Below are 57,671 nucleotides of genomic sequence, written 5' to 3'. Positions count from 1 at the left end.
ATCCGGATAAGGCCGCTCAAGCTTACGAGGATGGTAAAGAGGGTGAGAACAATGAGTTCATGTTCGAGTCTAACATTTATTCCGAGACTGCTGACGCTGCTGTTACGGGTAATAAAGGTAAGGCTACTGCAGGTTACAAGGAAGTTAAGGCCGGTTCCATAGCTCCTCAATATGCCGCATGGTTGAAGATGCAGAACGGTTGCTTGGTATTAACTCGTGGTGATTCAGAGTTCAGCGCAGCTAAGACTGGTTCTGACGGTGCCTTGATCTTCAACGCATATCAGAAGACTGATGCTGAGGATATGGTAACATCTATCGAAGGCGCTAACGCTGAAGGCGTATCTATCGTAGCCGGCAACGGTACTGTAACCGTTCAAGGCGCAGCCGGTAAGTCTATCGTTATCACGAATATCTTAGGTAAGGTTGTCGCTGAGACTGTTCTTACCTCCGATAACGCTACAATCGCTGTACCTGCCGGTATCGTAGCCGTAGCTGTTGATGGTGAGGAGGCTGTAAAGGCAATCGTGAAATAAGAAATAAACGAAATAAGATAATCATACGATTCCCGTGCGGGTATCGATCCAAGTAATCCGTGACGGATGAACAGGCGGGAATTGGATTAATATTAATACTAAAGTAATAAATTAAAGTTCATCCGTAAGTACTTCCGTGAGGATGGAAGCGGATAAAAAGACAAGTCCTTGGCAATGTGTTCGCATGCCAAGGACTTCGTGTTTATACTTGCCTTCGTCAGACCTAATGAGTGTATGAATTGTTTAATTCTGCGTAAGCAACTCCGTCAGCCTCTTGACCCCTTCCGAGGCCCCGGCCTGTATATGCTCGATATCGTTGCGATAAGTACGTACATCTTTCGGGTCGATCAAGTAGATCGGTTGGCCCCGGCGCACGTAGTTTAGTAATCCGGCAGCAGGGTAGACGTTTAAGGAGGTACCGATAATCACGAAGATATCACAATCTTCCACCAGCTTGATGGAAGGCTCTATCATGGGTACCGCCTCTCCAAACCATACGACGAAAGGACGTAGCTGATTTCCGTGAGGGTCCTTGTCGCCCAGATGAATATCCGGGTTCTCCGGCGATAGATTGTAGGTCGTGTCCAGATCCCTTACGGAGCATGCCTTCATCAACTCTCCATGCAGATGGATCACGTGGCTGCTACCTGCGCGTTCATGTAAGTTATCGATATTCTGGGTAATGATCCGTACGTCGAAATCTTTCTCCAAGGCGGCAAGGCCGAGGTGACCGGCGTTAGGTTTCGTATTCAATAGCTCTCTTCTGCGCTGGTTGTAGAAGTCGAGAACCAATTTAGGGTTGGCGGCGAAGCCTTCCGGCGTGGCGACATCTTCCACCCGGTATTTCTCCCATAACCCGTCCGAGTCACGGAAAGTGGAGATACCGCTCTCTGCGCTCATTCCCGCTCCGGTAAGTATGACTAACTTTTTCATCTGTTACTTGTTTAATGTATAGATGTATATATTAATAGTTACGAAGTTACGACTTTATTTCGTAAAAAGCTTTGAATGAAATAAAAAGTTCTTACAAAATGCTGTTATACGATTAAAAGCATTACTTTTGTGGCTTATAATTAGTTGAACAAGAAAAAAGAATGGATAAAGTAAGTTATGCGCTTGGCTTAAGTATCGGAAATAATTTCCAGAACTCAGGCATCAAGGATCTTCAAGTGGAAGATTTTGTACAGGGATTGAATGACGTCTTAACAGAGGCAAAACCTGCTCTTAGTTATGATGAGGCAAAACAAGTGATCAATGATTACTTCATGAAGCTTCAACAAGAGAAACTGGAGATCAATAAGAAAGCCGGTGAGGAGTTCCTTTCTATCAATAAGCATAAGGCTGGTGTGGTAGAGTTGCCTAGCGGTTTGCAATACGAGGTGCTGAAGAATGGTACAGGCGCTAAACCTACGGCGAACGATAAGGTAAAATGCCACTATCACGGTACGTTAATCAACGGTCAGGTGTTTGATAGCTCCGTACAGAGAGGCGAGCCCGCCGTATTCGGTGTTTCACAGGTAATCCCGGGATGGGTAGAGGCCTTGCAGTTGATGCCGGTCGGTTCTAAATGGAGATTGTTTATCCCGTCTAACCTTGCTTATGGCGAGCGTGGGGCAGGTGAGGCTATCGAGCCGAATAGTACGTTGATCTTCGACGTTGAGTTATTAGATATCGAAAAATAATATATAAGAGTTAAAGAAAAATGAAAAAGTTAAGTGTATTAGTCGCTACAGTGATTGTAGCAATGGGCGCATCTTTCACCTCTTGCGGTGATTCTCACAAAAGCGCGAGCTTGAAGACTTCTATCGATAGCGCAAGCTACGCTATTGGTATCAGCACAGGTGCCGGTTATAAGGAAAACTTAAAGACTTTGCCGGGTGGTGAGGCTAACGTAGATGATTTGATCGCTGGTTTTATCCAAGCTATCAAAGGGGATTCTTCTGCGATGAAGATGAATCCGCAACAGGCTCAACAATATTTGCAGACTTACTTCGTAGAGGCTCAGGCTCGCGAGGCTAAGAAGACAAAAGAAGAGGGCGATAAGTTCTTGGCGGAGAATAAGACAAAAGAAGGCGTTATCACGACTGAGAGCGGCTTGCAATATAAGGTAGAGAAAGAAGGTACAGGCGCGAAGCCGACCGCTACCGATAAGGTAAAAGTTCATTATACCGGAACTCTATTGGACGGTACTAAGTTTGATAGCTCCGTGGATCGTGGCGAGCCGGCTGAGTTCGGTGTTGGCCAAGTAATCAAGGGCTGGACTGAGGGCTTGCAGATCATGCCGGTCGGTTCTAAATATATCTTCTGGATCCCGGCTGAGTTGGCTTATGGCGAACGTGGCGCAGGACAAGATATCAAACCGAACAGCGTATTGAAGTTCGAGGTTGAGTTGCTTGACATCGTAAAAGAATAAGTAGCGAAGAAATAGAAACGGAACGTTTGTAAGATAATAGGCGGGCAAATTATGCTAAAAAGCATTTTTTGCCCGCTTTTATTATTTATTGATTACTTTTTTCTTTCAGAATGATATATGATTCAAATTTATTATATACTTTTGATACATTAAATCTGAATGCATATAATAAAGCGAATTTAAAATGGAGAAGATAGACAAACTGGACCGGCAGATATTGAACATTATTTCAAAGAATGCTAGGATTCCTTTTAAAGATGTTGCCGAGGAGTGCGGTGTATCTCGTGCAGCTATTCATCAACGGGTTCAACGCATGATTGATATGAATGTGATCGTTGGCTCAGGGTATCACATCAATCCTAAAATATTGGGGTATAATACATGTACCTATATCGGCGTGAAATTGGAGCGTGGATCTATGTACAAGGATGTTGTCCCGGAATTCGAGAAAATACCCGAAGTGGTAGAATGCCATTTCACTACGGGTCCGTATACGATGCTGATCAAGCTGTATGCCCGTGATAACGAGCACTTGATGGAACTTTTGAACTCCAAGATTCAAGAGATACCGGGTGTTACGGCTACAGAGACCTTGATTTCTTTACGCCAAAGTGTTAAACGTGAGATCCCTATCTGTAATATCAATGAATAAGACGAAGAATTATACATGAGCCCGGCCTATTCCAGTGCCGGGCTTTTTTGTTTATTCGGCGGTATCATCTATCTTTGTAATTCGTAATTGTGTGAGGTTCTATGAGTAAATATATAGGAATATTCGTTTTCGTATTCAGTTTGTTTTCTTTGGGAGTACATGCGGGGGAAAGTTTTCGTTTTCGGGTGTATTTGAAAGATAAAGGGGATTCCGGTTATACGCTGGATAACCCGGAGGAATATCTTTCCAAGGAGTCTGTCGAGCGACGGAGCCGGCAAGGTATATCGGTGTCGGAATCGGATTTGCCGATCGCTCAAGCTTATCTGGATACCTTGTCCGCCAATGGAGGAAAACCGGTGCTGGAGAGTAAATGGTTCTCTACGGTCGTGGTGTCCAGTCCGGATAGCTTGGTCGCTGAGCGTCTCTTGCGCCTCCCGATCGTGGATTCCGTGAAATGGGTCTGGAAAGGTGACGAGGAAATCGATATTCCTAGGGAAGAGAAAGATACGACACGGTTTATGCCAATAGATAAACCGGAGAAATCGCCTTACGGTTATGCCGAGGAGCAGATCAAGATGCTGAACGGTATCAAATTGCATGAGGCGGGCTTTAAGGGTAAGGGTATGCGTGTGGCCGTGGTCGATGCCGGTTTCATGAACGTGGATCGGATCAGCGTATTTGATTCCTTGCGGTTATTAGGAACGCATAACGTGGTTTTCCCCGGCCGAAGCGTTTTCATCGGGGATGATCATGGGACGAAGGTCTTATCTTGCTTGGCCGCTGATGCGCCGGGCTTGATGGTCGGTACGGCTCCCCAAGCCGAATATTGGCTGATAAAGAGCGAGGATAGCCGTTCGGAGTTTCCCATCGAGGAGGATTATTGGACGGCAGCTATGGAATTTGCCGATAGCGTGGGAGTGGATGTGGTCTCTTCTTCGTTGGGGTATTTCTCTTTTGATGTAGAGGCCCTGAACTATCATCAAGATCAATTGGACGGGAGGACTTCCTTGATCAGTCGTGCCGCTAAGATGGCTTCATCAAAAGGGATCTTGTTGTTTAGTAGCGCCGGCAACGAGGGGGGCGGTAGCTGGGGAAAGATAACCTTTCCAGCGGATGCCCCGGATATATTGACAGTGGGCGCTATCACGGATCGTAAGAAGAAAAGTAATTTCAGTTCTGTTGGCTTTACGGCGGATTACCGGGTGAAGCCGGATGTGGTTGCCTTGGGTACGGGCTGTTGCGTGATAGATCCTACGGGGAATATCCGTTACGCGAACGGTACCTCTTTCGCTACGCCGATCTTAGCGGGGTTGGGTGTTTGTCTATGGCAAGCGTTTCCCAGTCTGACGAATAAGGATATAATCTCTCTTTTGCAGCGTTTCGGCAGTAAGTTTGAGCAACCGGACGCTGAGTTGGGATATGGCATCCCGGATGTGTACAAAGCTTATAAACAAGAGCGTAAATATGCGGCCGAATCTAAATAACTTATCGGGTGAGAAAGAGGCTCTATCTTTGTTAGAGCTGAATACCCGCATACGGGGTGCGTTGTCGAGGGCTTTCCCGGAGACTTGCTGGGTGCGTGCGGAGATGAGCGATGTGCGGGTGAATACTTCTTCCGGACATTGTTATCTGGAGTTTGTGGAGAAGAATGTGCAGACCGGGCAATTGGTGGCCAAGGTACGAGGGTCTATCTGGGCGAAGACGTTTCGTATGTTGAAACCTTATTTCGAGATGGAGACCGGTCAGATGTTCGCTTCCGGCTTGAAAGTGTTGGTGAAGGTGTCTGTTGAGTTCCACGAGTTGTATGGATTGAGTCTTACGGTGCTTGATATAGATCCGGCTTATACGTTAGGTGATATGGTGCGTAAGCGTATGGAGATTATCCGCCAATTGCAGGAGGAAGGGGTCTTTACACTGAATAAGGAATTGCCTTTTCCGCTACTTCCTAGGAGAATCGCTATCATTACTTCTCCGACGGCTGCCGGCTACGAGGATTTTATGAATCAGTTGACACGGAATAAAGGGGGGTATCCGTTCTATACCAAATTATTCCCCGCCTTGATGCAGGGAGAACGGACGGAGGCTTCTGTAATAGCGGCTTTAGACCGGATTTATCAACATCAAGATCTTTTTGATGTGGTCGTGATTATCCGCGGAGGTGGGGCTACCTCGGACTTGAATAGCTTCGATTCTTATCTGTTGGCGGCGAATTGCGCTCAATTCCCTTTACCGATTATCACGGGTATCGGGCACGAACGGGATGATACGGTTGTAGATTTGGTAGCGCATACCCGGATGAAGACACCGACCGCTGTCGCCGAGTTCCTTATTTCCCGAATGGATAGCGTTGGTGAGGAGTTGGAGAGTTTGCGTCAAGACGTGAGTTTATTGGCTATGGATATTCTATCCCGACAGAAAAACTATTTACAATTGGTAGCGACCCGTTTCCCTTCTATCGTGACAAGCCGGATCGAGCGGAATCGTTCGGGACTGCAAACGATAGCGAGCCGTTTACCTGCGATGGCATCGGGTTTGTTATCACGCCGCCAGTCGGTGCTTGAGAATACGGAACTTCGCTTGCGGAACGGTATTACCTCTAAACTTTCCGAGAGTGGGCGTTTTATCCAGCTTACGGAGCAGTTTATCAAGATGGCTTCTCCTGATTATATATTGAAGAGGGGATATAGCTTAGCCTTGAAAGATGGCAAGATTATCAAACATGCCTCTGATTTGCGAGCCGGCGAAGAACTGACGACTCGCTTCATCGATGGTGAAATAAAAAGTATTATCAAACCATAGAGGGTGGTTTTATAACCGTCCGATAAATACATAATTAATATGGCGAAGAAAGAAGAAACATATAACGAGGCGATCGAGAAACTTCGTAAGATCGTGGCTGAGATCGAGAATGGAGACTTGGATGTCGATATCCTGTCCGAGAAGGTAAAAGAAGCTACTCGTCTGATCAAGCTTTGCAAGGAGAAGCTGTATAAAGTGGATGAGGAAGTTAAAAAAGTTTTGGAGGAATTGGATTGATGAATAAGTACGTCTTGATCGTTGCCGGGGGTAAAGGGCTTCGTATGGGTGGAGATCTGCCGAAGCAGTTTATTCCTATGCGGGGGAAACCTCTTTTGATGCATACGTTAGAGGCTTTTCATCGTTGGGATGCTTCCGCACGTATAATCCTTGTGCTTCCGGAGGATCATCAGCCGTATTGGAATATGCTTTGCAAGGAAATCGGCTGCAAGGTCCCGCATGCGATCGTGAAAGGGGGAGATACTCGCTTCTTCTCGGTTAAGAATGGGTTGGATTGGCTTTTGGCGGAGAGGCGTCGGAAGGGGGAGGAGGATAGCGGTCTGAGTTTGGTCGCTGTGCACGATGGCGTTCGTCCTTTCGTCTCTCCGGAGGTTGTTGAGGCCTGCTTTGATAAAGCGGCTGTCACGGGAGCCGTTATCCCGGTTGTTCCGATGATTGATTCCCTGCGTGAGACAGATGAAAAAGGGAGCCATCCGGTGGACCGTTCCCGCTATATGGCTGTACAAACCCCGCAAGTCTTCCATTTGGAATTATTGACAAAAGCCTATGAGCAACCTTATTCGTCTTTATTTACGGACGACGCTTCCGTGGTGGAGGCGATGGGGCATGCGATTGATACGGTTCCCGGTGATCGTGAGAATATCAAGATTACCACGCCCTTTGATTTGTTAATAGCGGAAGCGATGTTTGCCCGGTAAACCCTAAAAACTCATAGATGTTATGCTGGACCTTGATAAGCGATCGATTACGTACTTGCCGGGAGTAGGACCCAAGAAGGCGGATATCCTGCAAAAGGAAGCGGGGATATCGTCGTATGAGGACTTGCTCTTTTATTTTCCTTATAAATATATAGATCGCAGCCGGTTTTATAAAGTTGCCGAGATCAGTGGGAATATGCCTTATATCCAGTTGAAAGGCCAGATTCTCTATTTCGATACGCTAGGCGAGGGGCGGAGTAAACGGCTGGTTGGCAAGTTCTCGGATGGTACGGGCACGATCGATTTGGTCTGGTTCAAGGGCTTGAATTATGTGACAGATAAGTATCGTCCCAATACCGAGTATATAGTTTTCGGAAAGCCTACGGAGTTCGGGCATACCTATAACATACCGCATCCGGATATCGACTCAATGGAGCAAGCTGATCAAGTGGCGAATGGCTTGACTCCTTTCTATAATACCTCGGAGAAAATGAAGAAATCTTTCTTGAATTCCCGGGCGATCCAGAACCTGCAATATACGTTGTTAAGCTGGCTGAACTGGGAACTTCCGGAGACGCTTTCCCCCGACGTATTGAAACGGATCCATATGATGTCTATGACAGAGGCGGTGCGGAATATCCATTTCCCGGAATCTGCCGCTAAGTTGCGTGACGCCCAGTTACGTTTGAAGTTTGACGAGCTTTTCTTCATACAATTAAATATATTACGTACCGCTAGCGTTCGGAAACTGAAGCTAAAAGGGATCGTTTTCCCTACGGTCGGCCATTATTTCAATACGTTCTATAAAGAGTATCTTCCTTTTGAGTTGACGAACGCCCAGAAACGGGTAGTCCGTGAGATCCGGATCGATATGGGTAGCGGGCGGCAGATGAATCGCCTGCTGCAAGGTGATGTGGGGAGTGGCAAAACTTTGGTAGGCTTATTGTCTATGCTATTGGCGATAGATAATCATTGCCAAGCTTGTATGATGGCTCCTACCGAGATATTGGCAACCCAGCATTATGCGACGATCATGGGATTCCTGAAAGATATGGACGTTAAGGTCGCTCTTTTGACCGGATCTACCAAGAAGAAAGAGCGGGATAAGATATTACCGGCTATTGCCAGCGGTGAGATCCAGATCGTGATCGGGACGCATGCGTTGATTGAGGAGACGGTGGTTTTCTCTTCGTTGGGATTAGCGATTATCGATGAGCAGCACCGTTTTGGTGTGGAGCAACGCTCACGCCTTTGGATGAAGAACACGATCGTGCCGCATGTGTTGGTGATGACGGCTACCCCGATTCCCCGTACTTTGGCGATGACTTTGTATGGGGATCTGGATGTATCGGTGATCGATGAGTTACCTCCGGGACGTAAACCGATACAGACGCTTCATCGCTATGATAATAAAAAGGCACAACTTTATGAGTTCCTTCGGAAAGAGATACAAAAGGGGCGTCAGGTTTATGTGGTATATCCGTTGATTGAAGGAAATGAGAAACTGGATTATAAAGACTTGGAGGCTGGTTTTGAGACGTTCAAGGAGGTCTTCCCAGAATATAAGGTATGTATGGTACATGGCCGTATGAAAGCGGCGGATAAGGATACCGAGATGCAGAAGTTTATCTCCGGCGAGGCGCAAATCTTGATGGCTACTACGGTTATAGAGGTTGGCGTGAACGTGCCGAACGCATCCGTCATGGTGATCGAGAGTGCTGAACGTTTCGGCCTCTCTCAACTTCACCAGCTTCGTGGCCGGGTAGGACGTGGTGCTGAACAATCTTATTGTATCTTGGTTTCTTCCTATAAATTAAGTAATGACACTCGTAAGCGATTGGAGATTATGGTGAACAGTACGAATGGCTTTGAGATCGCTGAGGCGGATCTCCGTCTCCGGGGACATGGAGATTTGGAAGGTACCCGGCAAAGTGGCGAGGGGATAGATCTTAAAATAGCGGACTTGGCTGCCGATGGACAAATACTTCAATATGCGCGGGATATCGCTCAAGGAGTTCTTGACGAAGACCCCGAATTATTGTCCGAACAGCACCGGATATTGAGCGAAAGGCTCAAAACTCTGTTCACAAGGAAGATAAATTGGGGAATGATTAGCTAATATGTTGTGAAACATATTGTTCTGTAAGTCTTTGATATTTAGCTTGTTTATTCGCTTGTTTTGCTTTTATTCAAAGTCATTGCAGAAATTTTTCGTTAATCAATTTTGTCGGCTTATTCAAATTTCCGAACTTTGACAAGTTGACAATCAGGCAGAGATGCCGGGTATTGCCGTTTTATCCTGAATTATAAGAATGAAAGTTATCAAAAAATGAGTATAAAGACATTTCTATTCATTTGTTGTGCCGCTGTGATGGTATCGACTGCAAATGCGGAGAATCCGGTGAAACCGGAAACTCCGGAGACTCCCAATCATCCAACCCACAAACTTATGGACAAGCGTGTATCTGAGTTAATGGCCGACCGTGTTGGCTTTAAGAAAGATATGGCTTTGAAGGAGCTTGCGGAGATTAATGAGAAAGCGGAGTTGGAGGCAAGGGAGAACTTGATGTTTCCTGCCGATGAATTATATGGCGAGTGGACAAATGAATGGGTGAATCCTTTCCGGGGTAAGAAGGTTGATCTTCCGGATTCTTGCATAATCGATTGTTCTACTTTTGTCTTGCCTATGGACTCTATGACAAGGGTCACTTCAAAGTATGGTCCTCGCCGTAGACGGATGCATAAGGGGATAGACTTGAAAGTGCAAATTGGAGATACGATCCGTGCGGCGTTTGACGGCAAGGTGCGTATCAAGAATTTCGAGCGTAGGGGATATGGCTATTATCTTGTGATTCGCCATCCGAATGGTTTAGAGACTGTATATGGTCATTTATCTAAATTCTTAGTAGGTGTGAACGATATCGTACGGGCTGGAGATCCGATCGCTTTAGGGGGAAATACAGGACGCTCTACGGGATCTCATTTGCATTTTGAGACTCGTTTTCTTGGACAGGCTATTAACCCGGCTGATATTATTGACTTCGAGAACTCAATACCTCATCAGGATCAATATGTGTTTCGTAACGTCAAGATTAACGGACGTAAGAGCAATATCTATACATCTTCCAATAGTCAGATGGTGTACCATCGTGTAAAATCCGGTGATACCTTAGGTAAAATCGCACGTATATATGGTACGACAGTGAATGAGCTTTGTCGTTTAAATGGATTGAAATCTACTTCTATGTTACGTATCGGCCAGTCCATTCGTTGTAGTGCCGGTGTGGAAACCGCGGCTAAAGCTACTCCAAAAGCTCAAACTCAAAAGAAATCGACCGCTTCCGGATCTTCTAAGAAAATCACGGTACAGGCAAGTTCTTCCGCTACCGCTTCTTTAGGAGAAAATACGAATACAATGAATGATGTGGAGGCTACTCCGGTTTATCATCGTATTAAATCCGGTGATACGCTTGGCGCTATCGCTAAAAGATACGGTACTTCCGTTAGTAAACTCTGCGAATTGAACGGTATCACAAAGACTACCGTGTTGCGCTTAGGACGCTCATTACGCTGTTCATAACGATATATAAGATGTAAGAAAACGAAAAGGAGCCGCTTATAAAGTGGCTCCTTTTCGTTGTAACCTCTTTTCATTTATCTTATTAGCTTTTGTTGTCTTGAATTTTCGAGAACATCTACGTCTTTTTTCCTATATTCGCGGGTATAATCTAGGATAGTATGCCAAATACAAAGGAACAATTCGAGCAAGTGATCTCCCTGTGCCGGGAGTTGTTCGGGAAGAAGTTGAAGGATTACGGGCCGTCGTGGAGGATTATGCGTCCCCAGTCGGTTACCGACCAAATATTTATCAAGGCGAACCGTATCCGTAGCTTGGAGATTAAGGGGACGAGCATGGTGGACGAGGGAATCCGTCCGGAGTTTATCGCCATCGTTAATTATGGTGTGATCGGTTTGATCCAGTTGGCGTTGGGATTCGCGGATACGACCGATATCACGATAGATAAAGCCTTGGAATTATACGATAAATACATCACTGAGACGAAGGAACTGATGTACGCCAAGAATCACGACTATGATGAGGCGTGGCGCAGTATGCGTATCAGCTCGTACACGGATCTTATTTTGATGAAGATTTATCGGACCAAGCAAATCGAGAGTCATGGAGGCAAGACACTCGTCTCCGAGGGAGTGGACGCTAACTACATGGATATGATCAATTATGCCCTCTTCGGCTTGATTAAGCTGGAGTTTGGCGAGGAGTGAGCTACATGGAATATAAGGAAACCGTAAAGAAAGTGATCGCAGAGGTCTGCCGCCTGTTACTGGGAGTAGTCTTTATCTTCTCCGGGACGGTGAAGGCTGTCGATCCCATGGGAGGCGCCATTAAGATTGGCGACTATCTGACTTCCTTTGGGCTGGATAAGCTGCAACCTTTTACGGTCTTGATCTCCTTTAATTTGTCCGCTCTGGAGTTCATGCTGGGTGTCTGTATGCTATTGGGGGTGTACCGGCGGTATACGACCTTCTTGACCTTGCTGATGATGTCTTTCATGACGCCGCTGACGCTGTATCTGGCGATCTTCAATCCCGTATCGGATTGCGGTTGCTTCGGGGATGCCTTGGTGATCAGTAATTGGCAGACCTTCTATAAGAATGTCGTACTTTTGGCCGCCGCTATTTACGTGTTCATCCATAATCAGCGGCTTTTACAAGGCTATACCTACCATGTCTACTGGTTCGTGGCTTTGTGGTCATATGTCTTCGCTATCGGTTTCGCTTACCGGAATTATAATCATTTGCCGATCTTGGATTTCCGTCCCTATAAGTTGGGTGCGAATATCCCTGCCTTGATGTCGATACCGGAAGGTGCGCCCGAGGATGAATATGCGTATTCTTTTATTTACGAGAAGGATGGCGTACAGAAAGAATTTTCTTTGGAGAACGCCCCGGCCGATGATAGTACGTGGACTTTCGTGGATTCAAAGACCAAGCTGATCAAACAAGGATACGTTCCCCCCGTTACCACATTTCATATTTATAATGAGAATGACGCAGACGTGACTGATGAGTTGCTGAACGACCCGAAAGGTCTCTTTCTTTTGATCGCTCCCCGTCTGGAGAATGCGGATGATGAGCGTATCGACGAGATCAACAATGTATACGATTACGCCTTGGAGAACGGCTTGGGCTTTTATTGCGTGACGGGTTCTTCCGCCGAGGCTATCGCTACATGGAGTGATAATACCGGTGCCGAGTATCCGTTTCTTATGGCCGATGATGTCCTTTTGAAAACAATCATCCGCTCCAATCCGGGATTGGTCTTGCTGAAGAAAGGTACGATCTTGATGAAGTGGCATTACAACGATATCCCACAGGAAGAAGAGCTGAAAACGATCGTAAACGGCTATCTGGAAGGAAATACCGACTGGAAAGCGAAAGAAGATGCCCGGCTAATAACCAACCTATTAAGTTTTACCGTACCTTTGTTGCTGGTTTGGGGATACGATGCCTTGCGCAATCGCCGTCGCCGGAAAGGAAAAGAATCTGAATAGAGATTTATTTGTATTACATATTTAAATTATTAAGTTATGAGAAAGAATATTGTTGCAGGAAACTGGAAAATGAACACTACTCTTGCTGAAGGTCTTGCTTTGGCTAAAGGTTTGGACGAGGCTTTGAAGGGTAAGACTCCGAATTGCGATGTGATCATCGGTACTCCGTTCACTCACTTGGCAAGCGTTGCTGCCGCTATCGATACAAACAAGATCGGTGTTGCCGCTGAGAACTGCGCTGACAAGGAAAAAGGTGCTTATACAGGTGAGGTTTCTGCCGCTATGGTAGCTTCTACTGGCGCGAAATATGTGATCTTAGGCCACTCTGAGAGACGTGCTTATTATCATGAGACTCCGGAGATCTTGAAGACGAAGGTTGAGTTGGCTTTGGCTAACGGTTTGACTCCGATCTTCTGCATCGGTGAGGTTTTGGAGGAGAGAGAAGCCGGTAAGCACTTCGAGGTAGTAGACGCTCAGATCGCTGGTTCTTTGTTCGATCTTTCCGCTGAGGATTTCAGCAAGATCGTCTTGGCTTACGAGCCGGTATGGGCTATCGGTACAGGTAAGACTGCTTCCGCTGAGCAAGCTGAGGAGATCCATGCTCACATCCGCGCTACTTTGGCCGCTAAATATGGCAATGAGGTAGCTGATAACTGCACGATCCTTTACGGTGGTAGCTGTAACGCCGGTAACGCTAAGGAATTGTTCGCTAAACCGAACGTAGACGGTGGTTTGATCGGTGGCGCTTCTTTGGCCGTTGACAAATTCATGCCGATTATCGAGGCTTTTTAATTAATTCATAATAAGAAGGTATCTTTCCCCTCAATGAATGGGGAAAGATACTCTTTTTAATATTCTATCTATGAAAAGAATTCCTTGTATCTTATTGCTATTTGCCTTTATGATGGCCGGTACTTCATCTTTATTCGCTCAGACGGCGTTGGAAGGTGAGCGTTCGACCATATTCGATGCGTTGCAGAGATCCGGTTTGGGAAAAGGCGAGGTCGTTATCAATCAATCCGCCGCTATCCGCGAGATGGTGGGTGAGCGTATGCGTGGAGCGAACGTGGAGACGACAGATAGCCTTACCTTCTTGAAGGTACAAGGGTATCGTACGCAGGTATTTTCCGGTAATAACCAACGGGTCTCGAAAGACGAGGCTTTTCGTAAGGAGAAGGAAATCAAGGAGCTTTTTCCAGAGATCCCGACGTATGTCACTTACAACGCCCCGTTCTGGAAGTTGCGTGTGGGAGATTTCCGCTCGCATGAGGAGGCCTATCATATGATGCGCCTGTTGATGGGTGCTTTCCCGAAATACGGGAAGGAAATGTATATCGTACGAGAAGAGATAAAAATTCCCCTAAATTAAAGAGAATGTCAGAAGTAAACGAAGAGACGCTACGTGCCCGGGAAGCTTTGGCCGGCCATTATAAGGAAGTATTGGGTTTGCTGGGTGAGGATGCCGGGCGTGAGGGTCTGCTTAAAACGCCGGAACGTGTGGCGAAAGCCATGCAGTTTTTAACCAAGGGATATCATGAGGACCCGGAGGCGGTGCTCCGTTCCGCCATGTTTCAGGAAGAGGATTACAAACAGATGGTTATCGTGAGAGATATCGATTTCTTCTCCCTTTGTGAGCATCATATGTTGCCTTTCTTCGGCAAGGCCCACGTGGCTTATATCCCCAAGAAATATATTACGGGCTTAAGCAAGATCCCTAGGGTAGTGGATATCTTCGCCCGCCGTCTCCAGATACAGGAGCGTATGACGATGCAGATCAAGGATTGTATCCAGAGGACCTTGGACCCGTTGGGCGTGATGGTCGTGATCGAGGCGCAGCATATGTGCATGCAGATGCGTGGCGTGGAGAAACAAAATTCCTTGACGACTACCTCTGATTTCACCGGCTTTTTCCAACAAGCCAAGACGCGCGAGGAGTTCATGAACTTGATCAAGCATAATCGCTGATCATCATCTCCCGTCATAGCTTACTCCAGTTTAGCCGTATAACTGATCCGCAGTGATACGGCTTTTATTATATCCCTACATTTCCATTCGTTGGGGCACAGTCGTGAAATATATAGGCGGGATGCAACTTTTACGGAGACCTATTCATCAATTAGATATAAGGACATTAAAAATATCAAGTTATGAAGACCAACAATTACCAATTCCTGTCGCTCTGTCTCTGCATACCTTTGTTTGCGTTGACGGGGTGCGACAATGATTCTTTCGGAGAACCTTTCGGAACCGATACTGAGCGATATGATATACCTTTGGATACTAAATCGATAGAGGTAAACGCTAGAGGGCAGAAGTTCGCTTTTAATTTTTATAAGGAAATGGCTGGCAAGGAGGAGTCGAATTTTTGTATCTCTCCTTTAAGCGCCTCCTTTTGTTTGGGTATGGTATTGAATGGGGCGAATGGTAATACGTATACAGAGCTACAAGAAGCCTTAGGTTATGAGGGCTTAACCAACGAGGAGATAAACGCTTATGCCCAAATGATGCAGACGGAGCTTCCCAAGTTGGATGGTCGTACTGTTTTCATGAATGCGAATAGTATGTGGATCAAGGATGATTTCCAAATGCTGGAACCATTTGTAAAGACCAATCAGACATATTATAATGCCGAGGTTTATAACGAGCCGTTCAATATGGAGACGGTGGACAAGATCAACCATTGGTGCGCCAATAAAACGAATGATTTGATCCCTAAGATGCTGGAGACAATCAGTCCCAATACATTGGCATGCCTGATCAACGCCATTTATTTCAAGGGAGTGTGGAAAATGGAGTTCGATAAGGGAGATACAAAGGACAAGCCGTTCCATCTAAAGGACGGATCAGAGATCAAAGTTCCTACCATGAAACAACAAGCGACAAATTATTATTATGGTGATGAGCAGGTATCTGTCGTGGAACTACCTTATGGAAACGGAGCGTTTAGTCTGGTTCTTTTTATGCCGTCCGATAAGAAGAAAACCTCGCTAGATGAGTTGATTGCAGACTTGGATGCGGATCGTTGGAACCAGTGGATGAGTAACCTGAGCTCTTATTCGTTCGACCTCTATTTGCCTCGCTTTACGATGGAATCAAGTATGGATTTAACAGATGTGATGAGGACATTGGGAGTCAAGGATGCCTTTAAGTCGGAGGCAGACTTCACGAATATATCAACCGAACAGCCTTTATTTATAGGCTTGATAAAATAAAATACCTTTATTAAGGTCGATGAGTCCGGCACGGAAGCCGCCGCTGTTACGATAGTAGATATGGATACAAGTGCGCTTCCTCCCGCTACCACTTTAAAGGAACTTCGTTTTGATCATCCCTTCGGCTATGTCTTAAAGGAGAATAGTACGGGTGCCATTTTATTCGCAGGCCGAGTGGATCATCCCAAGTCTTAAAATAAATCAGTGTGTGTACCGGTATCGGTCATGATCAAGACCAGTTCGGTATCGTTTTGTTGCCATATTAAGAGCCAGTCGCTTTTAATATGGCATTCCCATAAGCCCTCAAATTTACCGCTTAGTTTATGGGGGTGATATTGCATTGGGAGGGAACCGGTTTCTTGAAGAATGCCGATAACTCCCATAGGAGTTCTGGATTGCAATTCCTTTTCAAGCATTTCTTGAAACTCTTATCAAATTGCTTGGTAGTCTGTACGTCGTACATGGTTTATTGATTTAGCAAATACTTTTTTAGATCTTCCATATCTTTGGCCTTATAAACCCTTCCTGCCTTGATATCCTCCAGCCCCTTCTCTATACCGGACTTCTTCCTGCCGATATTCCAACCGAATTTCTTGGCTAGTTCTTTGAGCAAGGCCATGTCTACCTCCGGTAAGGTAATTTCTACTTTCTTGACTGTCACTTCCATATCTTGGGTTGTTTATAGATTGTATGTGACAAAAATACGTTTTTTTATTGAATTGATAATCATCTTTGAGAGATTTCGAGAAAGACGATCGAAGGATATGACAATCTGTTAGGATTGACAATTTGTAATCGGAAGTCCCGGAGAATCGATTTTTCCGGGCTAAGGTACGTCTTGTGCTTGAATTTGAAAAAATAAATCAGCAATCGGTTCATTGATAGAGCAATGCTGAAAAATGGCCTTTTGTTCTAGCGAAAATAATTCATCGTAATTCATATCCGATGGAGCAAAAGGAGGGAAAAACGGTGTTACGATAGGGCTATAAGGAGGTAAGAATGCCCATTCACGACTACTTACAACCCTATTTGCGACTGCTTATAATGCCCAATGGCACTACTGGCGTTGCTTAACGCGACCGTATGTGTAGGCTTTTGTCGCCTAATGTGTATCGAAAACGGTCTTTTTCATTGGAAAAGCACTGTTTATTGTTATCTTCCCTCCTTTATCTTGTGATTCCTGTGGAAATGAGATGTTATGGAAAAGCTCTAATACTACTCAAAAAGACAGAAAAGCCTCTTTGTGGATGACTTTATGGAAATGAGAATTTTGCTTGATCAACAGCTGGAAAAAGCGTTTAGAAGTGAATAACTAATCACTTCTAAAGCCGTTAGTTATTCACTGGGTATACTCGTTAGTTATTCACTCGACAAGCCGCAAGTTATTCACTTCAGAAGGCAAAAGTAGGAGATTTTACCTTTCATCCCCCGGATACTTCCGTTGGTCACAATAATTTGATTGGATATTCCTGCTGATGTAATTTTGATATAAAAACGACATGAGCAGGAATCTTTTTATAATAGTTCTATTGATAATTAACCCTTTTTGTGGTTGGGGACAGGTCGATACGATAGCGGACCAGAAGTTACAGGAGGTGGTGATAATGGCTAAGCTCCCTACGGTAGAGATGAAACCGGGGAAGATGACTTATAGGCTGGATGCCTCTATCACCCAAAGCCAAGGGAATGTCTACGACGTGTTGACCAGTTTGCCGGGAGTCGTGATACAAAATGATGGCACTATTTTCTTGAATGGTCAAAACGGTGCGAATATCTTGATGGATGGTAAGCCTACCTATTTATCGGGGCAAGATCTTGTCAACCTCTTAAAATCGACTCCTGCCTCCATTACGGATAAAATCGATTTGATTACGCAGCCATCGGCACGTTACGACGCTAGTGGAAACTCCGGTATTATCGATATACGTACGAAGAAGATATTGCGAAGGGGAATGAACCTTTCGGTAAACGGTAGTTATGACCAAGGTAAATATGGAGAGGGTTTCGCTTCTACTACCCTGAATCTGCGAACGAATAAGTTCAACTTCTATCTCTCTTATTCCTATTCCCGGAAGAATGATTACGATGATCTGTATGTGGAGAGAAACTATCTGGAAGGTTGGCGGCCGGAAGGGGAGACCGGGCAGATGACGCAATCTTCCTATCGAACTTGGAAGAATACATCAAACTATTATCGTTTCGGGATCGATTATCAAATGTCGGATAAGACTACGATCGGGTTTTCGACGGATGGTAATCTGGCGGGTAACAAGGTTGAGGGAGATATGAACTCATCCATTCCTAAGCGATCTCCGCAAACCGGAGGTTCGCTTCGCACCTTGAACGATCAGAATCGTTCGCAGGATAATTTTACGGCTGTTTTAAGTTTAACACATACCTTTAACTCTGATGGTGGGGTCTTGGATGCCTCTATGGATTACTTGCGTTATCGATACGAGGAAGACCAATATTTGAATAGCCAAGATACCTTGTTTGGGGATATGGATGGAGGAATCCATTTATACTCCGGACAAGCGAATCTGGTGTGGCCTTTCTCGAAATCCTTCACGTTCCATGCGGGCGCTAAGACCTCTTTCGTCTCTATTGATAATAACGCTGATTATAATCGGCTACAAGGTGATTCTTGGCAACCGGACCATGACTTGAGTTGTGATTTTCAGTATGACGAGAATATAAACGCGGGCTATGTACAGCTTGACGCCAAATTCTCTTCTATAAGTCTGGAGGCAGGTCTTCGTCTGGAAAATACCCGCATAGAGGGCGAACAATCGGGTAACGCTTATCAAAGAGACTCCTCGTTTACCAATCATTATACGCACTTGTTCCCAACGCTTTCTGTTCAGTATGCCTTGAGGAATGGGAATAGTCTGTCGCTTACTTATGGCAAACGGATTGTCCGTCCGAATTACCGGGACCTGAATCCGTTTGTATATATCCACGATGAGTATACGTATGATAAAGGTAACACCTTATTACGCCCGGAATTATCCGATAATCTGGAACTGGCCTATATACATGGCGATTTATTCCGGGTGGGGCTTGCTTTCAATTATACGAAGGATGTAATTATCAAGAGCTATTTGGATCAAGGGAACTATGTCGTTTATGTCTCACCGGAAAATCTCTCTTCCCGCGTCAGCGTAGGTCCCTGGCTCAGTACCTCCCAATTACCGCTAACCTCATTTTGGAACGTGAACGTCAGCGCATCCTTGATCTATAACCGGTATCGTTTACCGGAGAATTATCAAGTAAAGGTGAATAAGAGATGGACACCGAATATCGGGATCTCGAATCAGTTTAGCTTTGCCCGGACTTGGAGCGCTGAACTTATCGGTTTCTATAATGGGAAAATGGCGGCGGGACAAGCTGCGATCTATCCGTTATGGCAAATAAATGCCGGTATCCAGAAGAAGATATGGAAAGGTCGGGGAACGATCCAGTTATTCGCACGGGATATTTTCCATTCGAATGTATCGAGAATGAGCGTGATGACTCCTACCCAGCACGCTTTTATAAAAGAGCGGATGAACCGGACGGTAGTCGGTATTTCTTTGACCTATCGTATAAATCGTGGTTTGGAGGTGAAAGAATCTCGCCGGAAGCATAGCGTAGATGAAAGTAAAAGAATAAATTTGTGAAACCTCTAGACAAATGGTTTATGAAAAAGATATATAAGTGGATATATGCCTTGATTTTTGCGGTCTCTTTGTATTCTTGTATCCGCTGGGTAACGGATTATACGAAAGAAGGACACTACTGGACACAGTCCTTGGGGAATAGTATCCTAGAGATCGTGATTCTAATCTTTGTCTCTTATTTGTTTTTTATTTACTTTGGAAGCCAGATCGAGAAGAGCCGAAGAGCGAAAGAACCGAATAGGTGGAAATTTGTTTGGAGATCGTATGGAATGCCTTTCTTATTTATTATATTGGGTGTGAATGCTACGTTGGCAATAACCCGTATATTTATCGGTGATACTTTCCATATGGACGATATAATAATCGCGAACGTGATAGGGAGCTTGTTTGCGTTTATGGTCTATAATGTTCAGCGAGCTCAAGTATTGGATAAAGATTACGCTGAGCAGCGTATCCAACTGGAAAAGATCAAGAATGATCAATTACAGACGGAATTGAAGTTCTTGAAATCCCAATATCATCCTCACTTCTTGTTTAATGCGCTCAATACCGTTTATTTCCAGATTGATGAAAGTAACAAGGCGCCTCGTCGCACGTTAGAGATGATATCCGAACTCTTGCGTTACCAACTGTATGGCGGTAATCAGAAGGTCAGTATCCTACAAGAAATTGATTATTTGAAAACTTATATAGCTTTGCGTAAGCTTCGTATGAGTGAACGCCTGCGGTTGCGTGTAGAGTTTCCGCCCGAATTGAATGAACTGAATATTTATCCGTTACTCTTCCTCCCGTTGGTAGAGAACGCTTTTAAATACGTAGGTGGCGATTATCAATTGGATATTATCATGAAATGGGAAAATAACCGGATCAGTTTGTTTATACGAAACTCCATCCCCGAGCTTTCAGCGGAGGACGAAGCGTTGCGTAAATCGGTGGATGAACGGCAACGTAAAGGCATCGGTCTGGTAAATTTACGCCGCCGATTATCTTTATTGTATCCCAATAAGCACCGTTTGGAAACCCGGAAAGAAGAGACTGAGTTCGTAGCGGAATTAATGATTGAAATAGAAGATATATGACAATAACCTGCGTGATAACAGATGATGAGCCGATGGCCCGTAAAGGATTGCAATCGTATGTGGAGCGAGTGGATTTTCTCTCCTTGACCGGTGTATGTGAGGACGCTATCCAATTAAATACTCTGTTGAAAACTCAGCAGCCGGATTTACTTTTGTTAGATATCGAGATGCCTTATCTTTCCGGTTTGGATTTATTGGCGACCTTAAACCAGCCTCCCAAAGTGATCGTTACTTCCGCTTATGAGCAATATGCCTTGAAAGGGTATGAACTGGATGTCGTGGATTATTTGCTGAAGCCTATTTCCTTTGAGCGTTTCTTAAAAGGCGTGAATAAGGTGCACGACCTGTTGGCTCGGGAGAATACGCCGGATGCGGATGCCTCGTTCTTCGTGAAAAGCGAGAAGCAAATGCGTAAGATCTACCTAAGAGATATCTTATTTGTAGAGGCGTTGGAAAATTATGTTAGTATCTATACTACTTCCGGTAGAGTATTGACCCATTCAACCTTGAAGCGGATCGGGGAATCCCTACCCGATGATCAATTTCTCCAAACGCATAAATCGTATATAATTAATGCGGATCGTGTCGATCTGGTAGAAGGGAATAGATTACGTATCGAATCCTATCAAATCCCGATCGCCCGTAATCTCAGAGATGTTGTATTTAAGCGTATCCTTAAGAATACGTTGTAATTATATGACTGTAGCTAGGTCATAGAGACGCGGCACATGCCGCATCTCTACAACTGGGTATTTTGTTATTTGAATAACATTGGGGCGAATTTTGTGAGGTAGATGCGCCAGTTTTTCCAGATATGGCCGCCGTCGCTCTCGTAGTATTCGTATTTGTAGCCGTTATCGTCTAGTTTCTTACGATAGTCTACGTTGTTCTTGTATAAGAAGTCGGTTTTACCGATGGCGATCCAGTATAATTTCGGGTGCTTGCCGAATTGTACTTTCAGCTTCTCATCCATATTCTGGTAGATGGGAGATTCGGAGCCTTCACGGGGGAGGATAGCGGCAGAGAATAATCCCACGTAATCGAACATATCCGGATATTGCTTAGATATATGCAAAGAATGGAAACCACCCATGGAAAGTCCGGCTATCGCACGGTTGGATTTCTTTTTTTCCACACGGTAATTGCTCTCGATAAACTTAATGACATCCGGGAAGCTGCTTTCCATGCTACCCTCCATGGTTTTAGGTAGTTGCATATTCGGCTTAACTAAACCTAGGCTGGATTCTCCCGGAGCGGCCTCTTGATCCGCGTTTCCGTTTGTCATAACCACGATCATCGGTTTTGCCTTACCTTGGGCGATCAAATTGTCTAAGATTTGGGCCGTACGTCCTAAGGCGATCCAAGCTTCCTCGTCGCCACCCATGCCATGTAAGAGGTAGAATACCGGATATTTTTTGCCACTTGTCTCATAGCCAGCCGGCGTATAAACGGTAATACGGCGAGTCTTTCCCAATGTCGGGCTCTCATACCAACGGCGGGCGACCGTTCCGTGAGGAACATCATTAACGCTGTATAAATCACCCTGTCCACCCTTAATGATAAAGATATTCGTAACGGATGCCACGTCACGGTTCAGATAGACATTATTAGGATCTGTAGTCTTTAATCCATCGACAATAAAGGAATAGCTATATAATTCGGAGGGAAGAGGTTCCGGTGTGGTATATTCCCAAACGCCTTCTTTACCTTCCTTTAAATCAACGGTACCGGGTACATCCACTAAACCGAACTGAGTCTCCATCTTCTGTGTGGGAAGGAAATCTCCTGTTACCTGCACCTTGATCGCTTTGGGTGCCATGAACCGGAAGGTTACGGTGTTATCCGGATGAATCTCCGGAGAGATGATGTTCTGACTACCCCAAAGGGCTTGTTGGGCGAACGTGATCACGCTGATCAGCATGAATACGGCCAAGATTGATAATCTTTTCATAATGATAAATTTATTAATGGTATTACTGAGGTCTAAAGATTTTTACAAATGTAATGAATAATCTGTTACATGAGCAATAAATAGGCTCGATAATGTGTGTCTTTCGTGACGGGGCATAATGAGAGGTAGCCTTCTTGAATCCTTCCATTCGCAAGGCGAAGTGGATAAGTCTCAGACATGAGGCGGTGTTTCTCGAGAGCTTCTCCGGCTTCCTTCTCGTAAGAAACCCGGTAATCGCCAACAGCCCTAGGCACTACATAATGCTGGAATAGACGTAAAGCGACCATTCCCATCGTGTACCGCATATTGATCTCAATGCAGGGATGAATAGCGAAAGATCCGTCCTTTTGTCTATAGACCAGCATGTCCACACCTATACAGCCCGCATAAGTAGATCCGTACACTTCTTGTAATACAGTGCGTACCGCCTCTTGGATGCGGGAATAGGTTTCTTCGCCCGTGAATCGGGTGATGCGAGAGAGCATGGTGGATTGTTCCTCTAGGATGTTGCCTGTATAGGAGCCTCGCTCCTCGGTATTGAAAACGGATAATCCCTCGTAACGGACAGTACCTTGCCCGTCGGAATAAAATTCCATGGCGAAATCCTGTACTTTGTCTAATCCGCTTTCGATACTGATCATTCCTTGTTTGTTGAATGCGCCCTCTATCCAGTTTTTCGTTTTTGTATCCGGTTTTCGTTTCTCTACCCATAGCAATCCCCGTCCGGAAGAGGAATAGGGTGTTTTTAATACGAAGGGAGCGTTGCATAAGATCATGTATCTCTCCACCTCCCGGATTTTCGTGCAGAAACGAGGCGCTACCGGAATAGGGAGATCGGGTAGGAGGGCCTGTATCTTTTCCAGACATTCCGCCGCCGTTTGCCTACCGGTAAGGCGAAAATAATCCTCTTTCCAAGTCGGGACGGATAGCCGGACTTTTGCCTTGTCCCTCAACTGCTCGAATAAATGAAGACTATGCGGGGAAAGTCCCCACGGGGCTGCGTCCATAGGAGAGAGGTAGGGAGCGTTTTTCATCAGCATCGCTTTTGTTACAGGTATAGGAGCCGGGTGTAGGTCTTTGGGCAAATGGGCGAAAAACGGAGGGGTTGCCTTACTATCTTCCAGATAGACAAAATCATCCTCTTCCGCATACCAAACCGGCAGCAGTGCCAAGTCTTTTTGCATTTTACGGACGTTTGTCGGTGCCGTGTAGTTCTGTGTCCCTAAAAGTACGGCCGTCTCGTGGCCGGGATTGAAATAATGTATCCGTGACATAAAAGCGTAAAAACAACAAAGCCGTCTTTTTAAAGGACGGCTTTGCTCGGGTTTATGAGATTGTTATTCCAGATTCTCATCGATGGCATCGATCTTCTTGACTGTTAAAGCCATATCCTCTTTCAGTTTTTCGATCTTGCGTTCCATTTCTTTCAGTAAACCGCCGCCGCCCTTGGAGGAAATGCTTAGGAAGCCGATGTTGTTCTCGTAAGTCTGAAGCTCGTTCTTCATGCGCTCGTACATACGCATCAACTTATCACGCTCGCTGAACAAACGGCCTTTACCTCTTTCGCCGCTGGTCATCTCGTTTAGGTTGTTGCGGAACGACTGCATCTTGCGATCGTTCTGGTCTACCTTCAAGCGATCGAATTGTTGGTCAACCGCCTCGTGATATTCCTTGTAGATCTTATCTTTCTCCTTGAACGGTACGAAACCGATCGTGTTCCATTCCGCCATATAAGACTTCAAGGTCGTGATAGCCTCATCATGTCCAAGGCTCTCGTCCATGCCCTTAATCTTAGCGATCAACTCTTTCTTAGCGGCCAAGTTGGTCTGCTCTATGCTCTTTTGGGAAACAACGTTCTTATTCTTTTGCTCGAAGAAATAATCACAAGCCGAGATAAAACGTTTCCAGATAGCGTCGGAATGCTTACGGGCTACCGGTCCGATCGTCTTCCATTCTTTCTGCAAAGCGATCATCTTATCCGTCGTATCCTTCCAGTCCGTACTATCCTTCAAAGCCTCGGCTTTCTCGCATAACGCACGTTTAGCGTCGAGGTTTTTCTCCATATCGCTCTTGATCGCCTTGTAGAACTCGCTCTTCTTCTCGAAGTAGACATCGCAAGCGGCACGGAAACGTTCGAATATCTTTACGTTATATTTTTTCGGAGCGAAACCAATCGTCTTCCATTTCTCTTGCAAGCCGATTACCTCCTTATTCTTTTCTTCCCAATCCTTAAACGATTTCAACGCGCTGAAATCAATCGCCTCGATTTGTTCGCAAATCACGGTCTTCGCATCCAGATTCTCCTGCTCTTTCGCTTTTAGTTTCTCGAAGTGCTCTTGGTGACGCTTATTGATCACGGTTGAGGCAGCTTTGAAGCGAGCCCATAAGTTCTCACGTAACTCTTTCGCTACCGGCCCGATCTCACGCCATTGCTGGTGCAGCTTCTGAAGCTGGTGGAAAGCGGAGATAACATCCGGCTCGTTACCTAGTTTTTCTACGGTTTCGCACAAGGCGGTCTTCAATTCCAGATTCTTCTTGAAGTCGTAATCACGGAACTGATTGTTTATCTTGATAATATCATAGAATTTCTCGGTGTAGATCTGATAGTTCTTCCAAAGCTCGTTCACGTGCTCTTGGGGAACGGCCTTCACCTCTTTCCATCTTTGTTGGATGTCCTTGAAAGAGTTGTATAATTTATTGAAATCATCTTGGCTTTCGCAAAGCTCTTTCAACTGGTCGATCAACTGCAATTTCAAAGCGTAGTTAGCGGCCTTTACACGCTCTTCCTCGGCGAGGATAGCGGCTCTTTTCTCTTTATAAGAGGTGAGCAAATCCTTGATCTTGTTCTCGGTTTCGTCAGCGGGGGCTGTAAAATCCTTTTCTTCGCCACCATCAGCGATGAATACTTTCTTAAGCTCTTCCACCTCGTTACGACGGATCTTGTAGTAAGCCTGTTTCAAAGCCTCTACTTCTCCACGGGAAGTCTCTACGGAAGTCTCAACAAGTTCGGTTAACTTAGCGAGAATTTCTTCTTTGGTTAATTTACCTGCGGCAATAGCAGCGTCCGCCTCCGCTGTATCGTTGGCTTCAACGTCTGCGGTAGCATCGATTTCCGGCGTCTCAACCGGTTTTTTAGTTTCTTCCAATTTCCCGGCTTCTTCCGGCAAATTAGTCTCAAGAGTGTCCTTCATATACAATCGCTTTTAAGAAAAGGATAAATACATTCCTATATCAAGTCACAAATTAAACTAAATATTTTTGGATTACAGCATTTCGGGGAAATTATTTATCTAAAAAGTCATTTTGGATACTAATAGATGTTAAGGTTGGCCGATTTCTCTTGATTCCGGTTGTAGAGACGGGGCATGCCCCGTCTCTACACCGTCTACTTATACTATTTAATCTCATTTATCCCAAGAAGGAAATCAATACGCCGGCAGCTACCGCCGAGCCGATCACTCCCGAGATATTACTAGCCATGCAATATTGCAAGACATGGTTCTTCGGATCATATTGCAACGCGATCTCATTCGCCACACGAGAGGCCATGGGTACAGCACTTAAACCCGTGGCTCCGATAAGCGGATTGATTTTCTTCTTGGTGAACAAATTGAAAATCTTAACGAAGAAGATACCTCCGGCAATAGACAAGGCGAATGCCAAGAAACCGCCGATTACGATACCGATTGTTGTCAGGTTCAAGAACGCCTCTGATGTCATGGTAGCTCCGACAGATAATCCAAGGAAGATCGTTGCAGCGTTCATGATGCTGTTGGAAGCGGCATCGAACAGACGGAACGTATTGGTTCCGATCTCTTTTACAAGATTACCGAACATCAACATACCGATCAAAGGAACGGAGCTGGGAACAAACAAGGCGACTACGGTAGTTACCACGATCGGGAAGATAATCTTCAATACACGCAAATTTTTGATCTCCATGTTAGAAGGGTATTTCTTCTCTTGTTCCTTCATGTTGATCCGTAATTCTTTCTTAGAACACAGTAGCTTAACGACCAACGGGATGATAACCGGTACCAAAGCCATGTAAGAATAAGCGGCGATAGCGATCGGGCCTAGCAAATGCGGAGCCAATTTAATGGTCGTGAAGATAGCCGTCGGGCCATCGGCGCCACCGATAATACCTAAAGACGCTGCCTCTTTCGGTGTGAATCCCATCAAGATCGCTACCAAAAGCACCGTGAAGATTCCCAATTGGGCCGCGGCGCCGAAAATGGATAGGCGAAGGTTGCGGAGCATCGGGCCGAAGTCGGTCAACGCACCGACACCCATGAAGATAATCGGCGGCAAGAAGCCCGTCTTGATCAACATATAATAGATGAAGTTCATCAAGCCAAGCTCGTGTGCGATATCATGCAGCGGCATTTCCCAGATGTTTCTCATCACACCGTGTACATTAATCAACCCATTCTCATCCGCTTGAATCACTCCCATATCGCCTCCGGGGAAATTGGCGAGCAATACGCCGAACGCGATAGGCACGAGCAATAGCGGCTCGTATTGTTTCTTGATACCGAGGTAGAGCAATACGAACGCTATGGCATACATGATCAAGAACTGCGGTTCAGCAATGATATTGCTGAACGCAGTCATCTCATATAAGTTTTGAAATATCTCGTTCATTATTGAATCGTCATTAATACATCATCCTCAGATACGGCATCACCGGAAGACAGGCAGATCGCCGTGATCGTTCCCCCGAACTCGGCACGTACGGCATTGTATGTTTTCATGGCCTCCACGTAGCAAAGGACATCACCTTCTTTCACTACGTCGCCTACCTTCACCGGTGTATCGGAAGCGTTCTTTATAAGGAAGAATTTACCTTCCAGCGGAGAAAGCACCTCTTTTCCAGCGCCTGCGGGAGCATTTGTTGTCTCCGGGGCTGTCGGGGCGGGAGCCGCTGTCGGTTTAACTTCCGGAGTCGCGCTGTTGGTATCACCAAAAGCGACGGTCACACGGTAAGCTTGCCCGTTTACATCTACGGTCATGACTTGCGGAGTAGTCGGCATCGTTAATGCAGCGGCAGGTGCCGGAGCCGGTGCGGCTGGAGTGGCGGGTACCGTCGGTTTACCGGCGTTCGCTTTCTCTGCCTTACGTTTTGCCACGTCTGCCTTAAACTCGACCTTGGCCTTTCCGGACCGATATGCCTCGTATTGAGCGGGGTGCATGGCGTATTCGAAAAGCTCTTCCTCGTCCTCGCCGACTTCCCATTGCTTCTCGTTCATCAACTTGCGATACTTATCCAACGCGTCCGGATAATTGTCTTGAGGATTGCCCTCGAAGAACTGGCGGCCTTCGGCCTTCGCCTTCTCGACGATCTCGGGAGCCAACGGGCCCGGAAGACGTCCGGCCTTTCCGAGGATCATATCCCAGATATCGTCGGCGATCATGCTCCAGCGGGCTTTCCCCTTCTCCATCTGCATGACGTTCATCAAAGCTAGGTTCTTCACGTATTGGCTGAATGGAGTTACCAATGGAGGATAACCGACACGTGGCCATACGTAAGCTACCTCGTCGAACAACTTGATCAATAACTGGTCTTGAGACATCAGCGGTTTGTTGTTCTTTATATTGCTCTTGTTGATCGTCTCTAGGTTCTTCTCAAGGTCCGCCATCAAGCTACCCATCATACCGCCCGGAAGTCCCGGTCCGATCAGCAAGGAATTCATCAACCGGTTCTTCGGGCTGATATACAATCCCAAGAAATCATCCATGAATTCTTGAACCAAGGCACGAACTTTCATATAAGCCTCCATATTGATCTCGGGCACCTTATAACCGGCGTCCTTCAACATCGCCTGTACGGTCAGCAAGTCCGCATGTCCTGTACCCCAAGAAAGCGGCTCCATACCTACGTCGATATAGTCGCAACCTGCGTTACAAACCTCCATGATGGAAGCTACGTTAAAGCCGGGACCGGCATGGCTATGATATTGGATCGGGATCTCTGGATATTTTTCCTTGATATTGGCTACGATACGGCCTAATGTGTACGGACGTCCGATACCGGCCATATCCTTGATACAAATCTCATCCGCTCCGAGCTCGATCAACTCGAATGCCATCTTGGTATAATACTCAACCGTATGTACCGGAGAATGCGTGATACACAAGGAGCATTGTGAGATCATACCGGCCTCTTTCGCGTATTTAATAGATGGGGCGATATTCCGTACGTCGTTCAAACCGCAGAACGTGCGGGCGATATCCGTTCCCTGCGCTTTCTTTACCTTATAAAATAGCTGACGTACATCGTCAGGTACCGGGCTCATGCGAAGGCCGTTCAACGCGCGGTCCAACATATGCGTCTGGATACCTGCCGCATGGAAAGGTTTTGTCCATTCACGGACCGCTTTATTAGGATTCTCTCCGAATAATAAGTTGACTTGTTCAAATCCTCCGCCATTCGTTTCCACCCGGGCGAAACAGCCCATCTCGATAATTGCCGGAGCGACTCTGGTTAGTTGGTCTACGGTCGGGACATACTTTCCGGCAGATTGCCACATGTCTCTGAAGACCAAACTGAATTTGATTTCTCTTTTCATGATATTAATATGTATTATTTATACTTTCTCAATTTTGATAACTTTCCCCTGTCCACGGGTCACGGCGCTGATTGCCGATACGATGGCGGCTGTCTCCTGTCCGGAAAGACTGCCGATTGCGGTGGTTTGCGTTGGAGTGGCCGTTTGTACCCGAACGGCTGCCGCTACTGGTTTCTTCGCTATGATCTCTTCCGGTGTGTATTTATTCACCAAGACGATAAGTCCTTTTCCCAGATTGATAACGATCAAAAGGATAGCAAATACGGTGGTCATTCCAACTACCATTAACAAAAGTCCTGTCTCTATATTCTCCATATTCTATATTTGTGGCTAGCTTAAAAGGTTTCTACAAAGGATTGAGCAACTTTCAGCCAAATTAAAAACAATCGCAAAATTATAAAATACTGGAAAACGATCTGTTACATTTTAATTAAAAAAATGAAAATAAATAAGCGAAACGGCCTTTTCGGTGAATGATTGTCAGCTTGAAAAAACATGTACGTGTTTTCCGAAAAACATGTACGACTTTTTCCAAAAACACGTACGTGTTTTTTCCGGCGCTTGTACGGCTGAAAATTCAAATATATTACCGTAACTTTGCGGTGGAATTCTAATAATGTAAGACTATAATAATTAAGGAATAAGACCATGGGAAATTTCTTTACATCTTTATTCTCTTCTTCCAAACCGGCCGAGGCGACGGAGGATAAGGCGAAGAACGAGCAGAAGAACTTTGATATCTTGAAATACGACGGCGTACGTGCCCAGAAGATGGGAAAACTTGTTTATGCGATCAAATGCTTTACGGAGGCACTGAATATACAGGAGGATTTTGAGACGATGAGCTATCTCGTTTCCGCTTATACGATGGCGAACGATCTAGGGAAAGCCGAGGACGTGTTGAACCGGATGGTTGAGATGGAGCCGGATCATATCGCTACCCGCTTGACTCGCGTTAACTTATTGTTTATGTTGGATAAGGATGCGGAGGTCATAACCGATTGTTTGCACGTGATCGAGCTAGAGCCTTCTAATCATGTCGCTTATTTCATGATGGCAAAAGCGAAGAAAGCGACGAATGACGTATTTGGCGCTATCGCCGACCTGACGAGATCGATCTCCTTGAAGGAGGATTTCGCCGATTCTTATTTATTGCGTGCGGAGATTCTTTTAGGACTGGGACAAGCTAAAGAGGCGTTGCCCGATGTGGAGAAAGCGATCGAGATCGTGCCGGAGGAGGAAAGTTCTTATTTATTGAGAGGACGTATTCATATGGCTTTAGGGGATATCGAGGCCGCGAATTCTGATTTCCAGCAGGTCCTAGATCTAAATCCGTTTAATGAGGACGCTTGTATCTTATCTGGTCAGTTATTGATCGAGCAAAAGAAATATGACGAGGCGATCGCTTTCTTCGACGAGGCGATCGAGACGAATCCGTCTTTTGCCAAGGCTTATAGTGAGCGTGGGCGAGCCAAGAATCTGAAAGGTGATAAGACCGGTGCGTTCGAGGACTTGAAGAAATCTTTGGAACTGAATCCAGAAAGCGAGGAGGCCCAGAAGATGAACGGACAGCATTCGAATTTCGATAATATGTATAAAGGGGGAATCTTTTGATTCCCCCTTTATATAAATAGGTATTAGCAATTCGCTATTTCTTCCGGAGAAAGCCCGGTGCAGTTTGCGATTATCTCTATGGAAAGCCCTTGCTTTTTCAAGTTGGCGGCAATTTGACGTTTCTCTAGGTTCTGTCCTTCCGCGATACCTTCTGCTCTACCTTCCGCTTTACCCTCCGCGATACCTTCCGCTCGTCCATCCGCATGCCCTTCTATCCATCCGGTCTCGATGACGCTCTTTTGATATCGAAGGGCTTCCATGTGGGCGTAGTATTGGCCCTTCTCGGAAGGGCTGAGTTTATCGATCCGTAACTTCTCCCGTGCTTCTGGCAATCCTTTGGCGGTGGCATGTTCATCTATTTCTCCTGTTTTTAGGAAATAGATCCATTCGTCGAGGGGTGTTTTCGCCAGTTCGTCAAACTCGTTGACACGTAATACGTAATATTCAGGAAAAATATCGCCAGCTTCTTGTTTGACGAATTGTTCCCGTTGGCGGGTGGATAGTTTCAATATATCATCAAAATGAATACCTTTGAATTGGGTCTTCCCGTGATATACGTAATCTTTTCCCTGCCCAAGATCGAAATAGATAATGTTTACGGAGTAGATTTTCTTGATAGTACCGTATTTCTCTCCCTCATGAATATACTCGGTGACTGCCTTGGATGTGCCATATAGCATACGGTGAAAATAATCTAGCTCCCGGTTGTTTTGTACCTCGATGATTACCAGCTCGCCTTTACTGTTTTCTGCCAATACGTCTATGCGGTTGAACTTGTCCTCGCTATCCTCTTTGTTACCTTCGCTTTCTAGGATGCGGATAATAATCACGTTTTCCCCGAGAAGGGTGGATAAAAGACCTTCGAGGACTACAAAATTGGACTTTTGGCGAAGTAAACGTTTGATCGCCCAATCGAAACGTACTAACGATGATTTATTTTTCATAGTTATCTTGTTTATTTGTTTATACTTCCACAAAGATAATGAATTAAACGATTATCTTTGTTCCTATTCATAAAAAAGCAACCATGACTTATAATGTTTCTCTGGCAGCATGGGTATCTCTATCGAAATGATAGGATTCTCTATCGTTTATTTCAACAAGCCTTAAATTGCTAGTTTTACCCCTTAAAGTTGAAAGTTCCGCCTATTCCATTCATTAATGTATCCATTTAATTTTGCCAGTGTAAAAAGCCTAACTTACAAATTTCCGGTATCTAGTACAGATAGGACTAATACCTTTCCTTCCATTCCAAATACTTGTCAGATTGCATATTCTATCCAATTTTATTATTTTGGTAGACATTATTTTCAGATCAGCTCAATTTGCCATTCAATAATGGAGAGGGTTGATCTTTCCTTATTTAGCCTATTTTCCTACGTAACTCACCGCCCTTAGTCCTATCTGAACTCAATCCATCTTAATGTCTTTTATCAAGAATAAGGAGGTTGAACGAATAAATATAAGAATATGGAAATAAAGACGATAATCTCAAGTATCTGCTTGTTACTGCTGGCGGTCTCGTGCTCAATGGATGATGATGCGCTGAGGGATATAGAGAAAGGACATTCGGGGAGTGTTGTGATAGAGGAGGGAGAGGTTGCCCTTTCTATGAAAGTTTCTCTTTTTTCTTTGGAGACAAAATCCTTGTCTGGCGCAGGGACATTGCCTGCTTCCATGGACGAGGCAAAGATTGATAATTGTACATTGATTTTTTTTGAGGGTGGGCAAGTCAATTCGATAATGGAAGGGCTGTTTGTAAATAGCGAGAATTATATCGTTAAAAAGAAAAACGGCACGGAAGATGACTGGGCAAAAGTAATCGTGAAAGTGAAAAAGCCTAGCCCTTACTCCGTAATGGTAATCGCTAATAGCTCTAAATCGTTTGCGGGTTGTCAATCGGAAAGTGATATAAACGATATAATACAGGATAATAAGGATGCTTTAGTTAAAGTAGGGAAAATGAATATCAATTTTGATTCCAACTTTGCCGGTTATGCGACAATTAGGGAAGCATTGGAAAAACCTTTAGAAGTTGGTCCAGTCCCTCTTTCTCAGCTAACCGCTCGTATAGAACTTGCGGAATTTAATGTTTCTGGTTTTCAAGGAGCATCTGTTCAAGAGAAGATTACTGTTACAGGTGTGGATCTGTTGAACTTGAATCCTGAGAGTTATACGACAAATGAGCAAACTCATAAAAATGCGACTTATTTGCAGGAGAATAAGACGTGTAATGTGGAGGTATATGATGGAGTATCGGAGCTTCCGTCAACTTATTCTTTTGTAGAGAATAAAAATGTATTGTCTTTTTACTCGTTCCGGAATCTGGCGGCGGCAGAAAGTGATCAAGTGAAAATACAAGTCCGGTTTAAGGTCGGAAATAGCGAGGAAAGAACGACAAGGCAGTTTGTGATCAATAAGGAGGGGAATATTTTGCATGGTGTAAAATCCGGATATGTTTATCGCTTGGTTGTCAATATGACTATTATTGGAGATAAGGTCGAGACAGAACTACTTTGCTATACAAGAGATTGGTTGAATAATACCATATCCATTCCTATGGAAGATAATTAAAGTGTAAACGGGTAAAATAAAAATACAAGATTATGAAAATAAGGAATATATTATCAGTGCTGTTTGTCGGACTGCTTTTCACGAGCTGTAACTCGGAAGAAGAAGTTCAGCGAGGAAATGAGGACGGGCGGGATATCTCATTCTCTATGACTCTTACTTTGGGAGAAGTGACAGCGATGACGAAAGCTGGAGGGGATATCGCTGAAGGGTATACATATTCGACGGAGGATGAGGTAAAAGTGAATAATGTTGTGGTCGCTATATTTAATGAGGCGAATGGAACTGTGGGTGAGTGCTTGGAGTACAAGTCTGTAGCGTTTGACGGGGGAATTTCCAATTCTACCGTAACGATTGATGGAAAAACATTGATTGCTTATAAAATTGATAATATACAAGCAAAGACAGGTAAGGTTCGTATCGTAGTGATTGCGAATTCAACGCATTATAACGAGTTGGCCGCATTGAAAACGACTACTTATGAGAACTTGAAAGGTTTGTCGGAAACAGTTTCTGGTGGGACTTTTGATGCTTCAAATTTAGTAAAGGTTGGAGAGTTGCCTTCGTATGAGCTGAATACGACTGTGACAAGTATACGTGTTCCGATGACGCAATTAGCGGCACGCATCGATATGAAGTTTACGGTAGATGAAGAGCCGGAGACTATTTCTGGGACAAGTAATACAAAAGTAACCAACCAATGGTTCTATTCCGTAACTAAACTTACGGTCAATAATATTAATCAGAAATCAGATTTGCTTTTGCTTGATCGAAATAACCGATATGATAATGCTCTCTCTACAGGTAAAGTGGTTACCTTGCAAAACGGGGTTGCACTACCTTTCTATACCTATGAGAAGTTGAATACGACAACAAGCCCATTGTCTATATATGTGACGGGTGATTTACAAAAGATACAAGTTACGACAACTTTTAATGAGGATATGACCATTCAAAACGTAACAAAAGGGGATATAATCGAGGAAGAAAAAGACCGTTCATATAAATATGAGGATTTTAATCCGACAAAAGAGCTTGAAGGATGTACGACAAATGGTATCATACATGGTAATAGATATGAGCTTACAGGTAAAATATCCATGAAGACGCAACGAATCAACTTTACGGTATCTACAACACCGTGGGAAGGCGTGGAAAAGTTTGTCGTGGATGTGGTTATTGCAGATTTGAAGTATTTGTTCGTGAGGGAGACTAAAGTGGTGATGGCGAATATCAGTGAGTATAAGATTGAGTTTGCTTCTAGCTCGAATATTACGATTGATCAACCATCTTATGCGACTTATGAAAAGTATGAGTTAAAAGGAAATGTTATTACTAAAGGTACAGGATACTATGATAATAGAGATAAGCAGTATCCGTCTATAATAGGAGATTTAGGAAAGAGTGGATATATCAAAATTACGAGTAAATTACCAGAGAATTATTTCCCAAAGCAATTTGTTTTTGGAGTTCATAATGCAGAGGGTTTGAAAGTATTAGGAATTGCAGTGGATCAGTATCCGCCTCAATATCTGACAGGACAAAAATCAGAAGGTGGTAATCATGATTCAAGTGCAGACTATTCTAAAAATCCTAATTTATTTACAATTACAACTATTGCTGCAGGAGATTGGATTATTGGTGATCCTTCTCATATCGTAAATGGAAAAGTGGAGACAAAGAATGATGAACTTTCTAATAATATGATCTCTCCTCGTTTTATTGCGGCATCAAGGTATGCGGCAGTTTCGGCAGGTACGTATACATGGCAAATGGCACATGATAGATGTCTTACATATTGGGAGACTTTAGATCCGAAGAAGACAGGGAAGAGCGCGACTTATCCTCCCGGCAAATGGAGAATGCCGACATTAGCAGAACTTAAATTTATGGATGTAATACAAGAAGCTTCTCCTGCAATCGATTATTTGTTTAATCAAAGTAGTCAATATTGGGGAGCAAGAAAGCCTTGGTATTATGATTTTGGGAAAAATACATCTAATAGCGCTAGTAATGCAAATACAGTACTTAGCGGTAATGGTGGAGCTCGCTGTGTTTATGATATATACTAATTTAATATAACTCTAATTATGATAAAAAGATTATATACTCTATTTTCTGTATTGCTGTTGCTCGCTTCATGTGCGACAGAGGAAATAGAACAAATAGAAATTCAGCCGACAGATGGATCAATGGTTTCTCTTTCATTCTCTGTAGATGCTCCGAATGCTCTTGAGATTACGAAAGCGACCGGGGATGTGGAGAAAGGCGTTGAGTCCTTATATCTATATACGTTTAAGGAGAACGGAGAGTTTATATCTCCAGTCGTAAAGGCAGAGGTTTCTGGCAATGGATATACGGCTACTATCTCAAAAGAAACCCGTACCATCCATTTTGTCGCCAATGACGGAACGTTAACCCCTTCCCAAGAAAGCGGAATGGCCTCGTTAGCGACAGATAAGCAAATCTTTTGGGGAAAGAGAACTTTTAGTGAAATTCCTGCGAAAAATATAAGCAATAATCTAGAAGATGCTGGTAACAACAATGTTGAACTACTACGAAACTGGGCCAAAATAACGCTGAATCTCTCATCGGAGGCAGCTGTGAAATTGAAAAATGTTTCTTATCTCATTTATAATGAATCACAGTTGGCATCTATCGGTTATAAAGATGCGGGAAAGTTGAATATTCCAAATCAAGATTTTTATGCGCCCCAGAATGAGCCAGATGCTAGTAAATATGCGAAGTCGGGTGAATCTGTGTATACTTTTGAACATTACAACCAAGATAAGAAAGCGACTTTTGTTATTATTAAGGCGCAATTTGCTGGTAACGATACCTATACATATTATAAGATTGACCTTGCCGTAAAGGATGAGAATGATAAGGTAACTCGTGTTTATGATGTCGTTCGTAATTATGCCTTTAATATAACGGTCAAGAGCGTTTCCAGAAAAGGAGCTACGTGGGCTGAGGTTATAGATGAAAATGCGATAGCGGATAATAATATCACGGCCTCGGCTATTATGGAAAAGTATCCGAATATAACTTATGATGGCGAGGCCTTGAATGTTACAAAGACGACATTCGTTTTTACGGGGGCTTCTAACACATTGTCGATGACTGCGACATATGCGGGAGCAGGGCAGTTGAGTGTGGTTCCGGGTGAGGGAATGTCGGATGTCGTAAATGGTAACTTAAGTTATCCTTCTTGGATACCTTCTGGCAATCAGACGATAACGATTGCAGCCAATATAAAGCCGGCTCCTGACTCCGGTGAGAAAATAGCGTATTTCTACGTGGTAGGAGGTAATTTGCAGCGTAAGATTAAATTGGTCTTACGTCCCCCTTATGACTTTATAAATCCGAGATTTGAAGACGTGAAGGAGGGGACGGGTACAAATGAAATTGCCGCGGGTCAGAAGCAAGATGCTTATCTGAAATTCTCGATACCGGAAGATATTGATGAATCCTTATTCCCCATTGAATATAAGATATATACTAAAAAACTGTATGCGGTAGAACCCGGTGTTCGTTTGGAAACGACCGGAGCGAGCGATTGGTACTACGTCTATACGGATCAGATATTTAGTCCTGAAGAGAAGGTTATTCAATTTAAAACGAATATAGCAAATGATGGTGAAGATGATGTTATTTTAAAGGCTGATTTATTCAATCCTGTTTCTGATTTGAGTTATACTAGACCTGAAAAAGTTAAAGAGACGAAAACTTTCTATTTGCAATGTCGAAGAAATGGAAGCAATGTGGGAAGTAATGTAACGATCACTTATTCCATATCAAGTGGTGGAGGAGCAGCAATTAGAACTAATAGTAGCTCTAGAATAATATTGGATAAAGTATCCGTGTATGCAGATGATGAAATAACGTTTACACACACATATAGGGGAAGTACGTATACTGCGGAAATGTCTGTATCTGATTTGGCGAAAAGTAGTACCAGTAATTATGTGTTTGTGAATATGAGATAATAATAATGGGTTCCCATCCATCATGTGAATGACGGATGCGGGGAGCGTGCGGCATACAATGGATTGAATTTGTTTTACACGTAGACTGCACCTCCTCCCCGGCCCTTTACTTCATATAGCTTTCGTGCTTTATCGATGCCATTCATTCCGTAAGGAGATGGGTGGCATCGCTTTCTTCATTTGCCGATGACGTTAACTTACTTGCCCCATGCAGTTAACTTGCTTTGGTCTGATATCAAAGGTTCTTGTGTAAAAAATTGCGCAACCATTTGTTTATTAAAAAAAAGGCTCTATCTTTGCAGCCCGAATAAGTATGCGAATAATAATAAATAATATAAAAAGATGAAAAGAACATTCCAACCTTCCAACAGAAAAAGAAAGAACAAGCATGGCTTCCGTTCTAGAATGGCTACCGCTAATGGCCGTAGAGTATTAGCTTCTCGTCGTGCTAAAGGCAGAGCTAAATTAACGGTATCTGACGAATACAACGGATAATTAGTCACGTTCTAAAGATTTATAAAGAAAGTAGAGGTTTTTTCCTAAAAAGCCTTTACTTTCTTTGTTTTTGTAGTATTGCTCTGGTGGATATTGGTCTATATGCCGTTTTTTTTCTACTTTTGAACCGCCTACAAATACATACGTGAAATGAGTAACTTTTTTGTAAAACTGATAAAGAATCCGTTTGTCATCAATCTCTTGTTGGTGATAGTCGTGTCGTGCGGCGTTGTTTATGGCGTACTGGCGTGGCTGGATTCTTATACCCGCCATAATCAAGCGGTGGTCGTTCCGGACGTGAAAGGAATGAAGCTAGAGGACGCCGCCGAGTTTTTCGGGAATAATAAGCTACGCTATAACGTGATCGATTCCGTATTCTCGAAAGATGTGGCTCCGGGCTCCATCGTGGAGTTGGTTCCCGGTGTCGGATCGAAGGTGAAAGAGGGGCGGATTGTCTTTGTTACGATTAACGCGTTGACCTCCCAGATGGCCGTGATACCGGAGGTGGAAGACTTATCTTTCCGTCAGGCGTATGCCTTGCTGCGGGCCCGTGGCTTCTCGTCGGTCGAGATAGAGTATGTGCCGGGCGATTATAAAGATTTGGCGATGGGGGTGGAGTTAAACGGGCGTACCTTGCTCAAAGGGGAACATGTACCGTTGACCGCTCATCTGGTATTGAAAGTAAGCAGTGGCGATCCGAATATGCTTCCCGACTCATTGGCTTTGGATAGTATTCCGGTAGAACCATTGGATAGTGATATAGAAAACTGGTTTTAAGGGAATGGACGAGTTTTTGGACGATATGGATGATGAACAGGTAGACGACCTGTTGATGCCGGAAGAAGACGAAACATCGTCGAGCCAGATGTATGAGCATTTCCGCTTCGTAGCGGACAAGGGGCAATCCCTGCTCCGGGTGGATAAGTTCTTGGTAGACCGTATGATGGGCGCTACCCGTAACCGCATCCAATTGGCGGCTGAGGCGGGTTGTATCTTGGTGAACGATAAGCCGGTGAAAAGTAATTACCGGGTGAAACCTTTGGATGTGGTTTCTATCGTGATGGATCGCCCACGCCGGGAACTGGAGATTATCCCCGAAGATATCCCTTTGAATATAGTATATGAGGACGATGATTTGCTGGTGGTGAATAAGCCGGCAGGCTTGGTCGTACATCCCGGTCACGGTAATTATACCGGTACGTTGGTGAATGCCTTGGCTTATTATTTGAAGGATGATCCCTATTATGATCCTTCCGATCCTCGTTTAGGCTTGGTACACCGTATCGATAAGGATACGTCGGGCTTATTGGTGGTGGCTAAACGCCCGGAGGCCAAGAGTAACCTAAGCCTGCAGTTCTTCAACAAGACAACCAAACGTAAATACCGTGCCTTGGTATGGGGCATCGTTCAAGAGGATGAGGGGCGTATCGAGGGAAATATCGGCCGTGACCCTCGTGACCGTATGCAAATGACCGTCTTCCCGGAAGGCGATCAAGGCAAGACTGCCGTCACCCATTACACCGTATTGGAACGCTTGGGCTACGTGAGTTTGGTGGAGTGCCGTCTGGAGACGGGGCGCACGCACCAGATCCGTGTACATATGAAATATATCGGTCATACGCTTTTCAACGATGAGCGGTATGGCGGACATGATATCTTGAAAGGAACAACTTTTACTAAATATAAACAGTTCGTGCAAAACTGTTTCGCTATTTGTCCACGTCAGGCCTTGCATGCTAAGACGTTGGGGTTCGTTCATCCTACTACGGGAGAGGAGATGTTTTTCGATTCCGAGATTCCTTCCGATATGCAGCAGCTGATCGACAGATGGCGTGTATACGCGAACACTAAAGAACTATAAAAATGAAAAAGAACATCGCTATCGTAGCAGGGGGAGATTCCTCCGAGATCGTTATTTCATTAAAAAGTGCGGACGGAATCTACTCTTTTATTGATAAAGACAAATATAATTTATATATTGCCATCGTTAAGAGGGATGAGTGGGCGGTTATACTTCCTAGCGGGGAACATACACCAATTGATAAGAATGATTTTAGCTTCAAGGAGAATGGCGTGACGAGGCATTTTGACTTCGCTTATATAACGATACACGGTACTCCGGGCGAGGACGGACGTTTGCAAGGATATTTCGATATGATCGGTATGCCTTACTCGTCTTGCGGGATGCTGGTGAGCGCTTTGACATTCAATAAATACGTATGTAATCATTACTTGAAAGACTTTGGTGTAAAAATTGCCGCATCCATTCATTTATTCAAGGGAGAGACTATTACGGACGAAGAAGTCGTGACTCGTTTGGGTTTGCCTATTTTCGTGAAACCAAACGATGGGGGTAGTAGTTTCGGCGTGACGAAGGTGAAAGAGCTCTCCGCTATCCAGCCCGCTATCGCTAAGGCGTTTGGGGAAGGACGTGAGGTGATTCTCGAGAGCTTTATCGATGGAACGGAAGTGACATGCGGTTGCTATAAGGTGGAGGGTAAAGAGGTTGTCTTTCCTTTGACCGAGGTGGTTACGGATAACGAATTCTTCGATTTCGACGCAAAGTATAACGGGCAGGTGGACGAGATCACTCCGGCCCGTATCTCCGCCGAGTTGACGGAGTTGATACAGCGCAAGACATCAAGGATCTACGATATATTGGGCGCCAAAGGACTGATTCGTGTGGATTATATTATTCCGGCAGACGGGGAGCCTGTCTTACTGGAAATAAACACGACACCGGGAATGACGGCTACCAGCTTTATCCCACAGCAAGTACGTGCGGCGGGATTGGATATAAAGGATGTCATGACAGACATTATTGAAGACGAACTCAAAAACAGAAAAACAAAATGAATAGATATGGATACAGAAACAGTTTCCCCTAATTTCGACGACATCCGTCCGCTGAACAACAGTGAGGTGAAGGACGCGATTGAAAAATTGGTCGCCAATGAGGATTTCGAGCGGGCTTTACGTTACATAAAGCCGAATTTGAATTGGGAGGAATTCTCAGTTGCCATGCGTGCTTGCAAGACGAAGGAGGAGTTTAAATCTACTCTGGCCTATGACGCTGTAATGACGGTGGCGAAAAATACTACTTTCTCGCTTACTATCTCAGGGCGTAGCCGTCTGCCGAAAGATAAGGCGGCCTGTACGTTTATCTCGAACCATAGGGATATCGTATTGGATGCCTCCTTCTTGAATGTCATGTTATATGATGTGGGGTATGGTATGACGCAGGTCGCTATCGGCGACAATCTTTTAATCCGTCCGTGGATCGAGACATTGGTACGCTTGAACAATAGTTTTATTGTGAAGCGTGGCGTTTCTGTTCGTCAGATGTTGGAGGTCAGCAAGACGCTTTCCGCCTATATCCATCATGCGATCAAGAATGTGAACGAGTCTGTATGGATCGCCCAGCGTGAGGGACGTGCTAAGGATTCGGACGATCGTACGCAGGGCAGCGTATTAAAAATGTTGAGTATCGGCGGTGATAAGGACAATCTGTTGTTGAATTTGATGGATTTGAATATCGTGCCGGTCGCTATCTCCTACGAGTTTGATCCTTGCGATTTTTTGAAGGCGAAAGAATTTCAGATGAAGCGGGATGATCCGGATTTCGTGAAATGCCAGCGGGATGATCTATTGAGCATGGAAACGGGTATCTTGAACAATAAGGGTCGTGTCCACTTTACGATTACTTCCCCGATCAATGATTCCTTGGCTAAACTGGACAAGGATATGGAGAAGAATGAGCTGGTAAGCGCTATCGCGTCCGTTATCGACCGGGAGATCTATAAGAACTATCGTTTCTATCCGTGCAATTACGTGGCGTATGACTTACTGAACGGCACTCGTCGTTTCCAAGAACATTATGGTCCGAAGGATAAGAAGCAATTCGAGGAATACTTGCAAGGGCAATTGGATAAGATCGTCCTTCCGAACAAGGATGAGGCGTTCTTACGTAAGAAGATCTTAGAGATGTACTCCAATCCGCTGAAAAATTATCTGACAACTTTATAAGCGGCCTTTATCGGCTATGCGTAGCGGTTCGTACTTGATCCGCCCTTGATCCCCTCTTTCCGGCGAGCATGCCACCTTCGGGTGGCAGCCGCCGGAAAGGAGGGATTATCTTTTTTGCAGGAATTCGTCCAAGGATTCCTCTTTCTGCAATCCAAGTTTCTTGCGGATACGGCTGCGTCCGGAGTTGACGCTGGGACGGGAGATGCCCAAGGCCAACGAGATCTCGTCCGTGCTCTGCTTCAGGTAGATCAGCATGCAGAGCAGTTCGTCGGATTTGGTCAGTTCTGGGAAGTCCTTACGCAAGCCGGGCAGGAAGCGAGGGTACAGGGCAGCGAAGGATTGGCGGAACCGCAACTCGTCCTCGCCGCTCAGCAAGGAGGGGTTGAGCTTCTGGCGTACGCTGTCGATCACCTCGTTATGGGCGGCTTGCTCCAGCTCGGCGCTCAGTCGCTCATTGCGGCGGTTCAGTTCTTGTTGGGTAGCGAGGAGATTATCCAGCCGTTGACGCTGGATCTCCCGCTCACGTTGGTGAAGCCGGCGACGTTGGAGTGCGTAGACAATGATCCCGGTCAGCAGGCAAATGGCTAGGATCAGGATGACGCGCGTATAAACGAGCGAACGTTCCTTCAAGGCCACTTCGGCGGATAAGGCCCGATTCTCCTGCTCCTTCCGTCCGGTCTCGTAGCGTACGTTGGCACCAATGGCGTACCGCTGTTTCTCCGCCAGTTGCAACGAGTCGTGTATCTCCTTGTATTCCGGGTAGATCTCGGTCATCTTGTCTCCCTTCTTTTGTTGGGCGTAAAGGTTGAGCAAATGCCGTCCGGTCCAATCCATCATATCGTTCGCCTCGTATTTCTTGTAGAGAGCGTAGGCCTCTTCCATCAAGGGGAAGCCTTTTCCCGGCTTTCCGTCGCGTACGAGGCAGGCCCCCAGCATGAATTTGAAAAGATCTTGATACCCCGCGGAGATCGCTTCTTCCTCTTCTATCAATTCCTTGTACCCTTCGAGGGCGGCAGGGATAGAGTCGGGCACATATTCGTAGTAATAATTGTAAAGTATGTTTTTGGCGGCGAGGACATAGGCGTTCTCTTTCAGCTCCTCCCCTCTCTTTAAGGCCTGCCGTGCGTAATATAAGGTAGAGTCGTGCTGTTCCAGCTCCCAGAATATCCCGGCTTTCATCCGGTAGAGGTCGCTGATGGTAAAACTATCCAACTGGAGGGAGTAGTCGATGGAGCGTGAGATGGCCTCCATAGCCTTGTCGTACAATCCGAGGTCGCTATAGGTGGAGGAGAGGTCGGCGAAGGTGTAGACGAAACCCCGGTTGAGCTTCTCGGGGTGGGCTACGCACCAGTCCATGGCTTCCTGTATGACTTCCACCTCTTTTTCCCGCATTCCCTTGCGGCGGTAATAATGGCCGAGGGTAGAGAGCAGGTCGGCCGGATCGTCGGCGGCATCGGGGTGGAGGCGATAGACGGCGAGGGCCCTTTCTTGCACACGGATCGCATCCGAAGGGTCGCGGCGGAATTTATAGAGCGTGTTGGCTACCGCTTGGGCGATACGGATCTCTAGCCACGGGTCGTCGGAAGGGGGAAGAGCGGCGAGGCTGTCGGCGAGGCGCAAGGCCTCCTCCCGGTTGTCGCGGTCGTTGAGCTGCCGGAGTATCTCCTTGGTATCGGGCGGAAGCTGCCGGGAGAGGGAGCCGTCCGCGGGAGGCGTGTCGTGCCGGCAAGCGAGGGTGGCTAGCGAGAGGAGGGTGGCTAGCAGGAAATGCGTGATGTCTCTCATCTGCGTAGGATTTTATGGTTTATCGCGAATATACGCCGTTTTTCATGGAAAATAGCGTGTCCCGGGGGATAAATCGATTGAATCATCTATTGGTTTTTTATCCGTCCGAAGGCCCGGCGGCGTACCTTTGACTTGTCCGTACCACCGGTGCCCCGAGCGGCGTGTCAATTAAATTGATGATCGCATTTCGTGCGGATAAGGCCGTTGTTGAGGACTTGTTGAGCGGATTGCTCAAAAAAGAATTCGTCGTATAAGGATAGGAATGGTTTCCTTTGAGAAACAAAAACGAAGTAGTAATGGAAGGGTCATACTTACGGATTTTGATGATGTGCGGGATGCTGGCGCTCCTCCTCTGCGGGGGCTGCTGGGTGTTCGCATGGAAGCATCTGCGCCGGCGGATCGACGAGCGGTTCGACGTACTGTCGGAACACTTGGAGCGTCACGCCGCCGAGTGCCCGATACGGAAGGAGCACCTGCTGGCCTCGTGCCTTCCCGCCGATCCGGAGCGAAAAGGGAACGGATCGTTCCACCGATCGTTCCGGGCATCGTATCCGGGTTTCCTGCCGACGCTTAGGGAGCGGGTGCCGGGGATCACGCCGGCGGAGGAAACGCTTTGCATGCTGATCAAGATGAACCTGAGCAACCGGGAGATCGCCGACAAGATGTCTATCTCCATCGGAAGCTTGCACACCACCCGCTACCGGCTGAAACAGAAGATGCCGCCGGAGGCCGCCAAGGGCATGGACGAATGGGTACGGGCGATCGAATAGGGTCATGGGGAGGCGAACTCCCTACATTATAATATAGAGTATACACCTTTATCTAAGAAGAATCAGTATGAGAAGAGAATCTTTATTTTTCGGTATTTTGACGCTGGTGGTGTCGGCCTTCCTCACGGGATGTTCCGACGACGACACGGAAGTGTACGTCCCCCAGCGTGTGGCGGAGTTCAACCTCTCCGACGAGTCGGACGGCAACCGGCTGTTCATCATCCATCCGTGGGAGGGCGAGATCGCCATCCCGGTGCACGATGATCGTATCCGCGACTTCGAGTTCAGCGGCAAGTATTTCGATTGGGAGATGAGGCAGGGGGCCGAGAGCCGCTTCCTCGTGCTCAACCTCAAGAAGGAGGTGGAGCGTAAGCCTTTCCTCGAGAAGATCGCCCTGCGGGGGATCGCCAGCAAGTCGTGGGAGGCGGCGACGGACACGCTCTTCCTCGTGTCGCAACCCAAGCTGGAAAGCTCAGCGTCGGATAACGCCCCGAGCTATATGCACAACGTGGGCAAGACGGTGAACACGGCGGGCGATATCTTCGCCGCCCCTAGCGAGCCTTTCCTAGATTTCGACCTGATGTACGGCACGGAGGCTTTCGTGAAGACCCCCCACGCCGAGTCGTGGGGACGGGAACGCTCCGGCGTGGACTACGAGGAGATGGTGGACAACATGTGGCAGGAGCTCGGCATCTCGGTGAGCAGCCTCGGCTTCACGAACCAAGGCGCTCCTACGCCTACGAGGTCGAAACTCTTCTCCGGCTCCTTCGACCAGCGGTTCCAGCATAACCAGACCTCGTCCAACCGCTTCGAGTATCACGTGGACGTGCATGTCAAGCCGATGGTGGAGCTGCATATGGCCACCGCCATCTATACCTCTGCCAGCGATCCCGACGTCTTCCTGCCGTTCCTCACCACGACCGCCTCGCGCTTGCTGAACGAAACCAATAGCGACCTCTACAAGCGATACGGCAACACACAGAAGGGCATCTACGATCTATACGACACCTACGGCACCCACGTGCTGGTGGGCGGTGTCTTCGGCGGGAGCTATACCTATATCTACAGCCGGAAGGAGAACCTCTATTACGACGAGACGGTGTTCGCCGCCGAGGCGGAGCTTTCCGCCAAGTCGTCGTCGCCGGCGGGAGAGAACGAGAACTGGCTCCAGACCTACTACCGCGTGATGGGTACCCACGGCGGCAAGATCGGCGCCGGGGGCGGCTATACGAAGTCGGAGCTGAACGAGCATATGTCCGAGGAGAGCATCATGATCATCACCGGCGGCAACGCCTCCGTGGACTTCGAGAGCTGGGACAAGTCCATCGCCGACGAGAACAGCAACCTCCACCTCGTAAGCTACGGCCCGAGGGGCGATACCACCCGTTGCTTCCTGGTCCCCCTGTATTACCTGACGAAGAACTACGCGCGGCAAGACGCGCTGAAGAAATATCTGGACTCCTACGTGGAGGCTCGTTCGAAGCTGGCCAAGAAACCGCAGCTGATCCTGGCCGACTTCATGATGCGTACCGGGAAGGACAATCACGGGGATCCCGCCGGACAACGCGTCTTCACCGGGCCGGACGGCAAGGAGCGCATCTACAGCCCGCTGGTGCTGAATACCAAGGGACCGAACGACTCGCGGATCGGCAAGATGCTCGATACCTCGGCCCACGAGTACCTCGACGTGGGGGATAACGCCGACCAGCTCTGGTGGGTAGCCCTCGACTTCAAGGACGAGTGCCGCCCCATCTACCACATGCGCTTCATGAAGGAGGACGACGCCCGCAAGCACGGCTTCGAACCGCGGGGGCAGGACGCCGAATCGGGAATGATGTGGGACGCGATCGATAACCATTACGTTTGCTTGAAGTTCTCGCCCGACGACAGCCATAAGGAACCGGTCTCCGGCGTGGGCATCGCCCGCAAGGGGAAGAGCGATGACCTATACTACGTGATCGCCACCTCGCCCGGTACCGACATGACGCTTCCTTACTCCATCGACGAGCAATTCCCGGCCTATTGGGGAAGCAAGGAGTATAAATTGAAGAGCGAGAACCCGCCGTACCGCTTCGGGGTGGACCAAGAGAACGACCTCAACGAGGGCGACAGCTGGTTCGGCCGGAACAAGGCGACCAACCATAAGCAATGGATCTTCCCGGTCTACACCACCAAGGCATTGGACTGGCCGATCCGGTTTACGAAAGCGACGGACTAGCGAAATGCCTCGGAAACGATCCCTACGACCGTAGCCATCGCTCCCGAGGCCTCCGGAGCGATCCCCACGACCGTAACGGCCCCTCCCGAAGCCTCTGGAGTGATCCCTATGGTCGTAGTGGCCTCTCCCGAGGCGTCCGGAGCGATCCTTACGACCATAGCGGTCCTTTCCGATGTCTCGGGAGCGATTTCGACGCCCGTAGGCGTTATTTGGGAGGGAAATCGATGATTATCAAAGGAATTATCTTATATTTGTAGGAGCCTTAAATCGGAAGACAAGAGGAAAGTATTAACGAAAAAACAACAAACAGTATGAGTTTAGCGAAACAAATCGGATCGGTAGCGAAGACCGCGTTGACCAACGCCGGCCACATGAACATGAACAACGAGATCTACGCCCGTATCTTGGATACGACCGTGGCCGCCCTCCATCTGGAGGCCCTCGCCCCGGGTTACAAGGAATGCATCGACCGGGAGGCGGAGTGCGTGAACCGCGTCACCAAGAGCGCCTCCACCGCCCAGCTGGAGGCGAAAGACAAGGAGCGTGACAAGACCCTCCAGTTCATCTACTCCATGAACGGCTCCTATAAGGTATGCCCCGACGAGACCCTGCGTACCCCCGCCCTGCTGGTAGACAGCGTGCTGCGGGCCTACGACAAGATCTACGCCAAGGCCTACGCCGAGGAGACCGCCCTGATCGATGGCCTGCTGCTCGACCTCGCCAAGGCTGACGTATCGGAAGCCCTCAAGACCCTCCACCTCGACACCTACGTGGCCCAGTTGAAAACCTTGAACGATGCCTACAAGGCTCTCGACATCACCCGCACTGACGAGTACTCCGCCCGTGTGAAGACCGATACCACCAAGGCCCGCAAGGCGACCGACGAGACCCTCGACCTCATCATCCAGCGTGTCAACGCCTACGCCGTACTTGAGCCTACCGAGGCCATCAACGCCTTCATCGACACCGTGAACCAGATCTTCCGCAAGTATAAGAACCTCATCGCCGCCAAGGGAGGCCCCACCAGCCCCTCCAAGTCCGACGACAAGCCTTATCCCACACCCGACCCTGCGCCCGACCCCGAGAACCCCGGCGGCGATAGCGAGAGCCCGGACGAGATCTGAGCCTAGCAAATTGTCAAACACTTAAAATCGAATCCATATGAACGAATTTTATCTTTCTAGAAAGATATCCGCGCGGCTCTCCCTCCGGGCCGCCGTGCGGATGTTCTGTATCCTGACGCTGGCCCTATGGGGGCCGGCAATGGCAGGAGCGCAAGCGCAGACACAGCCGCTTGACGTGGCTAGTACTAGTATTACTGATAAACTAACTCTCACCTATAAACTGAAACCCAACAGCTCGACCGATTACGCTTGGTTTTACAAGGTCGGGACTAATGGCACCGAGACCGAGTTCTCCGGTACGCTGACGGGCACGAACGCAAACTGGCAGCAGGGCGCGATCGATATCAAAAGCGAGAAAGCGATAGCCGACGCGAATAATCTTGACAGCTACCCGATCCTAAAATTGGATGGGCTAAACCTGACCTCCACTACTGCCGACGGCTCATTATTTTATCTGGAGGGCAGTAAACCGTTCTGTATCCAAGCGACAGGCAACTCTGCCAGTAACCTGAAAGCGAAAAAGGATGTGATTAATAACTACCAAGGATGCATCCTGCTTCTGGATGGTGGCACCGCCGGATTGAATATCGCTGCGGAAGGAACTGGATCATATGGAATATATCTGTACTCTACTAGTTCTGCTATAAATACCACCATCAAAGGCAAGATAACTGTCACGGCGGAAGCTGTTGCTGTGTTTCTAGACAATTGGGGTGCTTTCTCGGCTACCGAAGACGCGAAAGTAACGGTTTCTTCGGAAGATAAAGATGGAGACGCAATTTATGGAAGCTCTAGAGTGAAATCCCCCTTCCTCCAATGGCAGTTCGCCACCGCCCCAACGAGTGGCCAGACGCTCGAGGTGAAAGACGCCAGCGGCCAATCGTTCGATCCCGTTATCCAATTCACCACCGACGGTAAAAAGAAGGGTTTCGCCATCAACGTCACAAAGAACACCGGCTACACCCTTTGGCTGGGCAACGAACAACTGATGGATTCGAAAGGAACAACCGTCTTTACGGCAACGGAAGATAAATTAGTCTCCTTCTCAGGCATGACGACTCTCCCCGCCGACTGGCCCGAGTACGCCAAATTAGCCAATGTCGGCCCGACTGGCACCGATGTCGCCGTCTCCGGCACTACCTACACCGTCAAGACCGCCTGCGGCCTCGCGTGGATCGCTTGGGTGACGAATAACGGGAAGACAATCACCGATGCCGATAAAACCTATACCGATTCCTATCCCGCCTCCGAGGGCTTCAAGGACTGTACGGTTACGCTTGCGGACGATATCTCGCTGGCGAAACCTGCCCAAGGCGTGGCGAGCGGCTTCGAGGCTAATTGGATACCGATAGGGACTTATAAAGGCTTCGATGCACGTTACTACTTTCAAGGCACCTTCGATGGTGGCGGCCATACGATTACCGGAATGACGATCTCCTCGGCCTCGTTTTACTATATCGGCCTTTTCGGTTATCTGTATGGAGCGACCGTGCGGAATCTGACGATGGCAGGATCTGACAATATTAATTTGACAACTATTGCTAATGCTCAAGACACCGCTTACTATCTTGGCTGCGTGGCAGGTTATGTAAAGAATGGAAAAATCATCAATTGCCATAATCAATGCAAGGTTAGTTTTTCTGTGACCGGCAATTCTGGGTCTCTCGGTGGAATTGCCGGTTACTCTGAAGGTTCGGTGATTAGCGCTTGTTCAAACAGGGGAGCTGTCACTATGACCGGAAAGATGGGTCGTGGTGGTGGAATCGTAGCGACTAATAATGGCTCTTCTATCGTTTCCTGCTTCAATACGGAGGATATCCGTGTTACTGCTACCGGTTCTGGTTCTAGCGATGCCGCGTATGCGGGCGGTATCGGAGCCTATAGTAGCGGTAATTGTAGCATATCGCACTGCTATTCGACAGGGTGGATAATCGCTAAATCTTCCGCTGCTAATGCTTATTCCGGCGGCATTGCCGGACTATCTGAGAAAACGACGATTGAATCTTGTTTTGCCACAGGCGCTGTTTCTGCAGGATCAAACAGCGACAGCCGGATAGCTGCCGCAGGTGGTATTGTGGGGCAAGCTTTTGCTGGAAACATTAATATAACGATAAAGAATTGCCTCGCCTTAACTACCGCCGGCGTGAAAGCCTTAGGAAATACGTCGGATAAACAGGCCGGTCGGATTGTCGGATCTGATCCACCTACTAATAAAGTTACCCTTCTCGACAACTACGCCAGTACCATGATCCAACTGACGATAGGAGATAATACGCTAGCCGTCCCTACCGATAACATAGGTAGCGATAAGGCAAACGGTGCCGACACTTACCTCGATGATGTCGCCGCCGAGATCGCCGCTTGGGCAGGCCCCGAAAATACACAAGCCTTCACCGCCATCGGTACCGCCGAGAACGGCCTGCTCCCGCAACTGAAAGCTATTGCCGGCTATGGCGCTGACGGTCTGCCTACAGCTTACGCGAGTACTATTATCCCCGGCCAGTCCGGCTTGTCGTCTGCCTCCTATCTGAGGTCCTTGTTGTCACTGCCCTTGTCTTCTAGCGATACGATGACCTTCATGCTCTTCTACTCCAACAACAAATGGAGTTATAAAAAGGGAGCCGGAACGGAGACCCGTTTCAACGGCAAAATATCGTCACCCCCAGGCCCTTCCGCCAACAAGCTCATCGTCGCCACCGCTACCGGCAACCCGACGCTGACGTTGAATTACGTAACGATACGCCCGACCGACGGTGCTGCCTTGACCGTCAACGAAGGTTGCGATCTGACAATTGCGCAGACCGGTTCGATCCTCGGCTCGTCCGGTGCCTCTACCTTGATCAATAAAGGCACCTTGAGGCTGTCGGGCAGCAGCTTCCGCATTGAAAACAGCAGCTCGTCCGATATGCATTACTGCCTCGATAACTCTGGCACCTTCAGCGTGCTTGATCCGGTAAATGGCTATACCACTTTCCATTGTGCCCACACCGCTATCCATAACACCGGTACCCTTACCAATGCTTGGATGGAATGTCTGTTCACGGATGAGGCGGGAGATGCTGGCGCTACGATAAGGTTTCTGCCTCGCTCATCCCAGCCCATCGAAGTAAAACGCTACAACAAGACCTTAGCCACTACCGTTACGGCGGGCGAGGAGTATAAGCTCTGGGAGATGAAAGCTAGTACGTTTATCCCGCAGAAAGGCTTCGATAGCGAAGGCACGGCAATCGATCGCTTCCCTGCTCCCGAGGCGGATGGTAGGGTAACGACCTTTACGGAGGTGAGTGATTGGAAAGAGGTCGAGATCTCCGGCAATCAGAATCTCTCCGAGGCCGGCCTGTCACAGAGTGTCATCGTTAAATCCGATGGCGTGCTTACCGTCGATAGCGAGAATGCGTCCGTCTTTGAGTTGACATTGGAGGAGGGTGCGCAGGTCGTGACAACGAATGCGCTGAAGGTGTCCAAGACTTTCAAAACCAACCGTTCGCTGAATAACAAATGGACGACCTTCGGTAGCCCTATCGAATTGACAGCCTCTGCGGAATATGGTAGTGGGCTAATCCTTTATGCCGCCACCGGCTACACCGCTAAGGAGGCCGTTGCCCAAGGTTGGGAAGAGGTCTCTGTCCTTTACGGGAAAAGGGTCGATCTCACCGCCGGTAGCCCCTATCTGTTGGCCGCCGACGCAGCCTTGACTCGGGTAACCTTTAGCCAAACAGCCTCCGATGCGCCGATCGAGATACCGGCTACGGCTACGGTCGCTTCCGGCGATGCCCTCGAGAACGGCGTGTTCCTCTTCCGGACGAACCCGAATCTCGCCAACCTTACGCTCCGTGGTATCTACGTGCTCAATGCCGAGGGTACCCGCTTCGACCTTCAGGAGGCGGATTATGTGCTGAAGCCTTTCGAGGCATACATCACCGCCAATGCCGTCACCCGCTCGCTGGTTCGTAGCGTGGGTGTGTGCGATGGCTCCGTGGTGACCGCCAACGAGATCGCTACCGCTACCGCCGCTGTCCGTATCTGGGCCGCCGACGGTGCGCTGCATGTCTATTCCGGGGAGGCCGCCGCGCTTACCGTGGTACGCTCCGACGGACGTACCGTCTACGCCGCCTCTATCGCCCCCGGCGATACCCGCTTGGCTTTGCCTTCCGGTATTTACATGGTTCGAATCAATAACATCACTTATAAAATAGCGCTTTGATATGAAACAATATACTAGTTTATGGCTCGTATGCCTGCTGGCGGTCTTCTCGATGACCGCCCGGGCGCAGGAAGGGATCGAGACGAAGGCCCGTCCCGACTACCCCGCTCTTCCTTTCATGTTGACTTTCGAGGCTCCCGCGGAAGGATCTGCCTCCTTATCGATCTCGGCGGACGGTGAGACCCTCACATCCCCTACGACCTTGCATTCCGGCACCGAGGTGACGATTACCGTCACCCCCGCCGACGGCTACCGAATGGCTTCCGGTTACCCGAAGGTTTACCGCACGGGTACGCCCTCCGAAACGGTTACGCCCGCCGCCACCGATAACGCCTATACCTTCACCATGCCCGCCTTCCCGGCTACGGCAGAGGTGAAGTACGAGAAGATCCAGTCCGCCGTCACCTTCACCGACCCGGCGCACGGCTCGCTAGCCTTGGATGCCGTCACCGCTTCGGGTACTATTGGGCTTTTTTCCGGCAAAGAGCTTGCCCCCGGCATCGCGGTGAAGATTTTAGCCACCCCCGCCGACGGCTACCGAATGGCTTCCGGTTACCCGAAGGTTTACCGCACGGGTGCACCCGACGAAACGGTACCGGCTACGTTTAAGCCCGATGCCAGTAGCGGTATCGCCTACCTCTACACCTTCACCATGCCGGACTTTCCGGTCACGGTAGAGGTGGAGTACGAGAAGATCCAGTCCACCGTCACCTTCGCCAACCCGGCGAACGGTACGCTTACCTTGAGTACCGCCGATGCTCCGGGTAGTTCGATTGTTTCCGGCGGCGAGGTCGCCTCCGGTACGAAGGTGACGATTGCCGCCACCCCCAACAAAGGCTACCAAATGGTGTTCGGCTCCTTGAAGGTATCCGGGAAGGTCGGGAATGAAACCAAGACCGTTCCGTTGCAGAAAGAGAAAGATGGTACGACTTACTTCTTGATGCCGGCCTACGCGGTGACGGCTGAGGTGAAATTTGAGCCTATCCCCGTGGTTCCGTCTTCGGAAGCCCGTTTGAGTTCCCTCTCGTATAAGGTAGGAAATGAGGCTGCTACCCCGCTTCCCGGTTTTCTTGCCTCTACGATGAAATATGAGGTGCTGCTCCCAAGTTCCACCCTGGAATCGGCTGCCCTCACCTTATCCGGCCAGCTGGCCGATGCGAAGGCTAAGCTGTTCGTGAATGGATCGCTTGTTCCCGTACAATCGACAGGATCGTTCACGGCTACTGTATCGCTCGTGGATGGATCGGCCAAGGCTACCTTGGTCGTTACCGCCGAGGATGGACAGACCAAGCGCACATATGCGGTGAACTTCACGGTAGCTCCCCAGCCGGTATGTTACGTCACGATCCAACAGCCGGAAGGCGGCACGATCTCCATTTCCTATAACAAAGAGGGTAAGGAAGTGGTCGTGAAATCCGGTGATGCCGTACCCCAGAATATCGAGTTAAACTTGGCAAATACAGCCTTGCAGAATTACGAGTTCAAAGAATACAGCGTGGATGGTTTCTCGCAGACAGCTGAGACGGTTAATATTGGCACCTGCCTCAGCAAGACGATAACCGCTGCCTTTACGCAGGAATCTTCCGTGACTACGGAAGAGATCGCTACGATCGGTACGCCGGCCGTTCCCAAGGAAAAGGAAGGGCAGGAGGGAACGAATGTTCCAACGGATGATAACCCGATCGTGATCATCCCCGATGCCGTATCCCTGCCATCGGATACGGAACTCTCCAGCCTCCGCTTGGTGAAGGAAGATATAGAAGACCCAGCGAAAAAGGCTGAGATTGAAGAGAAAGCGAAAGCTGCCGCCCAAGATGCGGGTATCGCTCCTGATGCCCCGAAGATCGTGATGGAAGTGACCTTGGTTAAGGTGACGACCACGATTTCCGCTACCGACGCATCCACCACTACCGCCGTAACTCCCGTGCAGCCCTCCGATATCGTGACGGTACGTATCCCGTATCCGGAAGGCGTAAATAAAACCCAACATGATATCGTGATTATCCACCTCCGCTCGGACGGCGTGGTAGACGTGTATTCCGAGGGTAATAACAATTTGACATTAGAGGATGATTATATGGAGATCTCCGTTGCCAGCTTCAGCCCGTTCGTGGTAAGCTATACGCCCAAATCTGGGCCGGTGGATCCCGATTATCCTGACACACCCGACACCCCGGATACCCCGGATGTCCCGACATCGAATGCCTCGGTAGAGGGAGGCATAGCGGTTTGGACCTCTGCCAACGCCCTCCATATCCGTGCGGATCGTCCGGCTGAGGCATGGGTTGTCGGCCTGTCGGGTACTAGTCGTGCCCGGTTTGCGGTCGTTCCCGGCGAGACAAGACGCGCTCTTCCTGCGGGAGTCTATCTTGTCCGAATAGCTGACCAGACCTATAAGGTACGGATACGGAACTAAACGTTGTTTGTTTGACGTGAGAGGGATGTCCTTGTTTCTCCTTGGGGAGAGCGGGGCATCCCTTCTTTTTTGTGAATATGTTTCTTAACATACATACCCGTAATCAATTGGTTAGCCGCAAATGCTTATCTTTGAGCTATCCCGATGCAAACGCTTACAATATGCTAGTCATTTAAACTCAATTATAGTATGAAACCGGAAGATTACATTACCAGAGAGGAGAAGTATGGTGCCCACAACTACCATCCTCTGCCGGTCGTTCTCAGAAGAGGCGAAGGCGTGTTCGTGTGGGACGTGGAAGGAAAACGTTATTTTGATTTCTTGTCTGGCTATTCTGCCTTGAGCCAAGGACATTGCCATCCTAAGATCGTGAAGGCCCTGATGGAGCAGGCGGAGAAGCTTACGCTCGTATCCCGTGCTTTTCATGCGGATATACTGGGTGAGTACATGGAATTTACCTGTAAGTTTTTCGGATATGATAAGCTCTTGCCGATGAATACGGGGGCCGAGGCGGTAGAGACGGCCTTGAAGCTTTGCCGCCGTTGGGGATACCGTCGGAAAGGGGTCGCTCCGGAGCGTGCGAAGATCGTGGTTTGTAGCGAGAATTTCCACGGACGTACGATTACGATTATCTCCATGAGCACCGATCCTAGTTCCTACGCCGATTTCGGCCCTTATACGCCCGGATTTATAAAGATACCCTATAATAAGGTGGATGCGTTGGCCGAGGCCTTGAAAGATCCCGATGTAGTAGGCTTCTTGGTGGAACCGATCCAAGGTGAGGCCGGGGTCGTGGTGCCCGACGATGGTTATCTGCGGGCTTGCTATGATCTTTGCCATCAGCATAATGTGTTGTTTATCGCGGATGAGATACAGACAGGTATCGGTCGTACCGGTAAGCTATTGGCTTGCGATTACGAGGGGATTCGCCCGGATATCTTGATCTTGGGAAAGGCGTTGTCCGGTGGGGTCAGTCCGGTCTCGGCGGTATTGGCGGACGATGAGATCATGCTTACGATCGCTCCGGGAGAGCACGGTTCCACGTATGGTGGAAATCCGTTGGCGGCGAAAGTCGCTATCGCCGCCTTGGAGGTGGTACGTGACGAGCATTTGTCGGAGAATGCGTTTAAGATGGGTGAGCTGTTCCGTGGTGAGATGGAGCGGATTAATAATCCTATGATAAAGAAAGTACGGGGTAAGGGCTTGCTGAACGCTGTCGTGACGGAACCTAAAGATGGGAAGACGGCATGGGACATCTGTTTGGGGTTGAAGGAAAACGGCTTGATAGCCAAGCCTACCCACGATCATATCATCCGCTTCACGCCTCCTTTGGTGATTACGGAGGAGCAAATGATGGAAGCGATTGGCATTATACGAGATACGTTCGCTAAATTCTAGGGTATGAAAATAAATGTAATAGGCGTTCCCTTGAACTTGGGATGTGACCGGGCAGGCGTAGAGCGTGCCCCGAACCACCTTCGGGAACGGGGATTGATGGGAGTGATCCGGAAGAACGGGCATAAAGCCTTTGATTTGGGTAATTTGTATGTCCCCCCTGTCAGCGAGGCAGATAAGTTCGTACGGGGTAACAGCATGAAATATCTGGATGCGATCGTGGAGGTGAATACGAATCTGGCAGAGTTGGTTTATGATACATTGCGTGGAGGAGCGTTCCCCTTGGTGATTGGCGGGGATCATTCGCTGGGTTTAGGTAGCGCCTCGGGCGTGGGTAAATGTTATGATGATTTCGGTATTATCTGGCTGGACGCTCATGGGGATATCAATACCAGCGAGACTTCTCCCAGTGGTAATATCCACGGGATGCCTCTGAGTGCGTTGATGGGGATGGGAAGCGAGGAGCTGGTGAATATCTACGCTCCCGGGAACAAGGTGAACCCGCAGAACGTATTCTTGGTCGGGACCCGCAGTCTGGATGAGGGCGAGTGGGATTTGATCGAGCGGGAGAAGCTGAGTGTCTATACGATGGAGACGATCCATCTGAAAGGCATCGGCTTCGTAGCTGAGGATATCAAGCGGAAATTGAAGGAACGGAAGATCCGCAACGTGCATTTCAGCATAGACGTGGATAGCATAGACCCCCGTTTCGCTCCGGGCACGGGAACCCGTGTGTGTGAGGGACTGATGCCGGATGAGTTTAATAACTTCGTGGATCATATGCTATCGACAAACTTGATTAAATCGATGGATCTGGTAGAGCTGAATCCGGAATTGGATGTGAACGAGCAGACTACGAGCCTTTGTCTGCAGATCATTGATTATATTACCGCCCGTCTATAAGGAATCTAAATTCCATGGTTTATGATAAGAGTGTGAAAATGAAGTCCCCTTGTCCCGGTTCAGACCGGATACGAGGGGACTTGAAAATACGATATGTCTATTGGTTTATTTCATTCTTCGGATATTGGCGTAATTGAAGCTATCGCTCAAGAAATCGTCCTCGCTGAATTTATAGCCTTGAGGGCCCCAGTTGCCCATGGCCAGCATAGCCAACATCGTCATTGGATTGAATTCGCTCATGTCGCCGCTAGCCGCCGCAAGGGAAACTGATTCCATTAACTTACGCATTGAGTGTTGATAGTTTTCGTTGATCACCATGTTGCGGTACAAGGCAAGGATTCCGTCTCCTTGCTCCTTACGGTTCCAAGTCAGTATATATGTACCGTCGTTGGCTTCCGCCTTGGCTTGGAGATCGGGCAGTTTGGCGGAGTTGGCGTCCGCTATGATAAAGGTTACGAAACCTTCCTTGTCCACTTTAGGCATTTCCTCGTCATAAATAGAGGCATACGAGTAGGTCTCGGCTGACCCAAGGCATATGGACCAGTATCGTACATCGGCGGTGGCGTATTCGCTTACGCTTTTAGGAGCCGTAGGAGGGATGAAACGGAAAGTAGCTACCTCCCCTTCGTTCAGTTTGATGCGGGCGAATAGGTATTCTGCCGGGCTGTTCGGGTACATTAGGCTCAGCGGGGCACGCATGAACGGGAGTTGCGGCAGGTCGGCGGAGAAATCCATCGGCGGCAAGTTCAACGATTCGTGGATGTTGCAGACCTCACGCTTCGGGAA

At 47.5% G+C, this 57,671-nt stretch carries 46 protein-coding genes and 3 pseudogenes (2 of these 49 only partly in view); 35 read left to right on the top strand and 14 right to left on the bottom strand.

The genetic code is table 11. From position 1 onward, the window contains the following. Nucleotides 1–533, top strand: partial view of a DUF6383 domain-containing protein gene (locus DW205_RS03600; protein ID WP_005866547.1) — the 3' end only. The gene continues 3,202 nt to the left of window position 1, outside the view; 533 of the gene's 3,735 nt are visible here — the last part of the coding sequence; its start codon lies beyond the left edge, outside the window; its stop codon occupies nucleotides 531–533. Between the two features lie 243 nt (nucleotides 534–776). Here DW205_RS03600 and DW205_RS03595 read toward each other — a convergent pair whose 3' ends face one another. Further along, complete coding sequence (locus DW205_RS03595) at nucleotides 777–1,466, bottom strand: NAD-dependent deacylase (RefSeq protein WP_005866555.1); 690 nt, start codon at nucleotides 1,464–1,466, stop codon at nucleotides 777–779. A 161-nt stretch (nucleotides 1,467–1,627) separates the two neighbouring features. Here DW205_RS03595 and DW205_RS03590 point away from each other — a divergent pair, with 161 nt between their 5' ends. From DW205_RS03590 to DW205_RS03520, 15 genes and pseudogenes are all read left to right on the top strand, one after another. Beyond that, a complete protein-coding gene (locus DW205_RS03590) occupies nucleotides 1,628–2,215 on the top strand; it encodes an FKBP-type peptidyl-prolyl cis-trans isomerase (RefSeq protein ID WP_005866557.1) in 588 nt (195 codons plus the stop codon). Nucleotides 2,216–2,235: 20 nt separating this feature from the next. Further along, complete coding sequence (locus tag DW205_RS03585) at nucleotides 2,236–2,946, top strand: FKBP-type peptidyl-prolyl cis-trans isomerase (RefSeq protein WP_005860960.1); 711 nt, start codon at nucleotides 2,236–2,238, stop codon at nucleotides 2,944–2,946. A 184-nt stretch (nucleotides 2,947–3,130) separates the two neighbouring features. After that, nucleotides 3,131–3,598 (top strand): Lrp/AsnC family transcriptional regulator, encoded by a 468-nt coding sequence (locus tag DW205_RS03580; RefSeq protein WP_005860962.1) that lies wholly within the window; start codon nucleotides 3,131–3,133, stop codon nucleotides 3,596–3,598. Between the two features lie 101 nt (nucleotides 3,599–3,699). After that, nucleotides 3,700–5,082 (top strand): S8 family serine peptidase, encoded by a 1,383-nt coding sequence (locus DW205_RS03575; RefSeq protein ID WP_005866559.1) that lies wholly within the window; start codon nucleotides 3,700–3,702, stop codon nucleotides 5,080–5,082. After that, nucleotides 5,063–6,397: an exodeoxyribonuclease VII large subunit gene (gene xseA / locus DW205_RS03570; RefSeq protein ID WP_005866561.1), complete on the top strand. Its 1,335-nt coding sequence runs from the start codon at nucleotides 5,063–5,065 to the stop codon at nucleotides 6,395–6,397. The genes DW205_RS03575 and xseA overlap by 20 nt, the downstream gene beginning before the upstream one ends. 39 nt (nucleotides 6,398–6,436) lie before the next feature. Further along, a complete protein-coding gene (gene xseB / locus DW205_RS03565) occupies nucleotides 6,437–6,634 on the top strand; it encodes an exodeoxyribonuclease VII small subunit (protein ID WP_005860969.1) in 198 nt (65 codons plus the stop codon). After that, complete coding sequence (locus tag DW205_RS03560) at nucleotides 6,634–7,332, top strand: 2-C-methyl-D-erythritol 4-phosphate cytidylyltransferase (protein WP_005866564.1); 699 nt, start codon at nucleotides 6,634–6,636, stop codon at nucleotides 7,330–7,332. The genes xseB and DW205_RS03560 overlap by 1 nt, the downstream gene beginning before the upstream one ends. A 22-nt stretch (nucleotides 7,333–7,354) precedes the next feature. Next, on the top strand, nucleotides 7,355–9,451 hold the full coding sequence (gene recG / locus DW205_RS03555) for an ATP-dependent DNA helicase RecG (protein WP_005866567.1): 2,097 nt from the start codon (nucleotides 7,355–7,357) through the stop codon (nucleotides 9,449–9,451). Between the two features lie 210 nt (nucleotides 9,452–9,661). Further along, nucleotides 9,662–10,912, top strand: coding sequence for a M23 family metallopeptidase (locus DW205_RS03550; RefSeq protein WP_005866569.1), 1,251 nt, complete (start codon nucleotides 9,662–9,664; stop codon nucleotides 10,910–10,912). Nucleotides 10,913–11,070: 158 nt separating this feature from the next. Further along, nucleotides 11,071–11,616, top strand: coding sequence for a DUF1599 domain-containing protein (locus DW205_RS03545; RefSeq protein WP_005866571.1), 546 nt, complete (start codon nucleotides 11,071–11,073; stop codon nucleotides 11,614–11,616). 5 nt (nucleotides 11,617–11,621) lie between these two features. Continuing rightward, nucleotides 11,622–12,905 (top strand): BT_3928 family protein, encoded by a 1,284-nt coding sequence (locus DW205_RS03540; RefSeq protein ID WP_005866573.1) that lies wholly within the window; start codon nucleotides 11,622–11,624, stop codon nucleotides 12,903–12,905. Between the two features lie 36 nt (nucleotides 12,906–12,941). Next, on the top strand, nucleotides 12,942–13,697 hold the full coding sequence (gene tpiA / locus DW205_RS03535) for a triose-phosphate isomerase (protein ID WP_005866575.1): 756 nt from the start codon (nucleotides 12,942–12,944) through the stop codon (nucleotides 13,695–13,697). 70 nt (nucleotides 13,698–13,767) lie between these two features. Beyond that, nucleotides 13,768–14,274, top strand: a complete 507-nt coding sequence (locus DW205_RS03530) for a hypothetical protein (protein WP_005860984.1) — start codon at nucleotides 13,768–13,770, stop codon at nucleotides 14,272–14,274. Nucleotides 14,275–14,279: 5 nt separating this feature from the next. Continuing rightward, on the top strand, nucleotides 14,280–14,870 hold the full coding sequence (gene folE, locus DW205_RS03525) for a GTP cyclohydrolase I FolE (RefSeq protein WP_005866578.1): 591 nt from the start codon (nucleotides 14,280–14,282) through the stop codon (nucleotides 14,868–14,870). Between the two features lie 182 nt (nucleotides 14,871–15,052). Then, a pseudogene (locus DW205_RS03520) lies at nucleotides 15,053–16,312 on the top strand (serpin family protein). Here the strand turns inward: DW205_RS03520 and DW205_RS03510 are convergent. From DW205_RS03510 to DW205_RS22795, 3 genes and pseudogenes are all read right to left on the bottom strand, one after another. Beyond that, nucleotides 16,309–16,580 (bottom strand): annotated as a pseudogene (locus tag DW205_RS03510) (type II toxin-antitoxin system YafQ family toxin). The pseudogenes DW205_RS03520 and DW205_RS03510 overlap by 4 nt on opposite strands. A 3-nt stretch (nucleotides 16,581–16,583) precedes the next feature. Further along, nucleotides 16,584–16,784: a hypothetical protein gene (locus DW205_RS03505; protein WP_005866583.1), complete on the bottom strand. Its 201-nt coding sequence runs from the start codon at nucleotides 16,782–16,784 to the stop codon at nucleotides 16,584–16,586. A 59-nt stretch (nucleotides 16,785–16,843) separates the two neighbouring features. Next, a pseudogene (locus DW205_RS22795) lies at nucleotides 16,844–17,014 on the bottom strand (hypothetical protein); the annotation flags it as partial. Nucleotides 17,015–17,616: 602 nt separating this feature from the next. Between DW205_RS22795 and DW205_RS03500 the strand changes: the two are divergent. The 3 genes from DW205_RS03500 to DW205_RS03490 are packed head-to-tail and all read left to right on the top strand — an operon-like array spanning nucleotide 17,617 to nucleotide 21,547. Continuing rightward, a complete protein-coding gene (locus DW205_RS03500; protein WP_005866585.1) occupies nucleotides 17,617–19,776 on the top strand; it encodes an outer membrane beta-barrel protein in 2,160 nt (719 codons plus the stop codon). Between the two features lie 20 nt (nucleotides 19,777–19,796). After that, nucleotides 19,797–20,855 (top strand): sensor histidine kinase, encoded by a 1,059-nt coding sequence (locus tag DW205_RS03495; protein ID WP_005866587.1) that lies wholly within the window; start codon nucleotides 19,797–19,799, stop codon nucleotides 20,853–20,855. After that, nucleotides 20,852–21,547, top strand: a complete 696-nt coding sequence (locus DW205_RS03490) for a LytTR family DNA-binding domain-containing protein (protein WP_005866589.1) — start codon at nucleotides 20,852–20,854, stop codon at nucleotides 21,545–21,547. Before DW205_RS03495 ends, DW205_RS03490 begins: the two co-directional genes overlap by 4 nt. A 65-nt stretch (nucleotides 21,548–21,612) precedes the next feature. On the opposite strand, the gene DW205_RS03485 is transcribed toward DW205_RS03490, so the two are convergent. The 6 genes from DW205_RS03485 to DW205_RS03460 all read right to left on the bottom strand — a co-directional run bounded on the left by DW205_RS03485 (nucleotide 21,613) and on the right by DW205_RS03460 (nucleotide 29,690). Next, a complete protein-coding gene (locus DW205_RS03485; RefSeq protein ID WP_005866590.1) occupies nucleotides 21,613–22,806 on the bottom strand; it encodes an esterase in 1,194 nt (397 codons plus the stop codon). Between the two features lie 65 nt (nucleotides 22,807–22,871). After that, nucleotides 22,872–24,080 carry a hypothetical protein gene (locus tag DW205_RS03480; RefSeq protein ID WP_005866592.1) on the bottom strand — a complete coding sequence of 403 codons (1,209 nt, stop codon included), beginning with the start codon at nucleotides 24,078–24,080 and terminating at the stop codon, nucleotides 22,872–22,874. A gap of 63 nt (nucleotides 24,081–24,143) precedes the next feature. After that, nucleotides 24,144–25,997, bottom strand: a complete 1,854-nt coding sequence (locus tag DW205_RS03475; RefSeq protein ID WP_005866594.1) for a DUF349 domain-containing protein — start codon at nucleotides 25,995–25,997, stop codon at nucleotides 24,144–24,146. Between the two features lie 217 nt (nucleotides 25,998–26,214). Then, nucleotides 26,215–27,450, bottom strand: a complete 1,236-nt coding sequence (locus DW205_RS03470) for a sodium ion-translocating decarboxylase subunit beta (protein ID WP_005866596.1) — start codon at nucleotides 27,448–27,450, stop codon at nucleotides 26,215–26,217. Continuing rightward, on the bottom strand, nucleotides 27,450–29,375 hold the full coding sequence (locus DW205_RS03465) for a biotin/lipoyl-containing protein (RefSeq protein WP_005861011.1): 1,926 nt from the start codon (nucleotides 29,373–29,375) through the stop codon (nucleotides 27,450–27,452). Before DW205_RS03465 ends, DW205_RS03470 begins: the two co-directional genes overlap by 1 nt. Nucleotides 29,376–29,393: 18 nt before the next feature. Next, the gene (locus tag DW205_RS03460) at nucleotides 29,394–29,690 is read right to left on the bottom strand and encodes an OadG family protein (protein ID WP_008778485.1); all 297 of its coding nucleotides are present in this window, start codon (nucleotides 29,688–29,690) and stop codon (nucleotides 29,394–29,396) included. Nucleotides 29,691–30,023: 333 nt separating this feature from the next. Here DW205_RS03460 and DW205_RS03455 point away from each other — a divergent pair, with 333 nt between their 5' ends. Continuing rightward, nucleotides 30,024–30,989, top strand: coding sequence for a tetratricopeptide repeat protein (locus DW205_RS03455; protein ID WP_005866600.1), 966 nt, complete (start codon nucleotides 30,024–30,026; stop codon nucleotides 30,987–30,989). A 23-nt stretch (nucleotides 30,990–31,012) separates the two neighbouring features. Here the strand turns inward: DW205_RS03455 and DW205_RS03450 are convergent, their stop codons facing one another. Beyond that, complete coding sequence (locus DW205_RS03450) at nucleotides 31,013–31,933, bottom strand: Rpn family recombination-promoting nuclease/putative transposase (RefSeq protein WP_005866601.1); 921 nt, start codon at nucleotides 31,931–31,933, stop codon at nucleotides 31,013–31,015. A 526-nt stretch (nucleotides 31,934–32,459) separates the two neighbouring features. Between DW205_RS03450 and DW205_RS03445 the strand changes: the two genes are divergently transcribed. The 8 genes from DW205_RS03445 (at nucleotide 32,460) to DW205_RS03410 (ending at nucleotide 42,070) form a co-directional block, all read left to right on the top strand. Further along, on the top strand, nucleotides 32,460–33,563 hold the full coding sequence (locus DW205_RS03445; RefSeq protein WP_005866603.1) for a hypothetical protein: 1,104 nt from the start codon (nucleotides 32,460–32,462) through the stop codon (nucleotides 33,561–33,563). A gap of 32 nt (nucleotides 33,564–33,595) precedes the next feature. After that, nucleotides 33,596–35,632: a fimbrial protein gene (locus DW205_RS03440; RefSeq protein ID WP_005866605.1), complete on the top strand. Its 2,037-nt coding sequence runs from the start codon at nucleotides 33,596–33,598 to the stop codon at nucleotides 35,630–35,632. Between the two features lie 18 nt (nucleotides 35,633–35,650). Beyond that, nucleotides 35,651–37,549, top strand: coding sequence for a hypothetical protein (locus DW205_RS03435; RefSeq protein WP_005866607.1), 1,899 nt, complete (start codon nucleotides 35,651–35,653; stop codon nucleotides 37,547–37,549). A gap of 342 nt (nucleotides 37,550–37,891) precedes the next feature. Next, nucleotides 37,892–38,044: a 50S ribosomal protein L34 gene (gene rpmH, locus DW205_RS03430; protein ID WP_005633099.1), complete on the top strand. Its 153-nt coding sequence runs from the start codon at nucleotides 37,892–37,894 to the stop codon at nucleotides 38,042–38,044. Between the two features lie 150 nt (nucleotides 38,045–38,194). After that, complete coding sequence (locus tag DW205_RS03425) at nucleotides 38,195–38,821, top strand: PASTA domain-containing protein (RefSeq protein WP_005861027.1); 627 nt, start codon at nucleotides 38,195–38,197, stop codon at nucleotides 38,819–38,821. Nucleotides 38,822–38,825: 4 nt separating this feature from the next. Next, on the top strand, nucleotides 38,826–39,905 hold the full coding sequence (locus DW205_RS03420; RefSeq protein ID WP_005861030.1) for an RluA family pseudouridine synthase: 1,080 nt from the start codon (nucleotides 38,826–38,828) through the stop codon (nucleotides 39,903–39,905). Between the two features lie 2 nt (nucleotides 39,906–39,907). Beyond that, nucleotides 39,908–40,900 carry a D-alanine--D-alanine ligase gene (locus DW205_RS03415; RefSeq protein ID WP_005866609.1) on the top strand — a complete coding sequence of 331 codons (993 nt, stop codon included), beginning with the start codon at nucleotides 39,908–39,910 and terminating at the stop codon, nucleotides 40,898–40,900. A gap of 6 nt (nucleotides 40,901–40,906) precedes the next feature. After that, entirely contained in the window at nucleotides 40,907–42,070 is a 1,164-nt protein-coding gene (locus DW205_RS03410) for a 1-acyl-sn-glycerol-3-phosphate acyltransferase (protein WP_005866611.1), read from the top strand. Between the two features lie 105 nt (nucleotides 42,071–42,175). Here DW205_RS03410 and DW205_RS03405 read toward each other — a convergent pair whose 3' ends face one another. After that, nucleotides 42,176–43,690, bottom strand: coding sequence for a YtjB family periplasmic protein (locus tag DW205_RS03405; protein WP_232299929.1), 1,515 nt, complete (start codon nucleotides 43,688–43,690; stop codon nucleotides 42,176–42,178). Nucleotides 43,691–44,151: 461 nt separating this feature from the next. Between DW205_RS03405 and DW205_RS03400 the strand changes: the two genes are divergently transcribed. Together DW205_RS03400 and DW205_RS03395 are read left to right on the top strand one after the other, a co-directional pair. Beyond that, nucleotides 44,152–44,625 carry a helix-turn-helix transcriptional regulator gene (locus DW205_RS03400; protein ID WP_005866615.1) on the top strand — a complete coding sequence of 158 codons (474 nt, stop codon included), beginning with the start codon at nucleotides 44,152–44,154 and terminating at the stop codon, nucleotides 44,623–44,625. A gap of 67 nt (nucleotides 44,626–44,692) precedes the next feature. Further along, entirely contained in the window at nucleotides 44,693–46,843 is a 2,151-nt protein-coding gene (locus DW205_RS03395; RefSeq protein WP_005866617.1) for an MAC/perforin domain-containing protein, read from the top strand. Here the strand turns inward: DW205_RS03395 and DW205_RS22095 are convergent. Further along, nucleotides 46,840–47,001, bottom strand: coding sequence for a hypothetical protein (locus tag DW205_RS22095; RefSeq protein ID WP_008778481.1), 162 nt, complete (start codon nucleotides 46,999–47,001; stop codon nucleotides 46,840–46,842). The genes DW205_RS03395 and DW205_RS22095 overlap by 4 nt on opposite strands. Before the next feature lie 153 nt (nucleotides 47,002–47,154). Between DW205_RS22095 and DW205_RS03390 the strand changes: the two genes are divergently transcribed. The 5 genes from DW205_RS03390 (at nucleotide 47,155) to rocF (ending at nucleotide 56,885) form a co-directional block, all read left to right on the top strand. Further along, complete coding sequence (locus DW205_RS03390) at nucleotides 47,155–47,967, top strand: DUF6261 family protein (protein ID WP_005866619.1); 813 nt, start codon at nucleotides 47,155–47,157, stop codon at nucleotides 47,965–47,967. Nucleotides 47,968–48,004: 37 nt separating this feature from the next. Beyond that, the gene (locus DW205_RS03385; RefSeq protein WP_005866621.1) at nucleotides 48,005–52,171 is read left to right on the top strand and encodes a hypothetical protein; all 4,167 of its coding nucleotides are present in this window, start codon (nucleotides 48,005–48,007) and stop codon (nucleotides 52,169–52,171) included. A gap of 1 nt (nucleotide 52,172) precedes the next feature. Further along, nucleotides 52,173–54,587 (top strand): cadherin-like beta sandwich domain-containing protein, encoded by a 2,415-nt coding sequence (locus DW205_RS03380; protein WP_005866624.1) that lies wholly within the window; start codon nucleotides 52,173–52,175, stop codon nucleotides 54,585–54,587. Nucleotides 54,588–54,776: 189 nt separating this feature from the next. Beyond that, nucleotides 54,777–55,985: an ornithine--oxo-acid transaminase gene (gene rocD, locus DW205_RS03375; protein ID WP_005866626.1), complete on the top strand. Its 1,209-nt coding sequence runs from the start codon at nucleotides 54,777–54,779 to the stop codon at nucleotides 55,983–55,985. A 3-nt stretch (nucleotides 55,986–55,988) separates the two neighbouring features. After that, nucleotides 55,989–56,885 carry an arginase gene (rocF, locus tag DW205_RS03370; RefSeq protein ID WP_005866628.1) on the top strand — a complete coding sequence of 299 codons (897 nt, stop codon included), beginning with the start codon at nucleotides 55,989–55,991 and terminating at the stop codon, nucleotides 56,883–56,885. A gap of 105 nt (nucleotides 56,886–56,990) precedes the next feature. Here rocF and DW205_RS03365 read toward each other — a convergent pair whose 3' ends face one another. After that, nucleotides 56,991–57,671 carry the 3' portion of a hypothetical protein gene (locus DW205_RS03365; RefSeq protein ID WP_005866630.1) on the bottom strand. The gene runs 591 nt beyond the window's last position, so the window shows 681 of its 1,272 coding nt (coding positions 592–1,272); the start codon falls outside the window, past its right edge — the gene reads right to left on this strand; its stop codon occupies nucleotides 56,991–56,993.

The organism is Parabacteroides sp. AM17-47 (assembly GCF_003434625.1).
Lineage (GTDB): Bacteria > Bacteroidota > Bacteroidia > Bacteroidales > Tannerellaceae > Parabacteroides > Parabacteroides distasonis.
Note: the sequence above shows the minus strand (reverse complement) of the source record. Positions and strands in the feature narration are given on the sequence as shown.

What these genes read in the sequence shown, in the direction of transcription:
- recG (WP_005866567.1), top strand. Translation starts at nt 7,355, where the DNA reads ATGCTGGACCTTGATAAGCGATCGATTACGTACTTGCCGGGAGTAGGA.
- rpmH (WP_005633099.1), top strand. Translation starts at nt 37,892, where the DNA reads ATGAAAAGAACATTCCAACCTTCCAACAGAAAAAGAAAGAACAAGCAT.
- xseB (WP_005860969.1), top strand. Translation starts at nt 6,437, where the DNA reads ATGGCGAAGAAAGAAGAAACATATAACGAGGCGATCGAGAAACTTCGT.
- DW205_RS03475 (WP_005866594.1), bottom strand. Translation starts at nt 25,997, where the DNA reads ATGAAGGACACTCTTGAGACTAATTTGCCGGAAGAAGCCGGGAAATTG.
- DW205_RS03530 (WP_005860984.1), top strand. Translation starts at nt 13,768, where the DNA reads ATGAAAAGAATTCCTTGTATCTTATTGCTATTTGCCTTTATGATGGCC.
- DW205_RS03435 (WP_005866607.1), top strand. Translation starts at nt 35,651, where the DNA reads ATGATAAAAAGATTATATACTCTATTTTCTGTATTGCTGTTGCTCGCT.
- DW205_RS03395 (WP_005866617.1), top strand. Translation starts at nt 44,693, where the DNA reads ATGAGAAGAGAATCTTTATTTTTCGGTATTTTGACGCTGGTGGTGTCG.
- folE (WP_005866578.1), top strand. Translation starts at nt 14,280, where the DNA reads ATGTCAGAAGTAAACGAAGAGACGCTACGTGCCCGGGAAGCTTTGGCC.
- DW205_RS03485 (WP_005866590.1), bottom strand. Translation starts at nt 22,806, where the DNA reads ATGAAAAGATTATCAATCTTGGCCGTATTCATGCTGATCAGCGTGATC.
- DW205_RS03560 (WP_005866564.1), top strand. Translation starts at nt 6,634, where the DNA reads ATGAATAAGTACGTCTTGATCGTTGCCGGGGGTAAAGGGCTTCGTATG.
- DW205_RS03590 (WP_005866557.1), top strand. Translation starts at nt 1,628, where the DNA reads ATGGATAAAGTAAGTTATGCGCTTGGCTTAAGTATCGGAAATAATTTC.
- DW205_RS03505 (WP_005866583.1), bottom strand. Translation starts at nt 16,784, where the DNA reads ATGGAAGTGACAGTCAAGAAAGTAGAAATTACCTTACCGGAGGTAGAC.
- DW205_RS03450 (WP_005866601.1), bottom strand. Translation starts at nt 31,933, where the DNA reads ATGAAAAATAAATCATCGTTAGTACGTTTCGATTGGGCGATCAAACGT.
- DW205_RS03470 (WP_005866596.1), bottom strand. Translation starts at nt 27,450, where the DNA reads ATGAACGAGATATTTCAAAACTTATATGAGATGACTGCGTTCAGCAAT.
- DW205_RS03550 (WP_005866569.1), top strand. Translation starts at nt 9,662, where the DNA reads ATGAGTATAAAGACATTTCTATTCATTTGTTGTGCCGCTGTGATGGTA.
- DW205_RS03585 (WP_005860960.1), top strand. Translation starts at nt 2,236, where the DNA reads ATGAAAAAGTTAAGTGTATTAGTCGCTACAGTGATTGTAGCAATGGGC.
- DW205_RS03390 (WP_005866619.1), top strand. Translation starts at nt 47,155, where the DNA reads ATGAGTTTAGCGAAACAAATCGGATCGGTAGCGAAGACCGCGTTGACC.
- DW205_RS03410 (WP_005866611.1), top strand. Translation starts at nt 40,907, where the DNA reads ATGGATACAGAAACAGTTTCCCCTAATTTCGACGACATCCGTCCGCTG.
- DW205_RS03575 (WP_005866559.1), top strand. Translation starts at nt 3,700, where the DNA reads ATGAGTAAATATATAGGAATATTCGTTTTCGTATTCAGTTTGTTTTCT.
- DW205_RS03595 (WP_005866555.1), bottom strand. Translation starts at nt 1,466, where the DNA reads ATGAAAAAGTTAGTCATACTTACCGGAGCGGGAATGAGCGCAGAGAGC.
- DW205_RS03480 (WP_005866592.1), bottom strand. Translation starts at nt 24,080, where the DNA reads ATGTCACGGATACATTATTTCAATCCCGGCCACGAGACGGCCGTACTT.
- rocD (WP_005866626.1), top strand. Translation starts at nt 54,777, where the DNA reads ATGAAACCGGAAGATTACATTACCAGAGAGGAGAAGTATGGTGCCCAC.
- DW205_RS03460 (WP_008778485.1), bottom strand. Translation starts at nt 29,690, where the DNA reads ATGGAGAATATAGAGACAGGACTTTTGTTAATGGTAGTTGGAATGACC.
- DW205_RS03455 (WP_005866600.1), top strand. Translation starts at nt 30,024, where the DNA reads ATGGGAAATTTCTTTACATCTTTATTCTCTTCTTCCAAACCGGCCGAG.
- DW205_RS22095 (WP_008778481.1), bottom strand. Translation starts at nt 47,001, where the DNA reads ATGGTCGTAAGGATCGCTCCGGACGCCTCGGGAGAGGCCACTACGACC.
- DW205_RS03400 (WP_005866615.1), top strand. Translation starts at nt 44,152, where the DNA reads ATGGAAGGGTCATACTTACGGATTTTGATGATGTGCGGGATGCTGGCG.
- rocF (WP_005866628.1), top strand. Translation starts at nt 55,989, where the DNA reads ATGAAAATAAATGTAATAGGCGTTCCCTTGAACTTGGGATGTGACCGG.
- DW205_RS03465 (WP_005861011.1), bottom strand. Translation starts at nt 29,375, where the DNA reads ATGAAAAGAGAAATCAAATTCAGTTTGGTCTTCAGAGACATGTGGCAA.
- DW205_RS03385 (WP_005866621.1), top strand. Translation starts at nt 48,005, where the DNA reads ATGAACGAATTTTATCTTTCTAGAAAGATATCCGCGCGGCTCTCCCTC.
- DW205_RS03500 (WP_005866585.1), top strand. Translation starts at nt 17,617, where the DNA reads ATGAGCAGGAATCTTTTTATAATAGTTCTATTGATAATTAACCCTTTT.
- DW205_RS03490 (WP_005866589.1), top strand. Translation starts at nt 20,852, where the DNA reads ATGACAATAACCTGCGTGATAACAGATGATGAGCCGATGGCCCGTAAA.
- DW205_RS03540 (WP_005866573.1), top strand. Translation starts at nt 11,622, where the DNA reads ATGGAATATAAGGAAACCGTAAAGAAAGTGATCGCAGAGGTCTGCCGC.
- DW205_RS03420 (WP_005861030.1), top strand. Translation starts at nt 38,826, where the DNA reads ATGGACGAGTTTTTGGACGATATGGATGATGAACAGGTAGACGACCTG.
- DW205_RS03445 (WP_005866603.1), top strand. Translation starts at nt 32,460, where the DNA reads ATGGAAATAAAGACGATAATCTCAAGTATCTGCTTGTTACTGCTGGCG.
- xseA (WP_005866561.1), top strand. Translation starts at nt 5,063, where the DNA reads ATGCGGCCGAATCTAAATAACTTATCGGGTGAGAAAGAGGCTCTATCT.
- DW205_RS03415 (WP_005866609.1), top strand. Translation starts at nt 39,908, where the DNA reads ATGAAAAAGAACATCGCTATCGTAGCAGGGGGAGATTCCTCCGAGATC.
- DW205_RS03545 (WP_005866571.1), top strand. Translation starts at nt 11,071, where the DNA reads ATGCCAAATACAAAGGAACAATTCGAGCAAGTGATCTCCCTGTGCCGG.
- DW205_RS03495 (WP_005866587.1), top strand. Translation starts at nt 19,797, where the DNA reads ATGAAAAAGATATATAAGTGGATATATGCCTTGATTTTTGCGGTCTCT.
- DW205_RS03380 (WP_005866624.1), top strand. Translation starts at nt 52,173, where the DNA reads ATGAAACAATATACTAGTTTATGGCTCGTATGCCTGCTGGCGGTCTTC.
- DW205_RS03425 (WP_005861027.1), top strand. Translation starts at nt 38,195, where the DNA reads ATGAGTAACTTTTTTGTAAAACTGATAAAGAATCCGTTTGTCATCAAT.
- DW205_RS03440 (WP_005866605.1), top strand. Translation starts at nt 33,596, where the DNA reads ATGAAAATAAGGAATATATTATCAGTGCTGTTTGTCGGACTGCTTTTC.
- tpiA (WP_005866575.1), top strand. Translation starts at nt 12,942, where the DNA reads ATGAGAAAGAATATTGTTGCAGGAAACTGGAAAATGAACACTACTCTT.
- DW205_RS03580 (WP_005860962.1), top strand. Translation starts at nt 3,131, where the DNA reads ATGGAGAAGATAGACAAACTGGACCGGCAGATATTGAACATTATTTCA.